Source organism: Iodobacter ciconiae (genome assembly GCF_003952345.1).
In the GTDB taxonomy this organism is placed as follows: Bacteria; Pseudomonadota; Gammaproteobacteria; order Burkholderiales; family Chitinibacteraceae; genus Iodobacter; species Iodobacter ciconiae.
Genome location: NZ_CP034433.1, coordinates 2,133,846 through 2,191,516, shown reverse-complemented (window position 1 = coordinate 2,191,516; position 57,671 = coordinate 2,133,846). Strand labels below are relative to the sequence as shown.

At 47.9% G+C, this 57,671-nt stretch carries 43 protein-coding genes, 1 tRNA gene and 2 pseudogenes (2 of these 46 cut by a window edge); 26 read left to right on the top strand and 20 right to left on the bottom strand.

Annotation, left to right across the window (positions count from 1 at the left end):
- The 7 genes from lpdA to zwf all read right to left on the bottom strand — a co-directional run.
- A protein-coding gene (gene lpdA / locus EJO50_RS09585) for a dihydrolipoyl dehydrogenase (protein WP_125976407.1) crosses the window boundary here: on the bottom strand, nucleotides 1–1,533 show its 5' portion. The gene continues 261 nt to the left of window position 1, outside the view; 1,533 of the gene's 1,794 nt are visible here — the first part of the coding sequence; its start codon is at nucleotides 1,531–1,533; the stop codon falls past the left edge of the window.
- Between the two features lie 207 nt (nucleotides 1,534–1,740).
- Nucleotides 1,741–3,345: a dihydrolipoyllysine-residue acetyltransferase gene (gene aceF, locus EJO50_RS09580; protein ID WP_125973670.1), complete on the bottom strand. Its 1,605-nt coding sequence runs from the start codon at nucleotides 3,343–3,345 to the stop codon at nucleotides 1,741–1,743.
- 99 nt (nucleotides 3,346–3,444) lie between these two features.
- Nucleotides 3,445–6,105, bottom strand: coding sequence for a pyruvate dehydrogenase (acetyl-transferring), homodimeric type (gene aceE, locus EJO50_RS09575; protein WP_125973668.1), 2,661 nt, complete (start codon nucleotides 6,103–6,105; stop codon nucleotides 3,445–3,447).
- Nucleotides 6,106–6,230: 125 nt separating this feature from the next.
- Nucleotides 6,231–7,877 (bottom strand): glucose-6-phosphate isomerase, encoded by a 1,647-nt coding sequence (pgi, locus tag EJO50_RS09570; RefSeq protein WP_125973666.1) that lies wholly within the window; start codon nucleotides 7,875–7,877, stop codon nucleotides 6,231–6,233.
- A gap of 22 nt (nucleotides 7,878–7,899) precedes the next feature.
- A complete protein-coding gene (gene hexR / locus EJO50_RS09565; RefSeq protein WP_125973664.1) occupies nucleotides 7,900–8,751 on the bottom strand; it encodes a transcriptional regulator HexR in 852 nt (283 codons plus the stop codon).
- Nucleotides 8,752–8,915: 164 nt separating this feature from the next.
- A complete protein-coding gene (pgl, locus tag EJO50_RS09560; RefSeq protein WP_125973662.1) occupies nucleotides 8,916–9,611 on the bottom strand; it encodes a 6-phosphogluconolactonase in 696 nt (231 codons plus the stop codon).
- Nucleotides 9,612–9,675: 64 nt separating this feature from the next.
- A complete protein-coding gene (zwf, locus tag EJO50_RS09555; protein ID WP_125973660.1) occupies nucleotides 9,676–11,130 on the bottom strand; it encodes a glucose-6-phosphate dehydrogenase in 1,455 nt (484 codons plus the stop codon).
- A 306-nt stretch (nucleotides 11,131–11,436) separates the two neighbouring features.
- Here zwf and edd point away from each other — a divergent pair, with 306 nt between their 5' ends.
- The 5 genes from edd (at nucleotide 11,437) to EJO50_RS09530 (ending at nucleotide 18,634) form a co-directional block, all read left to right on the top strand.
- Nucleotides 11,437–13,263: a phosphogluconate dehydratase gene (edd, locus tag EJO50_RS09550; RefSeq protein ID WP_125973658.1), complete on the top strand. Its 1,827-nt coding sequence runs from the start codon at nucleotides 11,437–11,439 to the stop codon at nucleotides 13,261–13,263.
- 156 nt (nucleotides 13,264–13,419) lie between these two features.
- Nucleotides 13,420–14,043 (top strand): bifunctional 4-hydroxy-2-oxoglutarate aldolase/2-dehydro-3-deoxy-phosphogluconate aldolase, encoded by a 624-nt coding sequence (eda, locus tag EJO50_RS09545; protein ID WP_125973657.1) that lies wholly within the window; start codon nucleotides 13,420–13,422, stop codon nucleotides 14,041–14,043.
- A 227-nt stretch (nucleotides 14,044–14,270) separates the two neighbouring features.
- Nucleotides 14,271–15,287, top strand: a complete 1,017-nt coding sequence (gap, locus tag EJO50_RS09540; protein WP_125973655.1) for a type I glyceraldehyde-3-phosphate dehydrogenase — start codon at nucleotides 14,271–14,273, stop codon at nucleotides 15,285–15,287.
- An 864-nt stretch (nucleotides 15,288–16,151) separates the two neighbouring features.
- Nucleotides 16,152–17,246 (top strand): porin, encoded by a 1,095-nt coding sequence (locus tag EJO50_RS09535; RefSeq protein ID WP_125973653.1) that lies wholly within the window; start codon nucleotides 16,152–16,154, stop codon nucleotides 17,244–17,246.
- A gap of 284 nt (nucleotides 17,247–17,530) precedes the next feature.
- Nucleotides 17,531–18,634, top strand: a complete 1,104-nt coding sequence (locus tag EJO50_RS09530) for a porin (protein WP_125973651.1) — start codon at nucleotides 17,531–17,533, stop codon at nucleotides 18,632–18,634.
- A gap of 152 nt (nucleotides 18,635–18,786) precedes the next feature.
- On the opposite strand, the gene EJO50_RS09525 is transcribed toward EJO50_RS09530, so the two are convergent.
- A tRNA-Ser gene (locus tag EJO50_RS09525) sits at nucleotides 18,787–18,876 on the bottom strand.
- Nucleotides 18,877–18,987: 111 nt separating this feature from the next.
- Entirely contained in the window at nucleotides 18,988–20,505 is a 1,518-nt protein-coding gene (locus EJO50_RS09520) for a cyclic-di-GMP receptor FimW-related protein (protein WP_125973649.1), read from the bottom strand.
- Nucleotides 20,506–21,368: 863 nt separating this feature from the next.
- Between EJO50_RS09520 and EJO50_RS09515 the strand changes: the two genes are divergently transcribed.
- The 7 genes and pseudogenes from EJO50_RS09515 (at nucleotide 21,369) to EJO50_RS09485 (ending at nucleotide 27,397) form a co-directional block, all read left to right on the top strand.
- Nucleotides 21,369–22,973 (top strand): ABC-F family ATPase, encoded by a 1,605-nt coding sequence (locus tag EJO50_RS09515; protein ID WP_125973647.1) that lies wholly within the window; start codon nucleotides 21,369–21,371, stop codon nucleotides 22,971–22,973.
- A 125-nt stretch (nucleotides 22,974–23,098) separates the two neighbouring features.
- The gene (locus tag EJO50_RS09510) at nucleotides 23,099–24,097 is read left to right on the top strand and encodes a YheT family hydrolase (RefSeq protein WP_125973645.1); all 999 of its coding nucleotides are present in this window, start codon (nucleotides 23,099–23,101) and stop codon (nucleotides 24,095–24,097) included.
- Nucleotides 24,098–24,107: 10 nt separating this feature from the next.
- Nucleotides 24,108–25,457: a phosphomannomutase/phosphoglucomutase gene (locus EJO50_RS09505; protein WP_125973643.1), complete on the top strand. Its 1,350-nt coding sequence runs from the start codon at nucleotides 24,108–24,110 to the stop codon at nucleotides 25,455–25,457.
- 6 nt (nucleotides 25,458–25,463) lie between these two features.
- Nucleotides 25,464–26,368 (top strand): annotated as a pseudogene (nadC, locus tag EJO50_RS17750) (carboxylating nicotinate-nucleotide diphosphorylase).
- 71 nt (nucleotides 26,369–26,439) lie between these two features.
- Nucleotides 26,440–26,739 (top strand): ElaB/YgaM/YqjD family protein, encoded by a 300-nt coding sequence (locus EJO50_RS09495; RefSeq protein ID WP_125973641.1) that lies wholly within the window; start codon nucleotides 26,440–26,442, stop codon nucleotides 26,737–26,739.
- A gap of 32 nt (nucleotides 26,740–26,771) precedes the next feature.
- Nucleotides 26,772–27,134 (top strand): phage holin family protein, encoded by a 363-nt coding sequence (locus tag EJO50_RS09490; RefSeq protein WP_164521478.1) that lies wholly within the window; start codon nucleotides 26,772–26,774, stop codon nucleotides 27,132–27,134.
- Nucleotides 27,131–27,397, top strand: coding sequence for a hypothetical protein (locus EJO50_RS09485; protein WP_125973637.1), 267 nt, complete (start codon nucleotides 27,131–27,133; stop codon nucleotides 27,395–27,397). Before EJO50_RS09490 ends, EJO50_RS09485 begins: the two co-directional genes overlap by 4 nt.
- Nucleotides 27,398–27,875: 478 nt before the next feature.
- Here EJO50_RS09485 and EJO50_RS09480 read toward each other — a convergent pair whose 3' ends face one another.
- Entirely contained in the window at nucleotides 27,876–28,016 is a 141-nt protein-coding gene (locus EJO50_RS09480; RefSeq protein WP_233702033.1) for a hypothetical protein, read from the bottom strand.
- A gap of 268 nt (nucleotides 28,017–28,284) precedes the next feature.
- A complete protein-coding gene (locus tag EJO50_RS09475; RefSeq protein ID WP_164521476.1) occupies nucleotides 28,285–29,133 on the bottom strand; it encodes a beta-1,6-N-acetylglucosaminyltransferase in 849 nt (282 codons plus the stop codon).
- A gap of 376 nt (nucleotides 29,134–29,509) precedes the next feature.
- Here EJO50_RS09475 and EJO50_RS09470 point away from each other — a divergent pair, with 376 nt between their 5' ends.
- The 5 genes from EJO50_RS09470 (at nucleotide 29,510) to EJO50_RS09450 (ending at nucleotide 35,417) form a co-directional block, all read left to right on the top strand.
- Nucleotides 29,510–29,740: an exodeoxyribonuclease VII small subunit gene (locus tag EJO50_RS09470; RefSeq protein ID WP_125973631.1), complete on the top strand. Its 231-nt coding sequence runs from the start codon at nucleotides 29,510–29,512 to the stop codon at nucleotides 29,738–29,740.
- Nucleotides 29,741–30,634, top strand: a complete 894-nt coding sequence (locus EJO50_RS09465) for a polyprenyl synthetase family protein (RefSeq protein ID WP_125973629.1) — start codon at nucleotides 29,741–29,743, stop codon at nucleotides 30,632–30,634.
- A complete protein-coding gene (gene dxs, locus EJO50_RS09460) occupies nucleotides 30,634–32,496 on the top strand; it encodes a 1-deoxy-D-xylulose-5-phosphate synthase (RefSeq protein ID WP_206434356.1) in 1,863 nt (620 codons plus the stop codon). Before EJO50_RS09465 ends, dxs begins: the two co-directional genes overlap by 1 nt.
- Nucleotides 32,497–32,707: 211 nt before the next feature.
- Nucleotides 32,708–34,003 carry an HD-GYP domain-containing protein gene (locus tag EJO50_RS09455; RefSeq protein ID WP_164521475.1) on the top strand — a complete coding sequence of 432 codons (1,296 nt, stop codon included), beginning with the start codon at nucleotides 32,708–32,710 and terminating at the stop codon, nucleotides 34,001–34,003.
- A gap of 112 nt (nucleotides 34,004–34,115) precedes the next feature.
- The gene (locus EJO50_RS09450; protein WP_125973625.1) at nucleotides 34,116–35,417 is read left to right on the top strand and encodes an HD-GYP domain-containing protein; all 1,302 of its coding nucleotides are present in this window, start codon (nucleotides 34,116–34,118) and stop codon (nucleotides 35,415–35,417) included.
- Here EJO50_RS09450 and EJO50_RS09445 read toward each other — a convergent pair.
- A complete protein-coding gene (locus EJO50_RS09445; protein WP_125973623.1) occupies nucleotides 35,405–36,862 on the bottom strand; it encodes an aminotransferase-like domain-containing protein in 1,458 nt (485 codons plus the stop codon). The two genes, EJO50_RS09450 and EJO50_RS09445, sit on opposite strands and share 13 nt — an antisense overlap.
- A 191-nt stretch (nucleotides 36,863–37,053) precedes the next feature.
- On the opposite strand from EJO50_RS09445, the gene EJO50_RS09440 reads away from it, so the two are divergent.
- Both EJO50_RS09440 and trhP read left to right on the top strand, forming a co-directional pair.
- Nucleotides 37,054–37,368 (top strand): hypothetical protein, encoded by a 315-nt coding sequence (locus tag EJO50_RS09440; protein ID WP_125973621.1) that lies wholly within the window; start codon nucleotides 37,054–37,056, stop codon nucleotides 37,366–37,368.
- 375 nt (nucleotides 37,369–37,743) lie between these two features.
- The gene (gene trhP, locus EJO50_RS09435; RefSeq protein WP_125973619.1) at nucleotides 37,744–39,117 is read left to right on the top strand and encodes a prephenate-dependent tRNA uridine(34) hydroxylase TrhP; all 1,374 of its coding nucleotides are present in this window, start codon (nucleotides 37,744–37,746) and stop codon (nucleotides 39,115–39,117) included.
- Between the two features lie 60 nt (nucleotides 39,118–39,177).
- Here trhP and EJO50_RS09430 read toward each other — a convergent pair whose 3' ends face one another.
- From EJO50_RS09430 to EJO50_RS17160, 4 genes are all read right to left on the bottom strand, one after another.
- Nucleotides 39,178–39,741 carry a DNA-3-methyladenine glycosylase I gene (locus tag EJO50_RS09430; RefSeq protein WP_125973617.1) on the bottom strand — a complete coding sequence of 188 codons (564 nt, stop codon included), beginning with the start codon at nucleotides 39,739–39,741 and terminating at the stop codon, nucleotides 39,178–39,180.
- A 165-nt stretch (nucleotides 39,742–39,906) separates the two neighbouring features.
- On the bottom strand, nucleotides 39,907–40,941 hold the full coding sequence (locus EJO50_RS09425; protein WP_125973615.1) for a TRAP transporter substrate-binding protein: 1,035 nt from the start codon (nucleotides 40,939–40,941) through the stop codon (nucleotides 39,907–39,909).
- A 10-nt stretch (nucleotides 40,942–40,951) separates the two neighbouring features.
- Complete coding sequence (locus EJO50_RS09420) at nucleotides 40,952–42,580, bottom strand: flavin monoamine oxidase family protein (protein WP_164521474.1); 1,629 nt, start codon at nucleotides 42,578–42,580, stop codon at nucleotides 40,952–40,954.
- A gap of 334 nt (nucleotides 42,581–42,914) precedes the next feature.
- Nucleotides 42,915–43,130: a hypothetical protein gene (locus EJO50_RS17160; RefSeq protein WP_164521473.1), complete on the bottom strand. Its 216-nt coding sequence runs from the start codon at nucleotides 43,128–43,130 to the stop codon at nucleotides 42,915–42,917.
- Nucleotides 43,131–43,542: 412 nt separating this feature from the next.
- On the opposite strand from EJO50_RS17160, the gene EJO50_RS09415 reads away from it, so the two are divergent.
- Both EJO50_RS09415 and EJO50_RS09410 read left to right on the top strand, forming a co-directional pair.
- On the top strand, nucleotides 43,543–46,572 hold the full coding sequence (locus EJO50_RS09415; RefSeq protein ID WP_164521472.1) for a hybrid sensor histidine kinase/response regulator: 3,030 nt from the start codon (nucleotides 43,543–43,545) through the stop codon (nucleotides 46,570–46,572).
- A gap of 74 nt (nucleotides 46,573–46,646) precedes the next feature.
- Nucleotides 46,647–47,552 (top strand): GGDEF domain-containing protein, encoded by a 906-nt coding sequence (locus tag EJO50_RS09410; protein WP_206434355.1) that lies wholly within the window; start codon nucleotides 46,647–46,649, stop codon nucleotides 47,550–47,552.
- Between the two features lie 40 nt (nucleotides 47,553–47,592).
- Here EJO50_RS09410 and EJO50_RS09405 read toward each other — a convergent pair whose 3' ends face one another.
- A complete protein-coding gene (locus EJO50_RS09405) occupies nucleotides 47,593–48,399 on the bottom strand; it encodes a flagellin N-terminal helical domain-containing protein (RefSeq protein WP_125973610.1) in 807 nt (268 codons plus the stop codon).
- A gap of 148 nt (nucleotides 48,400–48,547) precedes the next feature.
- Between EJO50_RS09405 and EJO50_RS09400 the strand changes: the two genes are divergently transcribed.
- Together EJO50_RS09400 and EJO50_RS09395 are read left to right on the top strand one after the other, a co-directional pair.
- Nucleotides 48,548–49,900, top strand: a complete 1,353-nt coding sequence (locus EJO50_RS09400; protein WP_233702031.1) for an anaerobic C4-dicarboxylate transporter family protein — start codon at nucleotides 48,548–48,550, stop codon at nucleotides 49,898–49,900.
- 75 nt (nucleotides 49,901–49,975) lie between these two features.
- The gene (locus EJO50_RS09395; RefSeq protein WP_125973606.1) at nucleotides 49,976–50,371 is read left to right on the top strand and encodes a hypothetical protein; all 396 of its coding nucleotides are present in this window, start codon (nucleotides 49,976–49,978) and stop codon (nucleotides 50,369–50,371) included.
- Between the two features lie 23 nt (nucleotides 50,372–50,394).
- Here EJO50_RS09395 and EJO50_RS09390 read toward each other — a convergent pair whose 3' ends face one another.
- Together EJO50_RS09390 and EJO50_RS09385 are read right to left on the bottom strand one after the other, a co-directional pair.
- The gene (locus EJO50_RS09390; RefSeq protein ID WP_125973604.1) at nucleotides 50,395–52,713 is read right to left on the bottom strand and encodes a Tex family protein; all 2,319 of its coding nucleotides are present in this window, start codon (nucleotides 52,711–52,713) and stop codon (nucleotides 50,395–50,397) included.
- A 485-nt stretch (nucleotides 52,714–53,198) separates the two neighbouring features.
- Nucleotides 53,199–53,873, bottom strand: coding sequence for a glycerophosphodiester phosphodiesterase (locus EJO50_RS09385; protein WP_164521471.1), 675 nt, complete (start codon nucleotides 53,871–53,873; stop codon nucleotides 53,199–53,201).
- A 185-nt stretch (nucleotides 53,874–54,058) separates the two neighbouring features.
- Here EJO50_RS09385 and EJO50_RS17745 point away from each other — a divergent pair.
- The 3 genes and pseudogenes from EJO50_RS17745 to apbC all read left to right on the top strand — a co-directional run.
- Nucleotides 54,059–54,595, top strand: a pseudogene (locus EJO50_RS17745) (patatin-like phospholipase family protein); the annotation flags it as partial.
- A gap of 18 nt (nucleotides 54,596–54,613) precedes the next feature.
- Nucleotides 54,614–56,131 carry a patatin-like phospholipase family protein gene (locus tag EJO50_RS09380; RefSeq protein ID WP_373280529.1) on the top strand — a complete coding sequence of 506 codons (1,518 nt, stop codon included), beginning with the start codon at nucleotides 54,614–54,616 and terminating at the stop codon, nucleotides 56,129–56,131.
- Between the two features lie 302 nt (nucleotides 56,132–56,433).
- On the top strand, nucleotides 56,434–57,519 hold the full coding sequence (gene apbC, locus EJO50_RS09375) for an iron-sulfur cluster carrier protein ApbC (protein WP_125973598.1): 1,086 nt from the start codon (nucleotides 56,434–56,436) through the stop codon (nucleotides 57,517–57,519).
- A 58-nt stretch (nucleotides 57,520–57,577) separates the two neighbouring features.
- Here the strand turns inward: apbC and pbpG are convergent, their stop codons facing one another.
- Nucleotides 57,578–57,671 carry the end of a D-alanyl-D-alanine endopeptidase gene (gene pbpG / locus EJO50_RS09370; protein WP_125973596.1) on the bottom strand. 989 nt of this gene lie beyond the right edge of the window, so the window shows 94 of its 1,083 coding nt (coding positions 990–1,083); the start codon falls outside the window, past its right edge — the gene reads right to left on this strand; the stop codon is at nucleotides 57,578–57,580.

The window sequence follows — 57,671 nt, the reverse complement described above, 5'->3', positions numbered from 1 at the left end:
ACGGCCCGATGCCGCCCATGGGAATACGCCTTTGCCGTAGTTGATACCATTTTTCCTGGCCTCATCTTCGGTTACCCCCACCCAGGCGACTTCCGGATCGGTATAGGCCACACCCGGAATCACGCGGGCATCAAAAAAGGCTTTGTGGTCCGCTGCGTTTTCGGCCGCAACGTGCGCTTCGTGCACGGCTTTGTGCGCCAGCATCGGCTGGCCAACCAGATCGCCAATCGCAAAAATATGCGGCACATTGGTGCGCATTTGCTTATCAACAGGGATAAAGCCTCGATCAGTCACAACTACGCCGGCGTTTTCTGCGCCCACTTTGCCGCCGTTAGGCACACGGCCTGTTGCATGCAGCACGAGGTCGTAGCATTGAGGCTCTGCAGGGGCGTTGTCGCCTTCAAACGTTGCCCAGATACCGTCTTCTTTCGCTTCTAGCGCTACGGTTTTGGTCTTGAGCATGATGTTGTCAAAGCGGTGGGCATTCCATTTTTCCCATACTTTAACCAGATCGCGATCCGCGCCCTGCATCAGGCCATCGAGCATTTCTACTACATCAAGGCGTGCGCCCAGTGTGGAGTAAACCGTACCCATTTCCAGACCAATAATCCCGCCGCCTAAAATCAGCATGCGTTTGGGTACGGATTTGAGCTCCAGTGCGCCGGTTGAATCCACTACGCGCGGATCGTTCGGTACAAAAGGCAGCTTAAATACTGAAGAGCCAGCAGCAATAATTGCTTTCTGGAACTTGATGATTTTTGTGGCCCCAGTGACTTCTTTGCCTTCACCTGACGTGATTTGCACTTCCAGATGGTGCGGGTCAATAAAGCGGCCAATACCACGTACAAATTCCACTTTACGCGCTTTGGCCATACCGGCCAGACCACCTGTGAGCTTGCCAATGACTTTTTCTTTAAAGTCACGCAGCGCGTCGATATCGACTTCTGGCTCGCCAAATTTAATCCCGTTGGCCGCTAGGTGTTTTACTTCGTCGATCACTGCGGCATTGTGCAGCAGTGCCTTTGACGGAATACAACCCACATTCAAACACACACCGCCAAGCTTGGAAAAACGCTCAACCACGATGGTTTTCATACCAAGGTCTGCCGAGCGGAACGCGGCGGAGTAACCACCGGGGCCACCACCGAGCACCACCATTTCGCATTCATAGTCGGCAGTGCCGCTATAGATCGGGCCGGCAGCGGTGCTATGGCTGGCTGCTACAGGTGTGGTTTGTGGTGCTGCAGGTGCCGGGCTTGGTGCTGCAGCCGGGGCAGATGCTGCTGCAGTTGTGGCAACTTCCATCACTACCAGCAGGCTGCCTTCGGATACTTTGTCGCCCACGGCAACTTTAACTTCTTTAATTACACCGGCGTGGGTGGAAGGCACTTCCATCGTGGCTTTATCGGTTTCCAGAGCAATCAGGGATTCTTCAACGGCTACCGTGTCGCCGGCTTTCACGAAGACTTCGATGATATCCACATTGTCATGGCCGCCGATATCGGGGACTTTAATTTCAATCAGATTACTCATCATTCATTCCATTTGGTCAATGGTAGGGAGTGCACCATGCTCTGGTTCACTCCCTACAAAAGGATTGAAAACCCAGACCTTGAACCACGGAGAACACGGAGTTTCACGGAGACAAAAAAGACTGAGGGTTTTCTCCGTGTTGCTCCGTGTTCTCCTTAACTTCGTGTTTTAAGATTTGGGTTTTAGTATTAAATTTTTAGCTGACGCTTACAACACCAAACGGCGGATGTCGCTTAGCAGCTTGCCCAGTTGCACGGTGAAGCGGCCGGCCATTGCGCCGTCGATCACGCGGTGATCGAAGGATAGCGACAATGGGCACATCAGGCGTGGCTCAAATTCTTTGCCATTCCAGATTGGCTTGATTTGGGATTTGCACACGCCAAGAATCGCCACTTCAGGTGCGTTGACGATCGGTGTGAAGCTGGTACCGCCAATGCCGCCAAGGCTGGAAATAGTAAAGGTTGCGCCTTGCATATCGGTCGGCTTGAGTTTGCCCTCACGCGCTAAGGCGGAAAGGTCGGTCAGCTCTTGGGCGATTTGTTTTAAGCCTTTTTGATCAACATTCTTGATGACAGGTACAACCAAGCCATTTGGCGTGTCAGCTGCAAAGCCGATGTTGTAATACTGTTTTAAGACCAGATTGTCGCCATCGAGGCTGGCGTTAACGGTTGGGAAGGCTTTCAGCGCTTCAGCTGCGGCTTTAATAATAAAGGCCAGCGGCGAGAGCTTCATGCCGCTCTTTTCCCACTCTTTACCGATAGATTTGCGGAATTCTTCCAGCTCGGTGATATCGCATTCGTCGTTAAACGTTACATGCGGAATCACCACCCAGTTGCGGTGCAGATTCGCGCCGGAGAGCTTCTGGATGCGGGTTAATGGCTTGGTTTCGATCGGGCCAAATTTGGCGAAATCAACTTTTGGCCAAGGCAGAAGATCAAGGCCAGAGCCTGTACCAAGGGCGGCACTGGGTGCTGCTGACTGGCTGCTCATGATTGATTTTACATAAGCCTGCACGTCGCCATGCAAAATACGGCCCTTAGGACCTGTGCCGGCAATGCGGCCCAGATCGACGCCTAATTCGCGGGCAAAGCTGCGAATAGATGGCGATGCGTGGGATTTTTTGAAGCTGGCTTCGTCAACAGGGCGAGCTGCGGGCGCTGCAACTGCCGCGGGAGCTGCGATTACAGCGGCGGCTGCAGGCGCGGCAACCGCTGCAGGGGCTGCTGCCACTGCGGCGGCTGGTACCGCTGCTGAGGCGGTGCCTTTCAGTACCAGGATCAAGCCGCCTTCGCTGATTTTGTCCCCGACTTTCAGGGAGATGCTTTCTACTACGCCCGCTTCCGGTGATGGCACTTCCATCGAGGCTTTGTCTGTTTCCAGGGTGATCAGGGATTGTTCTTTTTCAACCACATCACCCGCTTTTACAAAGACTTCAATCACGTCAACAGCATCGTGGCCACCGATGTCCGGTACGCGCACTTCGATGCTGCTGGCAACGGCAGGCGCTGCTGCAGGAGCAGGCGCTGCAGCTGAAACAGGTGCTGCAGCAGGCGCAGCTGCGCCGGCCGTAGCCGCGGCTTCCAGCAGCAATACCACGCTGCCCTCCGAGGCTTTATCGCCGATCTTGATCTTCATTTCTTTAACTACACCGGCGTGGGTCGATGGCACTTCCATCGTCGCTTTGTCGGTTTCTAATGTAATGAGCGATTGCTCTACTTCAATGGTGTCGCCAGCTTTTACAAAAACCTCGATCACTTCAACGCCCTCGTGGCCGCCGATGTCGGGGATTTTTACTTCAATCAATGTGCTCATATATACGAATCCTGTGAGGGTATGGAGTGAGAGGGGAGAAGGGATAAATCCCTCCTCCATTGTCTTTAAGCGTGTTGCTTAAGACTCAGTCTCACTGCTTTACACTGTCCAAGGCGCTGGTCTGCCTGCTGCGATGCCATACTTTTCAAGGGCCTGTGCTACTTTTGCAGCAGGAATTTTGCCCTCGTCAGCCAGTGCTTTCAGTGCAGCAACGGCAACGTGGTGGCGATCCACTTCAAAGAAGCTGCGCAATGCTTTGCGTGAATCGGAGCGGCCATAGCCGTCGCAACCCAGCACAACATACTTGGCAGGAACGTATTCACGTACTTGATCTGCAAATGCGCGCTTGTAGTCAGTTGCGGCAATCACAGGCCCAGTACGGCCAGTCAGGCATTCAGTTACATAAGGTACTTGCTGCGTTGCCAGCGGGTTGAGCATATTGTGGCGCTCAACGGCCATACCATCTCGGCGCAGTTCGTTAAAGCTTGGGCAAGACCAGATATCCGCATCCACGCCGAAATCGGCTTTCAGCAGCTCTGCCGCAGCGATTACTTCGCGAAAGATCGTGCCCGAACCCATCAGCTGCACTTTCAGTGCAGCGTCTTTTGCGCCTTCCTGGAACATATACATGCCGCGCAGGATGCCAGCTGCCGAGCCTTCTGGCATAGCAGGGTGGCTGTAGTTTTCATTCATTACTGACAGGTAGTAATAAATGTTTTCCTGGTTTTGATACATGCGGCGCATACCGTCTTGCACAATCACGGCCAGCTCGTAAGCGAAGGTCGGATCGTAGGACACGCAGTTCGGGATAAATTCGGCAAACAGATGGCCGTGACCATCCTGATGCTGCAAGCCTTCGCCGTTCAGCGTGGTGCGGCCAGCCGTACCACCGACCAAGAAGCCGCGAGCGCGTAAATCGCCCGCTGCCCATGCTAAGTCGCCGATACGCTGGAAACCAAACATCGAGTAGTAGATGTAGAACGGAATCATGGTGACGCCGTGGTTGGCGTAGGAGGTTGCCGCAGCAATCCAGTCGCTCATCGCACCGGCTTCGTTAATCCCTTCCTGCAATACCTGACCGGTTTTGGATTCCTTGTAGAACATCAGCTGATCAGCATCTTGTGGCTCGTACAGCTGGCCCACATGCGACCAGATCCCCAGCTGGCGGAACATGCCTTCCATACCGAAGGTGCGGGATTCATCCGGCACGATAGGCACGATGCGGTTACCGATTTTTTTGTCTTTCACCAGGGTGTTCAGGATACGAACAAAGGCCATGGTGGTGGACATTTCACGCTCACCGGAGTCGCCCAACAAGCTTTGCAGCGCGTCTAGGCCCGGTACTTCCAGCGGCTCGTCGACGGGTTTTCTGGATGGCACAAAGCCGCCCAGCGAGGCACGACGCTCGTGCATATGCTTGAGCTCTTGGCTATCGTCAGCTGGACGATAGAATTTGCAAGCAATGGCTTCTTCATCAGTCAGCGGGATATTAAAGCGATCACGCAAATGAATCAGATCGCTGTCAGACAGTTTTTTGGTGTTGTGCGCAATATTTTGCGATTCGCCCGCAGCACCAACGCCGAAGCCTTTTACTGTTTTAACCAGCAACAGGGTAGGCTGATCTTTGTGCTCCGAGGCCGCTTTATAGGCTGCGTACACTTTATAAAGGTCGTTACCACCGCGTGTCAGACGCCAGATATCGTCATCAGACATGGATGCAACTAAATCGAGCAATTCCGGGTAAGCACCGAAGAAGTGTTCGCGTACATAAGCGCCGTTTTTGGATTTGTAAGTCTGGTATTCACCATCGACCACTTCCATCATACGTTTTTGCAACAGGCCTTTTTTGTCCTGAGCAAGGATGGCATCCCAGCCTGTGCCCCAGACTACCTTAATGACATTCCAGCCTGAGCCACGGAAATCGCCTTCCAGCTCTTGAATGATTTTGCCGTTACCACGTACCGGGCCGTCAAGGCGCTGCAAGTTGCAGTTAATCACAAAGATCAGGTTGTCGAGTTTTTCGCGTCCTGCCAGGGAAATAGCGCCTAAGGATTCTGGCTCGTCCATTTCGCCATCGCCGCAAAAGCACCAGACTTTACGATCGCCTTTTTGTTTAAAGCCGCGATCGTCCAGGTACTTCATAAAGCGGGCCTGGTAAATCGCCATCAGCGGGCCAAGACCCATCGATACCGTCGGGAATTGCCAGAAATCAGGCATCAGCCATGGGTGCGGGTAAGACGATAAACCGCCTCCTTCAACTTCACGACGGAATTTATTCAGTTGATCTTCAGTAATACGGCCTTCAAGGAAGGCGCGCGAGTAAACGCCCGGCGCAGAGTGGCCCTGGAAGTAAACTAAATCGCCGCCATGGTTTTCCGAAGGGGCGTGCCAGAAGTGATTCCAGCCCACATCGTACAAAGTGGCCGCGGAGGCGAATGAAGAAATATGCCCGCCCGGCTCTGCTTCGTCACGGTTGGCTTTAACCACCATTGCTGCAGCATTCCAGCGGGTATAAGCCAGAATGCGTTCTTCCAGATTAGGCTTGCCAGGGTGCTTGGCTTGCAAGTGCGCAGGAATGGTATTGATATAGGCTGTTGTTGCCGTATACGGAATATTGACGCCATCCTGGCGGGCGTGATCGACTAGTTTTTCAACCAGAAAATGGGCGCGCTCTGCGCCTTCTTTTTCGAGGACGCTATCGAGTGACTCCAGCCATTCTTGCGTTTCTTGGGGATCGAGGTCATGAAGCTGCTCTGCCATTGGTCTCTCTACCTTGTGAGTGGGTTAATAACTCCGCAGATTTTGATGCGGAGGCAGGCTGATTGTGTGGATCAGCCTGCTTTAAAAGGCCTGCATTGTAATAGGCATCTAAAAATACATCCCGTTTAACGCGGGGTATTTCGCTTGTAATAATTCACCAGACCATTGGTTGAAGCATCATGGTTAGTGGTTAAACCCGGAGTGATTAAATCGGCTTCAATGGCTTTTGCCAATTGCTTGCCAAGTTCCACACCCCATTGGTCATAGGAATTAATATTCCAGACCGTGCCCTGCACAAATACTTTGTGCTCGTACAGGGCAATCAGTGTACCTAAACGCCGCGGTGACAAACGCTGCATCAAGATGGTGCTCGTCGGGCGATTGCCCTCAAATATTTTATGTGGAACCAAGGCATCCTGTGCATCACCGGTAATGCCTTGCATATCCAATTCTGCGCGTACTTCACTTTCATTTTTTCCACGCAAAAATGCTTCCGTCTGGGCAAAGACATTGGCCATCAAAATAGTATTGTGTGGCTCGGGAATGTCCGGGTGCTCGATCGTGGCAATAAAGTCAACCGGCACCATTTGACTGCCCTGATGCAATAACTGGTAATAGGCGTGCTGGCCGTTAATGCCGGTGTCGCCCCATACCGCAGGACCGGTGCGATAATTCACGCGTTTGCCATTCAAATCAATTGTTTTACCGTTTGACTCCATGTCCAGCTGTTGCAAATATGCCGGGAATCGGTAAAGCGATTGATTATAAGGAGAAATAAGCTGGGTGCTGGCGCCAAAGAAATTGACATACCAAACTCCGAGCATCCCCATAATTACGGGTAAATTCTGCTCTAATGGCTTACTGCAAAAGTGCTGGTCCATGGTGTACGCACCATGCAGCAAATCCTGATAATTGTGTTTGCCAAGGTAAATTGCAATAGGTAAACCAATGGCGCTCCACAGGCTGTAACGGCCACCTACCCAATCCCAGAATTCAAACATATTGTCGATATCAATACCGAATTCGCTGACAGCTTTGGCATTGGTGGAAACAGCCACAAAATGCTTGGCAATATGCTCTTCACTTCCCGATGTTTTTACAAACCATGCGCGCGAGGTACGGGCGTTGGTCAGTGTTTCCTGGGTGGTAAATGTTTTAGATGAAATAATAAAGAGGGTGGTTTCAGGGTTCAGTTTCGCAAGCGTGGATATAACCTGATCGCCGTCTACGGTTGAAACAAAGTGCATTTTCAGGCGTTTGTGACCGTAGTCTTTCAGGGCCTGGCACACCATCAGCGGGCCCAGATCTGAGCCACCAATACCGATATTCACAATATCGGTAATCGCTTTGCCAGTGTAACCCAGCCATTCGCCGGAACGCACTTTGTCCGAGAAAATACCGATTTTGTCTTTTACAGCATTAACCTTGGGCATCACATCTTCGCCATCAACAATCAGCGGATGTTTATCCAGGTTACGTAGCGCTGTGTGCAATACGGCACGGTTTTCGGTGGTGTTGATTTTTTGGCCGGCAAACATGGCCTGAATGCGCTCTGGCAGCCCGGACTGACGGGCCAGATCCATAAGTAATTCCATGGTTTGGGTGGTGATACGGTTTTTTGAGTAATCAAAAAACAGGCCGCCAGATTCAAGCGAAAACTTTTCAAACCGCTCTGGATCGTCCTTAAACAGATCACGCAGATGTAAAACAGATATTTCTTTGAAGTGCTCTTCTAAAGCAAGCCATGCTGGGGTGTGTGTAAGATTTGGCATGATGTAGGTAAGTCCTTAAAAATCAACTGTAGTTGTCATGACCTCGAACACGCTTTTCTTTAAGGCTGCGTTTCATTTTTTCGAGTTGGTCTATGAGTTCTGGTCCGCGCCTGAGTGCTACACCGACGGCAAGTACGTCAATAATGACCAGATGTACGATCCGGGTAATCATTGGGGTGTACAGATCGGGGTCTTCCATTGTGTCGGCAAAAAGGCAAAGTGAGCAACGCTTGGCTAATGGTGATTTGGAGTGGGTAATTCCAATCACATCAGCCCCCGCATCACGGGCAATTTCTACCGAGCGCAGTAAATCCAGCGTGCGGCCGGAGTTTGAAATAGCAACAACGGCATCCCCAGGCCCGAGCATGGATGCACTCATGCCGTGCATATGCGGATCGGTATATGAAACGGTGGGTACGCCCAAGCGGAAAAACTTGTTCTGTGCGTCTATTGCAACTGCACCTGATTGTCCCTGCCCGTACATTTCGATCTTTTTGGCATTGGACAAAATGGTGATGGCGCGTTCCAGCACTTCGGTGTCGAGCTCATTGCGGCAGCGCAGCAGATGCGAAATATTATTATCGAATAATTTGCGCGCCAGATCGTGAGCAGAATCATCGCGGCTCACCATGGAGTGCACATAGGGCACGCCGGACACCAGGCTGCGTGTGAGCCGTAATTTGAAATCTTGCAGGCCTGAGCAGTTGAGTGAGCGACAGAAACGAATCACGGTGGGCTGTGAAACAAGGGCTAAGTCAGCAATTTGCGCAATCGGTGCATTGGCAACCAGATTAGGCTGTTCAATTACCAGCTGGGCAACTTTGCGTTCTGATTTGCTGAGGCTATCGAGTGCAGCTTTGATACGTTCGAGCATGTCTTTTTCTCACTCAAACACGAGTTTTATGAGGGGAAAATTCTTGTGCGAAACTTCTTGGGCTGCAATCGAGCCCGCTTGCCATATTACACAGCTTGCTTACGGTGGCGCGCTTTGCCGGAAGACTTTTGCACAAGTACTGACTAGAGAGTAAAGCATCCGGATCAGGCTGCCCAGAATATGTGTTTGGCAGCTGTTGCCTTATTCAGAACCCGGCGAATCGGGAAGAGTGCGGCTTCTGGCTTTTGCTCAAGCAGGGCGTTTTGTAATAGGGTTTTTTTGCTCTCCCCGGTGATATGCACGATGACTGAACGTGCTTTTGAAAGAGTAGGCAGGGTAAGCGTAATACGCTGATGCGGGGCCACAGGCGGAGTGACCGCAGCGCATAGTGCATCCGAGGTGCAGGCGGCTTCCAGCTCGGCGGCATCGGGAAAGAGCGATGCGGTATGGCCGTCATCTCCCATGCCTAAAATCAGCACATCCAGAGGAGAGGGAAGAGCTGCCAGCCGGGCCTCGATTTCTTGCTGGCCTTCATGAGCGGTGGCGGCACTTGATACCTGGGAAACAAATGTTGCTTTGGCCGCTTTATCTTGCAGCAGGTTCTCGCGGGTAAGACGTTCATTGCTATCGGTATGATCCGGGGCGACCCAGCGCTCATCTGCCAGTGTAATGAAAACTTTGGACCAGTCCAGTTCCTTAACCCGTAAGGCTTTGAACATACCGGCTGGCGTTCTTCCGCCAGAAACTGCGATCCCTGCCTGACCACGTGTTGCAATGGCTGTGCTTAATTGCTCAGCAATAAAATCAGCCAGTTGCTGATCCAGTTCGTCTTTTGATGAACATTCGTGCCATGACAACATGTTTTACCTCATGATAATGAAAGAGCGGGCCAGAAAACCGGCCCGCCTGATTCAAGTACTTGCGTTATGCTTCTTCGTGCCAGCAAAGTCCGTCACGTGATAGCAGTGCAGAAGATGCAGCTGGGCCCCATGTACCGGCAGTGTAAGGCTTAGGGCCATCGGGGCTGCTTTCCCAGTTGTCGATAATTGGCTCAACCCAGCGCCATGCCGCACGTTGTTCGTCCCGGCGTACAAACAGGGATAGATCGCCGCGAATGACATCTAGCAATAGTCGCTCGTAAGCTTCCGGGCTGCGGGTCTGGAATATTTCTTTGAAATCCATATCCAGATGTACAGGACGCAAACGGCCTTGATTGCCCGGCTCCTTTGCCATCATATAAAGGCGTACCGATTCGGCGGGCTGCAGCTGAATCACCAGGCGATTAGGGGTGCTGGCGGTACGGCCGTAAATGGAATGCGGTGTTTCGCGAAAATTAATGACGATCTCGGCAAGGCGTTCGGACAGACGTTTACCGGTACGCAGGTAAAATGGTACGCCAGCCCAGCGCCAGGTTTGGATTTCTGCTTTTAGTGCAACAAAGGTTTCGGTTTTTGAGTTGGCCGGAACATCCGGCTCGTTCAGGTAACCTGTTACGGGTTTGCCATCTACCGCACCGGCTCTGTATTGGCCGCGTACAACCTTTGTGTGCACATCTTCTGTTGAAAGTGGCTTTAAGGCGCGTAGAATCTTGAGTTTCTCATCGCGCACTGCATCTGCATCGATGGATGCAGGCGGCTCCATTGCCACGATGGTCAGCAGTTGCAGCAGATGGTTTTGCACCATATCGCGCAGTGCACCGGTTTTATCGTAAAAATCGGCGCGTGATTCAACACCAACCTGTTCTGTAACGGTGATTTGTACGTCGCGAATCCATTCTCTGCGCCAGAGCGGCTCAAGCAGAGTGTTGGCAAAGCGCAGTGCCATCAAATTCTGAACAGGTTCTTTGCCCAGATAATGGTCGATTCGATAAATTTGGTGTTCCTGGAAATATTCACCAACTTCGTCGTTAATTTTGTTTGATGAAGCTAGATCATGCCCTAGCGGTTTTTCGAGCACTACGCGGGCATTGCCGGCGGTAAGGCCAACTTCGGATAGACTCTTGGAAATGGGAGCGAATAAATCAGGCGCAGTCGAGAGATAAAATACGCGAACACGCTTGGGAAAGGCATTTAGCGCGTCGGCTAACTTGGTAAATTCTTCCGGATGATTGGAATCAAGATGCAGATATTCAATCCGCTCAGCAAATGTCGCCCAGTCGGCGTCATTGTAGTGCTTGCCCAGGTAGCCTACGGCTAAAGCATGGGCTTTATTGAGGTAAGCTGCAGTATCTGGGACACTGCGGCCCAGGCAGACGATGCGTCCTTCCTGGGGCAGATTGCCTTCTTGATGTTGGTGATAGAGCGCTGGTAATAATTTACGCATTACCAAGTCGCCAGTGCCGCCGAACAGCACCATGTCGAAAGCGTCGATCTGAGTCATCCGCGTGAGTCCTTTATTCTTTGAGTCGGTTTTCGGGCCTTGGCGGGCACGTAAGACTTTGTAATCTTACTACACAGCTAAATAGCGGCGCAAACGAAATTCGCCAAGGTCTCTTAATGATGGGGGTTAACACGTAGCGTAGAATGGTAACCCTGTGTAAATGTTGACTATTGATGCAGCGCAATGAAATGAAATTTCCAGGCCGCTGCGGTTGAAGTTATAGGTGCTTTGTAGTAAAACTACGGTCAATTTTACAGAAATGTACGTGGCGTGCCGTGATCGCGCCGTAACTCGGAGTCTTTGTCTATGTCTGTTCATCCTAAGCTTGCCGAAGTCACTGCGCGTATTATCGCAAGAAGCCAGGGTCCTCGCTCTCGTTATTTAGCCCGTCTTGAAAAGGCTGCCAGTAAGGAGCCGCTACGTAAAGGCTTAGCCTGTACGAACCAGGCTCATGCCTGGGCTGCGGCACCGGAAACAGATAAAATTATGATGCGTGAGATGCGCCAGCCCAATTTGGGAATCGTCTCCGCATATAACGATATGCTGTCGGCACATCAGCCGTTTGAAATGTTCCCTGCAATTATTAAAGAAGCAGTGCGCCTGTCGGGCGCAACAGCACAGTTTGCCGGTGGCGTGCCTGCCATGTGTGACGGTGTGACCCAAGGTCAGCCAGGCATGGAGCTTAGTCTGTTTAGCCGCGATGTGATTGCCATGTCCACTGCTGTGGGCCTGTCTCACAATGTGTTTGATAGCGTGGTTTGCCTTGGTGTTTGCGACAAAATTGTGCCGGGTTTATTGATTGGGGCTTTGCAATTTGGTCATTTGCCAACAGTATTTGTGCCTGCGGGCCCGATGACATCGGGCATTGCCAATAGTGAAAAAGCGAAAGCGCGCCAGTTATTTGCCGAAGGCAAATGCGGCCGTGAAGAACTGCTGGCCTCCGAAGAGGGTTCTTATCACGGTGCGGGGACATGTACTTTTTTCGGGACCGCTAATTCAAATCAAATGCTGATGGAAGTGATGGGCTTGCATTTACCTGGTGCAGCTTTCGTTAATCCAGGCACTCCCTTACGTGATGCCCTGACTGTTGCAGCGGCACAGCGTGCGATCGCTATCACTTACAGAGGCGATGAATTTACACCGGTTGGTAAAGTAGTGGATGAGAAATGCATTGTGAATGGCATTGTTGGCTTGCTTGCAACGGGCGGCTCGACCAATCACACTATTCATATGATTGCGATCGCTCGTGCTGCGGGTATTATTATCGACTGGAGTGATTTCGATGATTTGTCTGCCATTATTCCCTTGCTCGCAAAAATTTATCCAAATGGCTCGGCTGATGTAAATCATTTCCATGCTGCCGGTGGCATGGGTTTTCTAATTCGCGAATTGCTGGATGCAGGCTTGCTGCACGAAGATGTGCTGACAGTTGCTGGTAAAAGCTTACGGCCTTATGCCAACGAGCCTTTCCTAGGGGAAGATGGCAAGGCGGTGTGGCGAGCTGCACCGCTCGAGCCTGTGGATGACAACGTTGTTCGCCATGCAAGCAACCCGTTTAGTGCAGATGGCGGTTTACGTTTGCTGGCGGGCAACCTGGGCCGCTCTGTGATTAAAATTTCTGCGGTTAAGCCAGAAAATCGCTGTGTAGAAGCGCCCGCAATTGTGTTTGACGATCAGGATGATGTGCTGGCCGCGTTTAAACGTGGCGAGCTGGAAAAAGACTTTGTGGCGGTTCTGCGTTTCCAGGGGCCGCGTGCTAATGGAATGCCAGAGTTGCATAAGCTCACTCCTGTGTTGGGGTTGTTGCAGGATCGTGGTTTTAAAGTGGCCTTGGTGACCGACGGCCGTATGTCGGGAGCATCGGGCAAAGTGCCTTCGGCTATTCATATGACGCCGGAAGTTTTAAACGGCGGGCCGCTGGGCAAAGTTAGAAATGGCGATATCATCCGCCTTGATGCAGATGCTGGCGTGGTTGAAGCGAAAGTTGATGCGGCTGAATGGGCTGCTCGCACTGTGGATACTGCAGATCTGTCTGCCAACGAGCATGGAATGGGCCGTGAGCTGTTCGCTACATTCCGCTCTGCAGCAACCGGTGCTGAAGAAGGCGCAATCAGCATGGGTTTGGCTCATTAATTAGTTAAATCGTTTTTTTGATGGGGGGGCTTTGCCGGGTGATACAAAATATCTGCACCCGGCAAGATACTCATCGAATCGTTATTACTGATGGGTATCACTCAGCTCCTCCCATCCCACACATCTAATAATTTACAGAACAGGAAGAACAAACCCATGCAAATTCGCGAAATCATGCGCTCTTGTCCGGTGATGCCGGTTTTGGTAATCGAGAAAGTCGAACACGCAGTTCCGCTGGCTCAGGCTCTGGTTGATGGTGGTATTCGTGTCCTGGAAGTCACTTTACGTACCGATGCGGCTCTGGCTGCGGTGCGCGCCATTGTTGATAATGTGCCGGGTGCCATTGTGGGCGTCGGTACTGTGGTGCGCCCTGAGCAGTTTGCGCAAGCTAAGGCAGCTGGTGCGGTGTTTGCAGTAACGCCGGGCCTGACGCCTACACTGGCTGCCGCTGCCCGTGCTGCAAAAATTGAGCTGCTGCCTGGTGTGATGACCCCATCCGAGGCAATTGCTGCGCTGGAAGAAGGCTTTGACGCCCTGAAATTATTCCCGGCAGAGCAAGCGGGGAGCATGGGTATGCTCAAAGCAATGGGTGGCCCTTTGCCGCAAATTTTATTTTGCCCAACGGGTGGAGTAAGTCCAGAGTCGGCTCCTAAATTATTGGCTATGCCAAATGTTGGGTGCGTGGGTGGATCGTGGCTCGCCCCTAAGGAAATGGTTGCCGCTGGTGACTGGGCGGGGATTACCGCACTGGCTCGTGCAGCCGCAGCATTTGCAAAGTAATTAACTTAGAGGATTATACCCACGCATTATTGCCAGGCTCGGTTTTGGGCCTGTGTGGGTATAAAAACCGTTTGTAAGTTACGATTTATATCAATATTTCATGTTTTATAGGGAATAGCCATATCGTCAGCAGGACGACAGCTGGGTATTCTCTATTCTTGATTTTTTTTTATGCGCGGCCCGGTAGGGGACGCGCTTTTTCTGAACTCACTGGGGAGCACGAGGCAATGGCAGCAATTCGTATCGCAATTAACGGCTATGGTCGTATCGGTCGCAATGTACTGCGCGCTTTGTATGAATCTGGCCGTACTGATGAATTCCAAATCGTGGCTATTAACGATTTAGGCGATGCAAAAACTAACGCTCACCTGACACAATACGATACAGTGCATGGCAAATTTGCTGGCAAAGTATCTGTAGATGGCGATTTTATGATCGTAAACGGCGACAAAATTCGCGTTTGTGCTCAGCGTAATCCTGCTGATTTGCCATGGGCAGAAATCGGCGTGGATGTGGTGATGGAGTGTACCGGCTTCTTTGCCAGCAAAGCAAAGGCATCAGCGCACATTACTGCCGGCGCGAAAAAAGTGATTATTTCTGCACCAGGCGGTAATGATGTGGATGCCACCATCGTGTTCGGTGTAAACCACGACACGCTGAAAGCCACTGATACTGTTATTTCTAACGCTTCATGCACCACCAACTGCCTTGCGCCGCTGGTTAAGCCACTGAACGATAAAATCGGTCTTGTTTCCGGTTTGATGACCACAATCCACAGCTACACCAATGATCAGGTTCTGACAGACGTTTATCACGAAGATCTGCGTCGTGCCCGTTCAGCAACGCATTCGATGATTCCAACCAAGACTGGCGCTGCCGCGGCAGTTGCACTGGTATTGCCCGAGCTGAAAGGCAAGCTGGATGGTTTTGCTGTTCGCGTACCAACGATTAATGTTTCTTTGGTTGATCTGACTTTCACGGCTGCTCGTGCAACGACAGTTGAGGAAATTAACCAGATCATGAAAGAAGCATCTGAAGGCCCGATGAAAGGCGTGTTGAACTATAACGATCTGCCACTGGTATCGATCGATTTTAATCACGATTCAGCGTCTTCTACCTACGAAGCATCGCAAACTAAGGTGTCCGGTGGTACTTTGGTGAAAGTGCTGTCCTGGTACGACAACGAGTGGGGCTTCTCTAACCGTATGCTCGATACGACCAAAGCTTTGTGGAATGCTAAATAATAAGTACTTTGAGTAGTGCTTTAATAAGATACCCGCAGCGATGCGGGTATTTTTTTGTCTGTGCTTTTCTTGCCCTATCAAGCAGCTCTATGGTGGTTTTAAGCAATTTAAGCCGTTTGAGGGTGCTTTATCCAGAAAAATGGAAAATGGTGTATGAGAGCTGCCTTGCCGTGTGCACGCTGGTTTTTGTCTGTGTGTGATGCCTGCCGGTTTGTGTTCTGACGTGTTCTGGATCCTAAAAATAGGGCAGAGCAACCTGGCTGCTATTGAGATAAACAGAAACCTGCTCATTTATTGTGTTGGTTTTAAAGTGAAAAAACGTTGTAAATATACAACTTAACATGGTGGAAGGCCTGATTTCTTTCTGTGGCGTAGGTCGATATAGGGCCAGATTTTATTGCTTTATAGATTGCTCCAGGAAAAACAGGAATGAAATTAATCGACCGTATTTAATTTTTTTGAAGGTGTTTATTTGGTTTTACATATATCTTTTTTTATGTTTAATGTTGTGAATATTTGTGCTATTTATTGTAAAAAACAACCGGATTTTATTCTTTTATTTATATATTTTGCGCTCGATTATTTCAATAATAAGGTCTATTACCTAGTATAGGGCAATGTGATGTTTTATTGGTATTTTTACTTATAAGGGTTTGGTATTTTTACAGCAGAACAAAATTAAACGCTGTGGTTATATACGGGCTTCGGAGCACTTAGCTCGCTTGATTTTTTATTAAGTAGATTCAGCCGTTTGCTGAGTTGGCTTTAAAATAAAAATGCGCTGCTGAGTGGTCTTTCAAATCCTATGGATCCGAATTTAAATAATTGAATTCGTGGCTCTAAAATTGATAAAGGAATCTCAGTATGTTTAAGCGCGTTCTTATCGCTACTGCCGTATCCGCAATGTTTGCAGCTCCTGCATTCGCAGATGTAACAATCAGCGGTTCTGCTGAAATGGACTTGATGTACAAGACTAACCAGAATGCAAAGGGCGATGGCAAAGTTGCTGAAGAAGTTGCCGTTGTTGTAAATATTGATGGCACTGATAAGCTGGATTCTGGCGATACACTGAAATGGCGCCTGGCTCAGAAAGTAGAAACTCCAGGTCGTTATGACAGCTTTGGTCAGCGTGAGGCTTGGATTGGTTACGCAACTCAGTTTGGTGAAGTTCGTTTCGGTAACCAGTTCTCTAACCAATACCGTGAGTTAGATGGTTTTGCATCTTCAGGCCAAGGTAACTTGTGGGCTGATTTTGGTTCGCAGCAAGTTCAATACGCAAACGCCATAACCTACTTCTCACCTAAGTTTAGCGGCTTCAGCTTTGCTGGTCAGTATGATTTAGGTAATGGTCGTAACTCAGCCCGTGCTATGGAATTGACTGCTAACTACATGGGCTACGGTTTTGATATTGATGCTGGTATTGCTGAAGCTCAAAATAACGCGAATGCTTCTTCCAAAGCAAAGATATTCGGTGGTAAAACGTGGGGTAGTTCGGGTGACTTTACTGTAGGTACTGGTGCAGAAAATAAACTGCGTACATACAACCTTGATGTTAAATACAAGATGGGTGCATTTGACCTGGCTGCTGGTTACAAGCGTAACGAGTGGAATGGCGATGTAGAGTTGGCTGTTGCTGGTGATAAGACTGCTGTTGATCAATTCTTGCTGGCTGGTGGTTATACCATGGGTAAGAACAACTTCAACCTGGGTTATCAGCGCGTTCAAGATAGCAAAACTGATGGTGCTAAGCGTGATGACGGTATGAATGTAATCAATGCTCAGTACAACTACAAGCTGTCTAAGAACTCTGTTGCCTTCGCTCAAGTTCGTCACCACATGCTGGATACTGCTGGTAATGCTAGTGTAATGACACGTACTGCACAACTTGATGGCTTTGCTCTTAATTCAGACAAGAAAGACTCTACACGTCTGTTAGTAGGTACATGGACAGCGTTCTAATTTAGAACCTGCCACTAAGCAACAGGCTGGTATTCGGTGCGGGCCTGGCGCTTTAAGTTTAAAAAAACGCCACGATGAAAGTCGTGGCGTTTTTTGTGCGTGCTAGCATTTACGTCACTCTAGTAAGGGTTTTGTTGTACGTTGGATACACAATGTTGCAGATATGCGACGCAATATTGCATGGGTTTCTACCTATTGAGTATTCTTGCTTCGTAACACAAGCAAATATGCCTTGATGTAGTGAAGTCAAAAAAACCATATTCCCTTTTAGAGAGAGATGAATAATGTTTAAACGTGCTCTGATCGTTGCTGCTGTTGCTGCAGCATGTTCTACGCCAGCTTTTGCTGATGTATCTATTAACGGCTCGGCTGAAATGGACCTGATGTTCGGTACAAACCGCTCAACAGGTGCATCGTCATCTGGTGGTGAGTTGTACGAAGAAACAGCAATTGTTATCAATATTGATGGTTCTGATCAGCTTGATAACGGCAGCAAGCTGAAATGGCGTGTTGCCCAGAAAGTAGCAACTGACTACCGTTATGATACTTTTGGTGGCCGTGAGGCTTGGATTGGTTATGCTGGCGGCTGGGGTGAACTGCGTGCGGGTACACAGTTTGTTAATTCTTACCTGAATGTGCTTGACTGGCCGTATGGCGTGAACGGGTCTGGTAACTTGCTTGCTGACTTTGGTACTTCACCAGACAAGTGGAAAGATTCCCTGAACTATATGTCACCTAAGTTTGGCCCTGTTTCTTTTGCGGCTCAGTATAAAATTGGTGATAAAGCAGGCGTTGCTGGCAAGGGTGATACTAATACTTATGCTTATGATCTGACCGGTAATGTAGCATTTGCTAACTTTAATATTGATGGTGGTTACCAGCTTCAAAATGACCGCGCATTCGTACAAATGGCACTGGCAAGTGGCAACGGACCGGCTGACTGGGCTGATGTCACAGAGGCTGGTAACGAAACTCGCTTAGCATTTTTGGGCGGTCGTGCAACATTTGGTGATTTCAATGTTCGCGCACTTTACAAGCGTAATTACGTTAAGTACGGCGCTGGCACATCTTCTCTGGATGTGGGACAGTGGCTGATTGGTGGTGGCTATAACTTCGGCAAAAACAGCATCAATGTTAGCTATCAGCAAATTATGGATGCTAAGTTAGCCGGTGGTGTTCGTATTGCCAATGGTGGTCGTGACAAGCTTGATTCTGGTGTTCAGCAGTTTGCTGGTCAGTGGGGTTACATGTTGTCGAAGAATACTCAATTCTTCGTGCAAGGCCGCTATCATAAGTATGATTCTAAAGCATCGACCCACTTTGATGGCTCGACTCCTGATTCTGGTAACAGCGCACGTATTACTGTTGGCACATGGACTGGTTTCTAATCGTTTAGGTCTGCATCTAAAATCTACTCAAAACCCCACTTTGGTGGGGTTTTTTTTATGGGTAGATTGGTGTCTTTGATAGTCTACGCCGTGTTTTGAGTTAATAGACAAAAAAAATCCCCTGATTTTCATCAGGGGATTTTCTTGAATCCTGGCGGAAGCGGTCGGATTCGAACCCACGGAGGACTTGCATCCTCGGCAGTTTTCAAGACTGCTGCCTTAAACCACTCGGCCACACTTCCTTCGTGCTGAGTCTTAGCAACTCAGACAGGTACGCATTATAGTGGAATGTTTGAGAATGTGTAAAGAATTTTGTGTAAATTAATAAAATATTTCATGGGCAGAATATGCATTTAGAGTTTTTCCAGAACTGTAAATTTGGCTAAAACAAAGCTGGAGGTGTGCTCTAGTGCAGGTGAGAGACGGATGAGGTAGTTTTTCCCTTGGGCTGCAAATTTGTATTCTCTGTGTTCTGCAAATATCACCTGAGGAATAATCAGGAACCGGGCTGGATTGCTGCTAGGTCCTTCAGGGGCATAAATACAGGTGGTACTCTCTTCGGACAGTAAGGGGGTGAGTTCCACGATAATTGGGCTTTGTGTCAGTGTTTCTACGCCAACGCTGACAAAGCCTTCTTGGCTACGGTGAAAGCGGCGCACAATTCCAATTGTAAATGGATGATTTGTTACATGGTTTAAGCCTAAAAGCTCACCCACTTCAATTTGAGTTTCACTATGGTAGTTTAAACCGAAGCCACTGCTGCTTTCATCACCCAACTCCCATTTCTCAGCATTGATCTGATCCGCACTACTTGCGGCCACTTTCCCTTGCTGGGTAATAAAGGGCACGATGTTTGCCAAGCCAGTAATGACCTGGATTGATTTGTTATTACTTTTTCTTTCGTGTTTTCTTACCGGTGTAATGGCATCACGGGACCATAAATTACGTAACGTCTGCAATAATTCCAAGTTCGAGGGGGAGTTTGATTCAGCAGGAAGCCCTAAGGAGGCAGGAGATTGACCCTGGCTATATTGTTCAAGAAGTTGTGTAATCTGGGCCGTGATTGTATTGGTAGACCAGTAGCGCCAGTTCTCTCCAACCATATCCCGGCGGATTCGTTTGGGTGGAGTGCTGCCTGAAATATTAATTGCAAATAAGTGCTGGTGTGGTTTTAGCTCTTTTTCTAAGATAAATTCGCTTGTCCACTTTTTTAGCCAGATGCTGATGAGTTCAATTTGCCTAGATTGTATTTTTTCCGGTGCAGACAGGGAGAGCATTAATGTCCGTACGTAGATTTGGTAAACACTGATATTTGCCGGGCTAATCTGTGTTTTATCTGCAAAACCACCCTGTTCGGCAAAAAGATAGAGGCGGTTAAGATTGCGCCAGATATGGTGGTCAATTTCCAAGTGGCGCATATAAGAATACTGGGCCTGGATGGCGTAGAGATCCATTGCCCTGAGGGTAAAAAATTCTATTTTTTGTGACGATGTAAATTTCTTTTGGCTGCCTTGCTTAATACAGCTCAAGTATCCCGTAGCCATTTCATACCAAAAATTTAAGATCGTAGGCAGGACTTGATGGGAGGTTGTGCCTTCTTCAATTAAGCGGCCGTGATAAATATCAAGCAGGTGGCTTTGCAGTGGCTGGGCTTTTTCTTCGAGGTAAGGAATAGTCTTGAAGCGCTCATTTATGCTGATTTTTGGATTGCTATTGAGTTGCTTTAATGCTTTTACAATTTCTATCTGTGCCTGCAAAATATCACTTTCAGGTAGCTCTTCCATAAAAATAGTAGCGGACTTTAAATCAAAAACACCCTCTTGCGGGGTGTGCTGAAAGAGTGAATTTACAAGGCCTTTGATGTCAAACATTACTTGCCCTACCTTGCTGCACAAAAGCGGTTGAAAAATATTAACTTAGTTTGTTTTTATCGAGTATTTTGTAAAAAATACAGCGTTACACACAGATACTACCTTGCTTGGCTGTGGTAAATAAAATAGACACGCCCTAATGAGTTTGTTCTTCATATTATCGAAGGCTAATTATGTTAAGTAATATGGCAAATGCCAGTGCTGTTTTACGTCGGTGGAAAATAAATATTACATTGTCATTGTGACTGATTTAAAAAATAGCTTCTGTTAATGGTAGGTGCCACATAAGTATAGGTAAACAGTAAGAATGCCGCTTTAGTATAGCGTTGCTGCTCTGATTGATTAAAGCCTTGCTTACGGAATTAATGCCGTTGTGGCGTTGTTTTAACTATTTCCACTTAGCATCTGATCGGCCGGTTATGCACAGCATGGCGATCTGGTGGCTGTGCTGTGATAAAATCCCCCGCTTTACGCTGCCGCAATGGGTTATTCAGCTTGGCAATAGCATATGCCTGCTGCTCTTGGGGATACTTGTGCGCGGAAAAAAGGAAAATCACTACATTGTGTAGGGTTGCTGTGTTTTGTTTGGCAATGTGGCAAAAGATATTTTTTAAGCAAATCACAATGCCGGTATAAGAAACAGGGTAAATGTGTATTTGATATGCTTCGCGGATTGAATCACCGCTAAGGCAGTGGCTGGTGATATTTTTAGAAGATGCAATGCTGTATCTCGATCATAGTGAACAGATCAAAACGGGTACTTTGAATATTGCAGATCACATTTCTGTACTAAGAAGCGGGTAAGCAATCATTTTTTTATTAAATACAACGGCGTTTGTGTACAGAAATAGGGTAAACGGATCATGATCAGTACTTTTAATATTACGATGCAATTTGGTGCAAAGCCTTTATTTGAAAAGGTTTCAGTAAAATTTGGTGATGGCAACCGCTATGGTTTGATTGGCGCAAATGGTTGCGGTAAATCCACCTTTATGAAAATTCTGGGGGGGGATTTAGAGCCTACAGGCGGCAATGTCAGCTTAGAGCCAGGCGTGCGCCTGGGTAAGTTAAAGCAGGACCAATTTGCTTTTGAAGATAGCCGCGTGATTGATGTGGTGATGCAAGGCCATACAGAGCTTTGGGCTGTTTTGGCTGAGCGCGATGCGATTTATGCCAATTTAGAAGCCACCGAAGACGATTATATGCGCGCGGCGGAGCTGGAAGGCAAAGTGGCTGAATACGATGGCTACACTGCCGAAGCGCGTGCTGGTGCGTTGTTATTGGGGGCAGGCATTCCAATTGAGCAGCATAACGGCCCGATGAGTGATGTTGCGCCGGGCTGGAAGCTGCGTGTGTTGCTGGCCCAAGCGCTGTTTTCTAATCCGGAAGTGTTGCTGCTTGATGAGCCAACCAATAATCTGGATATTAATACGATCCGCTGGCTGGAAAACTCGCTTAATGAGCGTGATTCCACCATGATTATTATTTCGCACGATCGTCACTTTTTAAATCAGGTATGTACTCACGTGGCGGATGTGGATTTCCGTGAAATCCGTATTTATCCGGGTACTTACGACGATTATATGATTGCTTCTACGCAAGCTCGCGAGCGTTTACTGACAGATAATCAGAAAGCCAAAGAAAAAGTAGCGGAGCTCAATTCCTTTGCTGCGCGTTTTTCTGCTAATAAATCCAAAGCACGTCAGGCAACCAGCCGTCTGAAGCTGGCCGATAAGATTAAAGAAGGCATGGTCGATGTCAAACCATCTAGCCGCCAGAATCCTTATATCCGCTTTGACGTGGATGAAAAAGCCAAGCTGCACCGTCAGGCTGTTGAGCTTTCTTTCGTTTCTAAGTCTTTTGATAAGCCTTTGATTCAAAATCTGGATCTGATTTTAGAAGCGGGCCAGAAAATTGCCGTGATTGGTGGTAACGGTGTGGGTAAATCCACTCTGATGAAACTGCTGATGGATGTGATCAAGCCGGATAGCGGAAAAGTTAAATGGGCAGAAAAAGCGCAACTGGGTTATTTTGCTCAGGATCACGAAGCTGATTTTGAAGAAGACATTACTTTGTTTGACTGGATGAAGCAGTGGAGCCAGCCAGGCACGGATGACCAGGTGATTCGCGGTATTTTGGGGCGCTTACTGTTTGGCGGTGATGATGTTAAAAAATCAGTCAAAGTGCTGTCTGGTGGTGAAAAAGGCCGTATGTTGTACGGTAAGCTGATTTTGGAAACACCGAATGTACTGATTATGGATGAACCGACCAACCATATGGATATGGAGTCGATTGAATCCTTGAATCTGGCTCTGGATTTATTTAAGGGTACCTTACTGTTTGTATCACATGACCGGGTCTTTGTAAGCTCGCTTGCTACGCAAATTTTAGAGCTTAATGGCGATGGCACATATAATTATTACGTGGGTGGCTATGAGGATTATCTTGCCAGCCGTGGTATTGATTAAGTTTTCGAGTTGATTAATTTCATAAATGTTATTTATTTGAAATCTGAAGCAAATTATATGTAAGTGATTGTAGTAAGATAAAGGGGCGTTAATTCGCCCCTTTATTATTTGTCCGGATTTTTTCTATGTCTTGCGTTTTTCCCTTTGTCGTTCCGGCTTATTCTGCTCCTGCTTGGCTGCCGGGCGGGCATGCGCAAACTATTTATCCTGCTGTACTGATGTGGAAAAAAATACCTGCTTATCGCCGTGAGTCCTGGATGACGCCTGATTTGGATTCGATTGTGGTGGATTGGCTGGATGCTCGTGCGGGTATGCCTCTGGTAGTCCTTTTTCACGGCTTAGAAGGCAGCTCGCGCAGCCATTACGCCACCTCATTATTTGATTTTCTTTATGCCAAGGGCTGGCGTGGCGTGGTGCCGCATTTTCGCTCCTGTGGCAACATTATCAACCGCCTGCCACGGGCCTATCATGCCGGGGATTCTGCTGAAATTGACTGGGTGTTGCGTCGTATTCGTGCCCAGTATCCTGATGTGTCTATCTTTGCAGTCGGTGTTTCGCTGGGTGGTAATGCCTTATTAAAATGGCTGGGGGAGCAGGGGGATGCGGCGGTGGCGGTGATTGATGCGGCGGCGGCAGTTTGCGCGCCAGTAGATTTAGCAGCTACAGGTAATGCGCTGGATCAGGGATTTAACCGCCAGGTTTATACGCGTGAATTTTTGCGAAGCTTGCGTAAGAAGACCTTTGCTAAACTGAAAAAGCTTAGCGATCCTTTTTTGGATCAGCAGGGTTTGCGTCTTGCTACAACGCTGCGCGAGTTTGATCATTTGGTGACAGCTCCGATGCATGGCTTTAAGAGCGTTGATCATTATTGGCAAAGTGCAAGTTGTAAACCTTATCTGGCAAAAATTGGTGTGCCCAGTTTAGTGATTAACACAAAGAATGATCCTTTTGTCCCCGCCGCATCGTTGCCCCTGTCTGCCGGGGTGTCGGAGCACGTTACGCTGTTACAGCCCCCGGAAGGCGGGCATGTTGGCTTTGTTTCAGGGGCGATGCCGGGTAACTTACACTGGTTACCACAGACCTTGCATCGTTTTTTTCAGAGCCATTTACCACGGCCTCGCTAAGGAATAAAACGTGCCAGTACTTTCTCCCCGGCTTTTTAAAGCCTATGACATCCGAGCACAAACCTCACTGCTTACCCCGGAAGCTGCTTATTTTATCGGCCTTGGTCTGGGGGCCGAGGCACGGCAGCGTGGTGTGGCGGAAATTGCACTGGCGAGGGATGGTCGTTTTTCCAGTCCTGCTCTGGCACGGGCATTGATTGATGCGTTGCTGGCAAGCGGAATTAATGTGCTGGATTTAGGTCTGGCAGCCACTCCCTTGCTTTATTTTGCAGCGCGCCAATATGCTGCAGGATCGGGGGTGATGATTACAGGCAGCCATAATCCGGCTGATTACAATGGTATTAAAATCTCCCTGGCTGGTGAAACTATTGATGGCGCAGCCTTACAGGCGTTGCGACAGCGTATTGAAGCCGAAGATTTTGTCCGTGGATGCGGAGAGCTTAAACCTCTTAGCATTACAAATGAGTATTATGCTGCCGTGCTTGCTGCTTGCCCCTTACCAAAGTCTTTGAAAGTGGTGGTGGACTGTGGCAATGGCGTACCGGGGGCATTTGCGCCAGCTTTATACCGTGCTCTGGGCTGTGACGTGATTGAGCTTTTCTGTGGGGTTGATGGCGCTTTTCCGAATCATCATCCAGACCCTCAGGTAGAAGCCAATCTGACGGATCTGAAACGCGCAGTGCTTGAGCATCATGCTGATCTTGGTCTGGCTTTTGATGGGGATGGTGACCGGCTGGGTGTCGTTACTCGTCGCGGTGTAAATATCCCCGGTGATCGTTTATTGATGCTGTTTGCGGCGGCCGTTCTGGAAAAACAGCCGGGGCACATTTTATATGATGTGAAATCAAGTGGCTTGATTAGCGAGTGGGTCCGCAGCAAAGGGGGGACAAGTGAGGCCATCCCCACCGGGCATGGCCACATGAAGCGTCATTTGTTCTCTTCACAAGCTTTGCTGGCAGGAGAGCTATCAGGGCACTTTGCTTTTATCGACTGGCCGGATGATGACGCACTATTTGCCGGGGCGAGGTTTTTAAGCATGTTCGCCGAGCATGATGTAGATCTGATGCTTGCGGCCTTACCTCAATCCATTTCTACACCGGAGCTACAGGTTGCTTTAGAGCAAGATGGTCATGGTTTGATCGCAGAAATTGCCAAAAGGGCCGTCTTTCCGTGCGCTTTACGTATTTTTACGATTGATGGTTTACGTGTGGAATATGCGGATGGTTTCGGCCTGATCCGGGCATCGAATACTACGCCGGTGCTCACCTTAAGAATTGAGGCGCAAACGCAGCTGGGCCTGTCCAGAATTCATCAAGAGCTGGCTGCTGCGATTGCACCGCTTCAGTTTCCTCTGTTGTGATTAATTATGCGGATCCTTTGTCCTGATTCTGGGTACAAAGGCCGTTTATCCCGTAAAGAATTGAATGATGGAAAAACAATGATTCCTGCCCCTCATCTAATTGCCGCCCAGGTTTCTGCCGCTTTGCAGGAGGATCTGGGCATTTGTGACTGGACTGCTATGCTGATTGCTGATGGTACCCAAGGCGCTGCTGTGGTTATTGCCCGGCAAAGTGCGGTAATTTGCGGCCAGGCATGGTTTGATGAAGTATTTCGCCAAGTTGATACCGGCATTACAGTGAAATGGCTGGTTAATGAGGGCGAGCAAGTGGTTGCAGATCAGCCTCTTTGCCGTGTTGAAGGGGCTGCCTGCAGTCTGTTAACAGCCGAACGTAGTGCTTTGAATTTTTTACAAACACTCTCTGCAGTTGCAACTGAAACACGTCGTTATGTAGGTTTGGTTGCGCATACACCGGCTAAAATTTATGACACGCGTAAAACACTCCCTGGTTTGAGGCTTGCACAAAAGTATGCGGTCACCGTAGGGGAGGGGAAAATCAGCGTATAGGTCTTTATGATGGCGTATTGATTAAAGAAAATCATATTATGGCTGCTGGTAGTATTGCCGCAGCCTTACATGCAGCAGAAAAACTGGCACCTGTTGGTGTTAGTATCCAGATTGAGGTAGAAACTCTGCATGAGTTAGAGCAGGCTTTGCATGCCGGGGCTAAATTAGTATTGCTTGATAATATGAATTTGACCGATTTACGCGCAGCGGTTGCCCTGACTGGTCATAGTGCAGTGCTGGAAGCTTCGGGCGGCGTGGATGAGGGGACTGTCAGAGAGATTGCCGAAACAGGGGTGCAGCGCATTTCTATCGGCAAGCTGACTAAGGATGTTCAGGCGGTTGATTTATCAATGCGATTTGTTTAAGCCAGGCTTTTTACCAAATATTTTCGATCTGTTTTGTTTTTTTTCATGTCATTTTAAGGAGTACTTTTTTTATGAATACTAATAGTGAAACTTTACTCGATCAATCACAAGATATCTTACAAGAAGCAGAGCAATTGTTGATCGAAGCTTCCCAAGCTGGTGGCAAAGATGCTGAGGCTTTGTATGCCCGTGCTGTTGAGCGTTTGCGTGTAGCAAAAACCCGCTTGTGTGAAGTTGAGCAGGCTGCCATAGCTAAGGCGAAACGAGCTGCAAAAGTAACTGACGAATATGTGCACGATCATCCTTGGCAGGCTATTGGTGTAGCAGCTGCGGTTGGGGTGCTGGTGGGCATGTTGATTTCGCGTCGTTAATTGTGAGGCCTTCCATCCCTTTTATAGCAGGCGTGCGGCGTATTTTGGTGCATGCCGCAGGCTTGCTGGGCACGCATCTTGAGCTGTTTGGCCTGGAGCTTCAGGACGCTTTACAGCGCCTGGTGGCTGATTTTATTCTGGGTGTCATTGCTGTTGTGCTGGGGTGCCTGAGTCTTGCGCTAGCTACTGTTTTGCTGCTGATTATTTTCTGGGAAAGTCATCGTATTGCCGTGGCTGTAGTGCTGATGCTGGTCTATGGGGGCGGGGCGGTTGCTTTTGCCTGTTATGTAAGACATCGTCTGAGGCACGCTCCGGATTTATTTTCTGCAACATGTGCAGAGTTGGCGCGTGATCGCAAGGCTTTGCTTCAGCCTGCCGCTGAGGAAGAAGCATGAAATTAGCACGCTTCTATCGTAAACAGTTTTTGCAGCTCAAGGCCGAGCAGCAGCGCCAAAGTTTGAGGCAGGAGTTGAAATTATTTGTTCAGCCTGTGAATTTGTTGCAAGAGGGCCTGGCAATGAGCCAGTTCAGAGGAGGGGCGCTTGGCTGGCTAAAACTGGCCAGAGTTGCACTACACTCTAAAGGGATTAAAAAGCATCTTGCGCTTGCATTGGGTGTGCTGCAAATTGTTCGCTATGTAAAAAGAAAACGTAGTTAGCCAGCGGGTTTTAAAATGGGACGTTGGCGAAAGCAGCCGGGCACTGGCCCGGCTTTTCTTATGGAAAAAGCCTAAATAGCAACTGCTGCAAAGTCCTGGTACTCGTGTGTTTGGCATGCCGGGCATAGTTTGAAATTGGGCCCGGTAGCTTTACTGGTTAAGTTGATGGGGTACTGCTTTAGATTATCTCTGGGGCTTGCCAGCGTCTGATACACCATTGCGCCGGGGGGGGGAGTCAAACACCGATAGCTTCTAGGCGTTGGTTATAGATTCACTTAAAAACCTTGGTGTATCAACATCATTTTTTTGTAAAATTGCTGTGTTATACGCAAGTATTTGTAAGGCTATGCCATATAAAATGGGGTTTAAATCGTGCAGGTTATTCTCCATGCAAATCACATGAAAGTGTTCGGCAGAGGTAAGGCCTGTATCCGATAAAATAAACAATTCTCCTTTTCTTGCTCTGATTTCCTGCAAATTAGCGAGTAGTTTTTTTAATTAAACGATTCCAGGGCAGGCAGACAATAACAGGCAAGTCTTTGTTGACTAAAGTGAGCGGGCCATGAATCAGCTCCCTAGCTGGGAAGCCGTAAGCGTGGATATAGGCGACTTCCTGCATTTTTAATGCCGCTTTCTGAGCCAATGGGTAATAAAGGCGTCGGTCAATAAAAAAGATTTACTTACTATCAAATAATTTTTGTGCCCATTTCTGCCATTGTTTTGTTAGTGGACCAAGTTGCGGGCTGATATTTTGCAGTATGCTCTCTTGTGAAATCATTCCAAGCAAAGTGCCCATCTTTTTGTTTCGATATTGTGTTACTCCTTATTAATTATCAGATAAAAATTTTTTTTCATAAACGATTGAGTAAGAAATAAGTATTTTTTTATTAAGAACTCAAATAAGGCGTAAGTAATTGGCTAACTTCTCCATCGGCCGCAAATTTCCGGGCAAAAAGACAGTTACTGGCCAGCAGGCGGGGCAGATCATTTGCAGTGAAAGTGCGCGGGGACCATGCCCCCGTTTCCCATTCCAAATCGTGTTGTGAATGATTGACAAGCTCTGCGGCTACAGGTGTGTGCATCAAAATGGTTTGTACAAACATTTCGTCAGGCACCAGTGTCTGGCGAAAATACGAGATCACATCCGGGTGTTCCTCACAAAACCTGATCAAGGCAAGGCAGGCCCGCCCAGATAGACACCACCACTGAGAACCGGAATAAACGGTATGAAGTGGGGCGGGTAATTTGCGCTGAAATAGCCCAGATCGCAAAAGCGGGCGTTGTATTTTTTGTAATAATTTACCAGCCAAGCTGCCTTTCAGTGATTCAGGGTGATAGCTTTGGTAGCGATAGCGAATATCAAAGTCTGGGTCTGGCTGAGGGCGAAACTCGATAAACCCGGTATGGTCTTCCAGTTGCCGCCTGATTTCTGACTGGGTTTTGAGCGGGTAATCCTGGCCCGATAGCAAAACCATATAGTCACAATCATCTTGGATTGCCGCTTTTATCAGAGTCAGCGTGGCGGAGACCAGAGAAAAACCACCCCAGCGGCAAGCTTGCCTTGCTACAAAATGAGCCTTGCCGGGAGCCGCAGCTTGCATCGCGGTAAAATCATTGATTGCGGTATTGGCATCCACATGAATATAAAGCCGGGTATTTTCTGTCAGAAGTTGCTGGCAAAGCCGGCCTAATTGAGCTGGATGAGCGTGGCAAAGGATTAAATAGCCAATACGCATTCGAATTTCCATTTTATGAAATAGGTTTTAATTTTAACCCGAATCATTTTTAAATAAATGATTTTATGCATAAAGCAGGATGTTTTGCCGCATGGTGCAAGCTGGGCATCAGCGCTGAGATTGGCTTTGATCAGGCCTGCAAGGAAGGTTTTGGATAGGGTTTATATTTGGGCTAGGAAACTGTATTGGGCAGATTAAAATGCTGGAGTAATTGAATGACAGAGAGCAAAATTAAGTAGCCTATTAATCGTTCGGAATTAATACGCGGGAAATCAGTCTGGTTGCTTTGTTATTACCCGGGATAAATCTTCGATCAATATTGACTGGATAGCTTCAGAGGACTAAAGTTTGCGGTTTTATTCGGGATATTTAGCGCATGCCGAAAGCAACTAAAAGCCCCGTTAGCTTTGAAGCAGGACTTCAAGAGTTGGAAGGCCTGATTGCTGAAATGGAGGCGGGTAATTTGCCGTTGGAAACAGCCCTCACTACTTATCAACGTGGCACCGAACTGTTGCAGTTTTGCGAAAGCCGCTTAGCCGATGCAGAGCAGCGGATTCGTGTGCTTGAAGGCGCGGAGCTCAAGCCTTTCTCTGCGGATAAAGAATAAATGACATTAGAATTTAAAAGCTGGATGCAAGACGTCCAGTCCCGCATGGAGCAGACGCTCGCGGCTGTTTTGCCTCTTCAGGATCATTTACCGCTTCAATTACATGCTGCTATGCGTTATTCAGTATTGGATGGCGGTAAACGTGTCCGCCCTTTACTGGCTTTTGCTGCCGGTGCGGTGGTGAACGCGTCGCCCGAGCGTTTGCAATATGTGGGTGCTGCTGTTGAGTTAATTCATGCTTACTCCCTTGTGCATGATGATATGCCCGCCATGGATAACGATGTGATGCGCCGGGGCAAACCAACCTGTCATATCGCCTATGGCGAGGCTTCGGCCCTCCTGGCTGGGGATGCCCTGCAAACGGCAGCATTTGATGTGCTGAGTTCATACACACTGACTGATGCACCTGCTGATCAGCTTAAAATGATCCATATTCTGGCCCGTGCATCAGGCAGCTTAGGCATGTGTGGTGGTCAGGGAATTGATCTGTATAGTGTGGGTCAGGCTTTAAGCTTGCCCGAGCTGGAACAGATGCATGGCTTAAAGACGGGGGCTTTGATTCGTGCGGCAGTCTTACTGGGCTCTTATTGTGGTGCGGCGATGAGTGACGAAGAGCGTGCCCGGTTGGATTGTTACGCCCGATGTATTGGACTTGCATTTCAAGTTGTTGATGATGTGCTGGATGAAGAAGCTGATTCGGCTACTCTTGGCAAAACAGCGGGTAAGGATGCAGCCAATAATAAACCCACCTATGTGTCCTTATTGGGCCTGATGGCAGCAAAACACAAGGCGGCAGAGCTTAAAGCTGAAGCACTGGCGGCGATTGCACCTTTTGGTGAAAAAGCCCGTGGTTTAGTGCACTTGGCCGATTTTATTGTGGAACGCACTAACTGATGAAGAAGCTCGATATGAGTTATCCCCTGCTTGATGAGGTGTCTTGTCCGCTGGAGCTTAAAAAACTGGCCCGTGCCGATTTGCCCCAGCTGGCTAATGAATTGCGTAACTATCTGCTTGATTCGGTGAGCCAGACTGGTGGGCATTTTGCTTCTAATCTAGGGGCTCTTGAGCTGACTGTTGCCTTGCATTATGTGTTTGATACGCCGCATGATCGCCTGGTTTGGGATGTGGGGCACCAGAGTTATCCGCATAAAATTCTGACAGGCCGCCGTGGGCAAATGCATACCATGCGTAAGCAGCATGGCCTGGCAGGCTTTCCAAAGCGAGAAGAAAGCGAGTATGACACTTTTGGTGTGGGGCATTCCAGCACATCGATTGGTGCGGCATTGGGTTTTGCCGAGGCGGCAAAGCTAAAAGGTGAAGACCGCCACGCGATTGCCGTGATTGGTGATGGGGCGATGACTGCCGGTCAGGCGTTTGAAGCACTCAATAATGCAGGGCATCGGGATGTCAATTTACTGGTGGTGCTGAACGACAATGAAATGTCGATTTCTCCCAATGTGGGCGCGCTGACTAATTATCTGTCTAAATTACTATCAAGTAAGTTTTATAACGGCATCCGCAGTAAATCTGCCCGGGTACTGGAAGCCGTGCCGCCGCTTAAAGAGCTGGCAAAAAAAGGCGAAGAGCATGTAAAAAGCATGCTGACCCCCGGCACAATGTTCGAGCAGTTCGGTTTTAATTATATTGGCCCGATTGATGGCCATGATTTAGATACACTGGTCACTACACTGGCAAACATTAAAGAGCTGAAAGGTCCGCAGTTTTTGCATGTGGTGACACGTAAAGGTGAGGGGTACAAAAAAGCCATTGCCGATCCGGTCAAATACCATGCGGTGACTCCGTTCGAAAAAGAAGATGGCATGCAGGGGGTGAAGGCCGCGAAAGTGAGCTACACCAAGGTATTTGGCGATTGGCTCTGCGATATGGCTAAAGTGGATAAGCGTTTATTAGGCATTACGCCTGCTATGCGTGAGGGGTCAGGGCTGGTACGTTTCGAGCAGGAAAACCCGGATCGCTATTTTGATGTGGGCATTGCCGAACAGCATGCCGTGACTTTTGCCGCTGGCCTGGCCTGCGAAGGTTTAAAGCCTGTCGTGGCGATTTATTCCACCTTTTTGCAACGCGCTTATGATCAGCTGGTTCATGATGTGGCTTTGCAAAATTTACCCGTAGTGTTTGCCATTGATCGTGCAGGGCAGGTTGGTGCAGATGGCCCGACGCACGCCGGGTCATTCGATCTTTCTTATTTGCGCTGCATTCCCAATATGGTGGTGCTGACGCCGTCGGATGAAAATGAATGCCGTCAGATGCTCTATACCGCATTTTTGCACGAAGGCCCGAGTGCAGTGCGTTACCCTCGTGGCACAGGCCCTGGTGTTGAAGTGCAAAGCGTGATGACGGCGATTCCTATGGCTTGTGCTGAAGTACGCCGGCGCGGTAGTACAATTGCGATTTTGGCATTTGGTCCGGTGCTTGCCTCAGCTTTAGAGGCGGGAGATGCTTTAAATGCAACGGTCGTCAATATGCGTTTTGTTAAGCCGCTTGATGGCGGTTTGATCGCTGAACTGGCTGCCAGCCATGATTATCTGGTGACGGTTGAAGAAGGTGCCGTGATGGGCGGGGCGGGTTCTGCTGTGCTGGAAAATCTGATGGCTCAGGATTTATGCAAGCCTGTCTTGCTATTGGGCTTTCCGGATCGTTATATCGAGCATGCTGATCAGGCTGTGCAATTGGCCGAATGCGGGCTTGATGCAGCTGGAATTGAGGCCAGTATCCGGCAGCGCTGGGCAATTTAGTTTCGCCAAAACAAAAAAACGAGGCGATGCCTCGTTTTTTTATGCTTGTTTGTACTGCGTTGTGTTTTTTATTTGCTTACATTTTCATTGCTAATTTCTTGTGTTTTTTTGACGGATAAATGTCGGTTTAATTGTTTTATGGGTCTTTTTGCTTAATTTATGCTTTAAATATCCTAAGCTTATGAGATCTCATTCGCGAATTTTGAAGATAATGCAAAATCCTTTAGCTCATGCTCCTGAGCTGCCAGAAGAAAACCCTCACTATTTACGGGCGGTCACCCAGATGGGCGAGCGCAGGGAAGTGACTGCCAATCAGGATATTTTTACCCTTTCAGGCATTAAGTTACTCGTGAAAGATTCAAAAATTGCCGGAGAGCACTTTGATCTGCTCAACCGGCATAAATTGTCTGTTTCTCTGGATCAGTGTCTTTCTGTGCCGCACGCCGTCGATGGTGAGCAGCTGGCTCTCGAAGTGGGCAAAATTCTGTCGCAGGACTTGTTTATGGCGCGGATGGCGGCCAGGGCAGGGGGCGTACTGATGTGCAGGCAGGCATTAGCCCAGCTGGTTCTGCCTGCAGCAATTCAATTCAGGCTGACTGTTATGAAAGAGCAGCGGCCCAATTTATTTGAGCACGTGATACGGGTCAGTATCTGGGCTCATGTCCTGGCTCAGCAAACCAAGTTGCCAGAGATTTACCGAGATCAACTCATGCTGGCGGCTGTTTGCCATGATATGGGCGAGATGCACACCGATCCAGAGCTACTCACTTCGGGCCACTGCGTTACATTGATTGAGCGCTGCTATTTGCACGTGCATCCAATCACCAGTTACCTTGTTGTGAGTAAGGTTGATGATTTCTCCGGGATGGCGGCGCAAGCGATTTTGCATCACCACGAAAGACTGGATGGCAGTGGCTATCCTTATGGGCTGAGCAAAGAAAGAATTCACCCGCTTTCGCAGTATATTGCTGTTGCCGATACGGCGGACGCCATTTTGCGCCGTTTTGATTTACTGCGTTTACAGATTTCGTTTGCGCTGAATAAAACACGTTTTGATGCCCGGCTGATTAAGGCGCTCGGAGAGCTGGTGCATGAGCTGCCTTTTGATTCGCAATTAGCGTGTAAGGGGGATGGAGCCAGTTTGCAGCTACATCATATTGCCGATTTGCTGGAGGGCTGGCTGGCGCTGCACGCCATGTTAAGCGTGCAGGTGAGAGCGGGAGCTGAGCAAAACTCATCTATCGGATTTTTATTTGAACGCATGGATGGGGTGCATTCTTTAGTCTTACAAATGGGATTTAATCCTGATGATATTCACGGCATGCAAACTGTCGCTCAAAAAGATCCTAGTTTGCAGCTCGAGTTACAAACGATTCTGCATGAAATGGAGTGGATATTAAATGAAATGGCTAATGAAATAGAGCGGCGCTCGCCCTTATTGGACGGGATACCGCAAAATATATTTGATGATTTGGTTCAGCAACTGCGTGAAACGCTTACACCTTGAGGCAATTTAATTGCGATAGGCCCCCTATTGATCGGGCATTGTTGGCAGGGGGATTGTGTTCATTGAGGCTAAACAGATATGGGCTTATTTTTTGGCAGGTTAAAGGATTTGATTGTTAAAAGGCCCCATTATGGTGTCTGATCCACTCTCTCAACTTTCTGAATTACCGGAAGAGAATCCCCATTATATTCGTGCGGCTACACAAATGGGGGACCGCCGTGATGTGATCGCAGATCAGGATATCTTTGCGGAAAACGGTATGAAATTGTTTGCGAAAGGAGCCAAGATCAGCAGCCATCAATTTGATCTGTTAACCAAGCATAAATTATCGAGAGCGCTGGATCAGGTGCTTGCAACGGAGCGCTCGGTCGATGGTGGTATGTTGGCTTTTGAAGCCGGAAAAATAATAGAGCATGATTCGCTTATTGCCAGAATTGTGGCCCGGACTGGTGATCCGTTAGCGATTAAGCATCAGCTGGCCTGCCTGGTTTTACCATTGCCGATCCGGTTCAGACTGACTGTTATGCAAGATCAGCGGGCCGAGTTATTTGAGCATGCCCTTAGAAATTGCATCATTTCATTTGCTCTGGCCCAACAGTTGAAATTATCTGCCTCTGACAAGACAGCGCTAACGCTGGCAGCGTTATGCCATGATCTGGGTGAAATGCATACGGATCCCGAGCTGCTGACTTCCGGGCATAAAATTACCTCGCAAGAGCGCCGCTACATTCATGTGCATCCGATTACCAGTTATGTAGTGGTGCACACTTTTCCAGAATTCTCACTGGCAGCAGAGAATGCTATTTTGCAGCACCACGAGCGGCTAGATGGCAGTGGCTATCCTTACGGCTTGCGAAAACCTGCAATTAGCCGCCTGGCTCAGATTATTGCAATTGCAGATGTGGCAGATGCGGTGCTGCGTCGCTTTGATTTACAAAGGCTGGATGTGCTCTTTACCCTGTTACGATCCCGTTTTGATTCGCCTGCAGTAAAAGCCTTACGTGATTTATTGCACTCAACGGGCAGTGGAGAACATCACGCTGTGGTTGGTAAAGATACATCCCTGCAATTGGCGCATATTGCTGATTTTCTTCAGTCATGGCTGGCTTTACATGCCATGCTTGAAGGGCAAATGAAGGAAGGCGCAAGTGCTGATTCGCCTCTGGGTTTTTTATTTGAGCGCATGCAAAGTATCCGTGCACTGATTGTTCAGGCGGGCCTAAACCCGGATGATGTGCAGGCGATGCATACTTTTGGACAGAATGATCCGGAAATGCTGGCTGAATTGCAAGCCATGCTCAGTGAAATGGAGTGGATGCTTTATGATCTTGCCAATGAAATAGAGCGTCGTTCACCCGCGCTTGATGGGGTTTCACAAGAAGCGTTAAAAGATCTGATTTTTCATTTGCGGTAAACGTGAGCCTGGGTATTATTTAAGCTGCCGCCCGCTTCATAAACGATTTTTCCCAGGTTTTGTAAAGCCAGATCAATCTCAGGGCTAAATGGCCAGCCGCAATTGATACGGATGAAATGTTCAAATCGCTGCGAGCTAGAAAACATCAGGCCTGGCGCAATTAAAATTCCTTTTTGCAGCGCGGCATCAAATACCCGCTTGGATGACAGCTGCTCAGGTAATTCCACCCATAAAGCCAGCCCGCCATTGGGTACATTCAGCCGTGTTCCGGCAGGGAAATAACGGGCAATGGCCTCGGCGGTACGTTCTCTCTGGGTTTTGAGTGTGCTGCGAAGTTTGCGTAAATGCCGGTCATAAGCACTGGAGGCCATATATTCGGCTGCTGCGATTTGCGACCAAGCCTCGTTATCGCGGGTTTGCGCGTATTTCAGCATTTCGATGCGCGCCTGCCAGCGGCCACCACTCATCCAGCCCAAACGCATGCCAGGTGCCAGAATCTTATGCAGGGAGGCGCAATAGATCACGTTGCCGGTTTTATCCCGCGCTTTTAAGGCGAAGAGCGGAATCTCGTCGTTGATCAGCTCGCTATAGGTATCGTCTTCAATCAGCGGGATATGCTGAGCCTCGCAGAGTGCCACCAGCCGGTCTTTATGTGCCTCGGGCATGATGCTGCCCAGTGGATTTTGCAAATGCGGTACTACAACCACAGCCTTGATATTTTCGTAAGTCTGGCAGGCCAGCTCCAGGGCTTCGATAGAAATACCCGTTTGCGGGCTGGTAGGAATTTCAATCGCGCGCAGACCCAGGCTTTCCAGAACTTGCAGCAGACCGTAAAAAGTCGGCGATTCAACGGCAATGGTGTCGCCTGGCCGGGCCACCGCCCGCAGCGCCAGATTAAGCGCCTCAATACAGCCGTGGGTAATCAATATTTCATCCGCTGACATCAGCACGCCCATACGCATTGCCCGTTTGGCCAGTACGGCTCTGAGCGCCGGATGGCCCTTGTTGGGAGCGGCGCTGACAAATAGGTCGGGAGCGTGTTTTAAGGCCCGAATCGCCGCATTTTTAAGTGCTACACCGGGGTAAAGATCAGGCGAGCAGCGGGCTACCGAAAAATTATGCTTAATTGTCTGTTGCCTGCCTCGGGCAATAAAATCAGAAACACGGGCATTAATCCCTACATACTGTGCCGGATCGATCTCTAGCCGTGGTTCTGCCACTGGCCTAATACGCATTCTGGGGCGCACAAAATAGCCGGAGCGTGGCCTTGCCTCCAGATAGCCATCGGTTTCCAGCTGGCGGCATAGTTGCAAGGCGGTAGAGAGACTGATGCCGTGCAGGCACATCAGCACCCGCAGGGAGGGCATGCGTTCGCCGACTTTAAGTGTGCCAGCGACGATAGCGGCCAGATAGTGAGCTGCCCAGCGCTGGTAAAGGTAATCCATAAAGCCTCCGCCCATTGAAGGGGAATCATGCTGCAACAGCAGGTATTTACAAAGGTATAGATTGTCATAAACCATACCATAACAGATTAAAAAAACTGCTTCTGCTGCGTAGCAGACAGGTGTTTCTTGTCGCTGTTTTTACCCCTTGCCGGCATTTAAGATGATTTGCATTAAAACGGTGGGGTAGGGCGATGGAAAAGCAGCAGGTCTTGCATAAAGGCCAGGTGGCACGTGGCTATTTAAGGGCTGGCACACAGATTCTGGTACAGCGGGGCAGGTTGTTTATTCAGTACACGCCGCATTATATGGGAGCGTGTCTGCCTGCACAGACGCAAGTATTGCTTGAGGGGGAGCTTGAATTAACTGTGGAAGCGGGCTGGCTGAGTCTGACGGGCGATGGAGTAGAAATACTGATCATTGATCCAGTGCCTGCACGTTGTTGGATTTTGAAAATTCAAGAATTATTACCCGGTTTTAAAGGACTTAAAGCTTATAAAAAATCTTAAACCAGTTTTGTTTTTCTCCGTGAAACGCCGTATGCCCTGCGAGCTCCGTGTCTTAAGGTTTGGGTTTGGCCACCTTATCCCCGCGCGGCGGGAACAAGCCTGTGCACGCGCTGTGGACAAGTCAGGCAAGTCTTTGCTCTGGCAGGTTTTTTTTGTGTTGCCTAATTTTTAATCAGTATTTGCTGCTTATCCAAGAATTGATCCAGCAAGTCCGTGGATGGCTTGTGGATAAGCTAATTAAGTTGCTGTTTTCAGGGTGTTTTTTATGTCTGATTAAAAAGTAGGCAAAAAGAGCGTGCTATAATCGCGTTTTTTTACAATCTGTGCGCTGGCCACTTGCTTGGTTTGTGGCAGATGCTTAAAGAACGGATCAACATGAAAGCCCCAGAACTTCTCCTTCCCGCTGGTACTTTGGACAAAATGCGCGCCGCTTATGATTTCGGTGCAGATGCGGTCTATGCCGGCCAGCCACGCTATTCACTGCGTGCGCGTAATAATGAATTTAAGCTTGAGCAAATTGGCCAGGGAATTATCGAAGCCCATCAGCGGGGCAAGAAGTTTTTTGTGGCCAGCAATATTTTGCCGCATAACGCCAAGGTTAAGACTTACCTTGCCGATATGGAGCCGGTGATCGCCATGAAGCCCGATGCGCTGATTATGGCCGACCCGGGCCTGATTATGATGGTGCGGGAAAAATGGCCGGAGCAGGTGATTCATCTTTCGGTACAAGCTAATACGGTTAACTACGCTGCGGTGAAATTCTGGAAATCGATGGGTTTGGAGCGCGTTATTTTATCGCGCGAAATGAGCCTCGATGAAGTCGAAGAAATCCGCCAGCTTTGCCCAGATATGGAGCTGGAAGTCTTTGTGCACGGCGCCTTGTGCATCGCCTATTCTGGCCGTTGCCTCTTATCGGGTTACTTTAATCACCGTGATCCTAACCAGGGCACTTGCACCAACGCCTGTCGCTGGGATTACAAGATGAATGACACGGTGGAAGACGATGCCGGCGATGTTAAACCGCAGGTGATTCAGTTTGATTTTAATAAGGCCATGGTAGAGGCGAACCAAAGCTTTGCCGCCTGTGGTGGTGCAGAGCGCCATCCTTCTGCCGATAAAACTTATCTGATCGCAGAACAAAGCCGCCCGGATGAGCTGATGCCGATTATGGAAGACGAGCACGGCACTTATATTATGAATTCAAAAGATTTGCGTGCGGTGCAGCACATCGAGCGCCTGACCAAGATCGGTGTGGATTCGCTCAAAATCGAAGGCCGTACTAAATCGCTGTACTACGTAGCGCGTACGGCTCAGGTTTACCGCCAGGCCATCGATGATGCGGTGGCCGGGCGGCCGTTTAATCCGGCGCTGCTGGCTGATCTGGATGGCCTGGCTAACCGTGGTTACACCGATGGTTTTTATCAGCGCCATTACACCCATGAAGCACAGAACTATCTGGATGGGCATTCCAAATCCAAGCAAAGCCAGTTTGTGGGCGAGGTGCTGAGCGTGAATGGGGGCTGGGCGAATATTGAGGTTAAAAACCGTTTTGCTGTGGGCGATCAGTTAGAAATTATTCACCCAAGCGGCAACCGGATTATCATGCTGGCAGAAATGCGCGATAAGAGCGGCAACCCTTGCCAAGTGGCTGCGGGCAATGGTGTGAAAATCTCGATTCCTATGGAGGCAGGTTTTGAAAAGGCGCTGATTTCACGCCTGTTTACAGCGGAAGAAATGGTTGCAGAATAGGAGCCAGGGTGGGCCGCTTTGCACCGTTTTGCACAGGTGCAATGCGTGCTCATCCTATTATCAGCAGCGCCTCCAGCAGCTTGGGCTGTGATCATCGACCATGCCGCTGGCCTGCATAAAAGCGTAGCAGATGGTGGGGCCAACAAACTTAAAACCGCGTTTTTTTAAAGCTTTACTCATGGCTATGGATTCTGCTGTGGCAACGGGTGTGTCGCTGATATTAACCCAATGATTGACGATGGTTTTTCCATTGACAAAAGACCATAGAAAATCACTAAAGCGGCCTTCCTGTTTTAATTGCAGGTAGGCCGCAGCATTACCGATAAAGGCGGCCACTTTGGCGCGGTTGCGGATGATGCCGGCATCACTGAGCAGGCTGGCTACTTTTGCCGCATCGTATGCGGCTATTTTTTGTGCATCAAAGCCATCGAATACTTTGCGGTAATGCTCGCGTTTTTTTAAAACGGTGATCCAGGATAAGCCTGCCTGCGCGCCTTCCAGGCATAAGAGCTCGAAGAGCGCCTGATCATCAAAGAGCGGCTGCCCCCATTCCTGGTCATGATAATTCTGGTAAAGCGGATCGTCGCTGCACCAGGCGCAGCGGGTTAAATGACTTGTGGACATTGTGGCGGTTATCCCCTAAAAGGTGGTGCCGGTCTGTGGGTAAACTGTTAGTTTTTTAGCTAACTTATTGTATTTAATTGATAAAATAGATCTGACTGTTTTTTGTGCATTACAGCCTGCTGGTTCCTGTTTTGTAAAACTATGGGGGTAAGCCGGGGCGTTTCTTTAAGGCTGGAGCGCAATATTTAGCGTTTTTCCTATGCTGTTATTCCATTCTGCCACACAGTCTTTACCACAGCGCTCTACCCAGCGCTTGAGCACAACCTGTTTGACCATTTTGGCTAATCGGGCTTTGTCACTGCCGCTGGGGTTGATCAGCGTCATGGAGCCCTGCTTGCCGAGAGGGCAGTTTTTGCCCGTATTACAGGCCAGCCCAAGTGCCGTTTGTTTGTCGGCGGCCTGCCACAGATCATTGGCAAGCCGGTTAATGCCGGTTTCGATTATTTTCTGATCCAGAGGATCAATCTGGGCCCAGGAGGCTTGGTTAACGCCCAGCATGACCACACTCCAGCCCAGAGGCAAATTATAAATGTGCGTTGCAACCTGATAAAAACCGGCTGTATGCGCGGCTAAAGCCGAGGTAATCAGACAGTCGAGTTGTTTATCTTTCATTTTTTGATAAACCTGATCAAAAGGAATACTGAGCGTAATGGCGCCGTAGGCTTCAATCAGATCGCTGGTGGTACGCATGCTGACTCGCACTTTTTTTCCCTTTAGTCCCTCCAGATTTTTAATTGGTGCATTACACATCAGCAACTGTGCAGAATAAGGCCATATGGCGAGCATTTTGATGCCGTGTTTTTGCTCAAAATACTGCTTAAGTACCGGGCTATAGCTTTTTACCACGCGATGCTCCATTTCGCTGCTGATGGTTAGCCCGGCAAGATCCACGGCTTCAGCCCGTGGATCTTGTTCCGATATATACGACAAAATGGTGGTGCCAAAGTCGGTCATGCCCAGTTTCATTAAGCGCAGTATCTCAGTGCCTTTTAAGCCCACATCATTAAAAGCATTGAGGTTTACCTTGATTCTGCCTTCAGTGAGCTCAGGCAGCTGCTCGGTCCAAAATGGCTTTTCATAGTCTTTAAACTGACTGAGCATGCTCCATGAACCAATCACTTTTAATGGCGCGGGCGCAAATGCTTCTTCGGCCCAGAGGCGGCTGCTAAGTAAAAAAGCCAAGCAAAAACAGCGCAGCATGGCTCTGCCCTTAGCGTTGAAAAATGGGTGCAGCGGCACACTGGCTGTAATCACGAAGATGCGGATTTAGCGGTGCTTGGGAGGATGAGTGTAGCGGCTCCAGTGCATCGTCACCAAGGAGCTGCTGACAGGCATAGAGTGCCGAATCCAGTGCGCCCACAATCCATGTGTGATGAACACTTAAATGTTCACCGGCAAAGTAGATGTTTTGTTCGGGCTGGCGTGCGCTATTGAATAGTTGCCTAAATTGCCCAGGATAAAACATCGCATCACCTGTTGCCCATTCCGAAGGCCAGGCGACATCAAAGGACTCGATAAACTGTTCATGAATATCAACGGTATTCTGGTAAAGAGTTTGTAAGTCTCTGAGGGCTAAGCGCACACGCTCTTCCGGGCTTTGTGGCAGCCAGTTATAGGCGTCTGACATCCATGAATACAGCAATAGAACACCCGCACCGGCATCTCCCAGGCCATAAGAGGGATAAACACACCAGCGCATAGGCAGATCACTGCTTGATTGGCCGCCCATGGCCGCTTGTGGTAATTGCTCCCAGAAGCGGGTTTTGAAGCGCAGGCCAATTTTATATAAAGGCTCGAAATGCATTGTACGAATTGCCTGTGATTTAGTTGGTGACCATTGTGGGGTTGCCATCATGCGTAGTGCGGCCGGGGGCAGGGCAAGGATCACGTTATCAAAGGTATCAAATTCGCCCAAATCACCGTAATGAATCACAACACGGCCGTCTTGCAGGTTTTCAATTTGCCGTACCGGTGCATTCATTGTGATGGATTCGGCTCCGATGAGCGTTGCACAGGCATTGGGCAGCCTGTCCATACCGTTGGCGATGGTACTCCATTTCGCACCGGAAAAATCCATGCTTTCAATGACCATTTCAGTAAAACTACTCTGAAATTGATTGCTGGCTGAATTCATTACTTCCACATAGTTTACTTTTTCCATACTCCAGCCAGCGATTTCGGTCAGATAGGTATAGAGCGAGTAATTGTCATATTGCACAATTTTGGCAAAACCAAGGTCGAAATTAATAGCGAGCAAATCAAAAAAGGGTTGCAGTACTTCATCCAATAATTGAGATGCCGTTTTATTGCGGTCTTCAGGAGCGAGGTTAAAACCTAATACTTCCGGATGTTGATTAGCATAATCAAGTGTCATGGTGGTACCGCCAAAAGCACGTTTGCCATTGACGTACACTAAATTACCGCCCGGGTCGTATAAATTGTAGGGAATTAAATCAATTTTTGATTCGGGGGGTAATTGTTCGTTTAAATAATCAATCAGGTTAAATACTGGTTGTTGCTCTGGTGTTTGCGGCAGGCGCATGGCCCCGGCTTCAAAGTATTGATTAGGTTCCTGATTAAAGCGGTGGGTGTAAACACGCCCGCCCAGGCGCTCGGGATGTGCCTCAAATAGCCTGCAATCTATACCCCGGCTTTTGAGTAATAAAGCAGAGTAAAGCCCTGCCATGCCTGCACCGACAATGCCAACCCGGGTATTGGCAGGAAGGTTTTTTTTGGCTGATTGTTGTGGTGAATTGGCCTTTAACCATGATTCGTAAGCAGCTCGCAAGGATGCTGAGTTAGGTGGTATGCTCGAAAACATATAAGATGGGTTGGGCATGTAAGACTCCAGAAATGAATTGCGCATAAATCACCTTCATAGCGTATCTTTTGATGATTTTAAAATAAAAATTTAAATTTATTGTAAGATTTTGGAAATTTAAGTGAATGTTTATGGTTGGTATATTAATATCAATTGCAAGGTAGCAGACATTTATAATCTGTGGTTTAGCATATGATCACTGGCAGGCGGAGCAAGGGGGAATGCAAGAGCAAGAAGGTCGATTTCTAAAGTCAATTGCATTACGTTTGCGTTTGGCTTTTGGTGCTGTCGCAGCAACCACGTTGCTGGCTTCCGGAGCTGCGCTGTGGGTATTTCACTCGGTGGACAGCACCTATTCAATTGTTGCAAAGCAGAGTTTTCCAGCCTCGATTGCATCTGCCCGGCTGGAGGCCAGTAGTTTGGAGTTTTCATCTGCATTGGCGGGTCTTGCCAATGCCAACAGCATCACTACACGTAATAGTGCCTTCTCCAGAGTAAAGCTGGCTTTGGCGGATCTGCCCAGGCAAATTGATGCATTGATGGCAAGCCGCCCCAGCGAGGCTGGCAAATTATCCGAACTGGTTGTGGAATTATCAAAAAATGTGCCGTTAACTGGTGATCTGGTGAGCCAGCAGCTGCGCCTGGATGAGCGAAAAAATAATATTTTGCAGCAGGCTGGTGATATACAGCAGCACTTTTTACAGGCTGTTGACCCTATTTTGATGGCCAAGAATGCAGAATTATTGTCTGCAACGCGTAAGGCATCGGTTGCCGCCGGTGCGTCTGTACATTCACTTATTGATAATGAGTTTTCGGAGTTAAATGCATTACAACTAGCGCGTGCAGATGCATTTCGTCTGGCTGCAATTGCGGGAGAACAGGGAGAGATTTCCTTACGTAAGCGAAGCACGGGTTTTCTAGCGGGCATCCAAATTTATTTACAAAAGGCTAATCCGCTGGCACAGGCAGCAGGAAAAAATTTGGCAGCTAGCTTACAAGGGTCTTTAGCTAATCCCAGTAAAGAGGTGACGCATGCTGTTGCTGTTTTTGATGAAGTATTGGTGCCACTTATTAACCAAATCACTTTAAAAATGATTTCGCGCAGTGATCAGATTACTCTGGATTCAACCAATGCGGTGGTGGTTTTAGTTGCAGAGCAGGTCTCTTCACTAAGTGCAGTACAGCATTTTCGAGGTGATGTATTGTTGCTGGCCAGTTTGATTACTCAGGCCGCCAATGCCCAAAGTGTGATTCGTCTGGAGGAAATAGAAGATTCATTTATTAAGACGACAGAAAATGCAAATAATCTTTTAATTAAAATAAATCGTGGTGAAGATGTTAATAAATTAAAAAATGATCTTGATAGTTTGCTTGATCTGGCTGAAAAAGAAAATGGCGTTTTTTCGGTTAGTTTGAAAAGGATGAAATTAAATAATGAATTGCAACAACTTGTTGTAAAGAACAGAAATGCAACCCAATTGTTGCTTAATCAGGCGGAGCTGACAGGACAAAGGCTGAAGTATGAATTAAATGATGAAATGTTTATGCTCTCTCAGCGTTTGGAAAAAAGTGCATGGGTGCTGGCCGGTTTGGCTTTGTTTAGTTTGCTTATTTCATTTGGTATTGGCTCCATTTATATCAGAAGGAGAATTACTTCCAGGCTGGTTGTCTTATCTGAAAATATGCAGAATATTGCAAAGGGTCATTTTGATATTGATATTAATGTAGCAGGGCGGGATGAAATATCCATTATGGCACAGAGCCTACTTGTTTTCCGGGATGCCAGTATTTTACTTAGAACTCAATCTGAAGAGCTCATTATTTCACGAGATCAGGCAGAAGCTGCTTTGCAGGTAAAAGGTGATTTTTTGGCTAATATGAGTCATGAAATCAGAACACCTTTAACTGCTATTTTAGGTTATACCCATTTAATGCTTGATACTCCGCTGGCCAATAGACAGAAAGATTATCTTTCAAAAGTTCAGTCATCTGCTAATTTATTACTGGGTGTCATTAATGATATTTTGGATATATCAAAAATTGAGGCTGGGAAGCTGGAGCTAGAGGAATCCGAATTTAATTTGTATTCTTTATTAGAAAACCTGGCCGGTGTTGCAGCCATTCAGGCAGAAAATAAAAAATTATCACTTATTTATAGCGTTGATATGAATGTGCCTCAATGTTTTATGGGGGATTCTTTAAGACTTGGGCAAGTATTACTTAATTTAATTAATAATGCGATAAAATTTACTGATCAGGGGGAAGTTGAGCTTGCTGTTTTGTGTCAGCATGTAGAAGATGAAATTTGTGAACTTACCTTTAGTGTTTATGATACAGGGATAGGGATTGGTGAGGATGTATTGGCCCGCTTGTTCAGCCCGTTTACACAGGCTGATTCATCAACGACCCGGCGATTTGGTGGTTCTGGTTTGGGCTTGGCAATTAGTAAACAGCTGGCACATATTATGGGGGGAGATATAAGCGTTAAAAGTGAACAGGGCAAAGGATCAGTGTTTAATTTTACAGTTTGCTTAAATAAAATAAGCCAGCATGACTTAGTTATTCCTCAATATTCAGCTCGCCGTGTACTTATTGCAGATTCACATCCTGCAATACGGATTCAATTGCATTTATATCTGAAAAAAATGGGAATAATAGCGAATGATGCATGTTCGGTATTTGATGTTATATCGCAGGTGCAAAATAGCACTGAGCCTTTTGATCTGTTGATCATTGACGCTTCTTTGCTTGATAAAGCAAAACCTGAAACAATGGCAAAAATATGGGGTGGGCAGAAAGATATGGCAATTATTCTGCTTACTGCTATTTTAAGCCATGATGAGATAATGGAGCATTGGGGAGGAAGGGCTTTTGTTTATTCACTAAGTAAACCTATTATTGCTATTCAATTATATGAAGTTATTAATCGCAGTCTGGAGTTAAATCGCATTATTTTAAATAAAGATACCGGTTGTGCCGAAAAAAAGGAAGAGCCATTGCTTGGGGTCCGTATTTTGCTGGCTGAAGATACACTGTTATTAAGTGAGATGAGCGTTTCTTTGCTCTGCTCATTGGGGGCATCTGTGGAGGCAGTAGGAAATGGCAAGGATGTGCTTGAGCTTATTTTAAATCAGAAAAAGATATATGATGTAGTTTTAATGGATGTGCAAATGCCAGAAATGGATGGTATGGAAGCTACCCGTATTATTCGCACTCAATTATCGGTGACGCAATTACCAATTATTGCTTTAACCGCGCATGCGATGGAAGCTGAGCGCCGTCGCTGTCTGGAAGTTGGCATGAATGATCATTTAGCCAAACCTATTAATCCGCAGCACTTATTAAAAGTATTATTGCAGTGGACTAATAAGGTCAATCACTCGCCCCATCTGCTAGTTAAACCGGATGAAATCACGGCCCATTTGCCACAATTGCCCGGTTTAGGTTTGGAGAAAGCACTTGATCGTTTTGGTAGCCTTGCTTTACTTAAAAGAATGTTACCCCGCCTAGGCGAGCAATATATCAATTCGGCTGATCGTTTGCGCCAGCTGATAGCAGAAGGCCAGCTCCCCGAGGCAGAGCGTTTGGCGCATTCATTAAAAGGGGTCGCGGGAACTCTGGAGGCGGGAGAGGTTTATCAGATTGCGCAAAAAATTGAAGATCAGCTTCATATCGAGAATGTCTTTATCGAAGAGTTGATTTGTGAGCTGGATAGAGATTTAAAAAAAGTGGTTAATAGTATTAATGGCTGGTTAGCTGGGGAGGTTCAGTCTGTTTTGCAGGATGCTTCGGCTGATATTCAGCTATCTGTGGATAATCTGCAGGAATTAGATGAGTTACTTAGGTTAAGAAGTTTAAATGCACGTAAGTATTTTATGAAATTTCAGCAGGGCCTGGCATATTTGGATAAGGACAAGGCGATACAAATGGGTATGGCTTTAGATCAGTTGGATTATCAAAGAGCCAGAGAAACATTACAATCTATTGAAATAAAAAGAGATCTGGTCTGATTTAAATAGTGTTTGTGTTTTATATACATAAAATAAATCATTTTTTAATTCTGTTTAATATATCGGAGCTCGTCTTGATTCACCAGCCTATTCTTCTTATTGTTGATGATGAACCGAGTAATATCGAATTACTGGCTGTGATGCTGGATGATCAGTACGAATTACGATTTGCGGTAAGTGGCCAGGATGCATTGGTGGCAATGGAAGAGTTACCCAAGCCAGATCTGATTTTATTAGATGTGATGTTGCCTGATATGAATGGCTATGCCATTTGCCAGCGGATAAAAGAAGACGCTGCCATGGCGGATATTCCTGTTATTTTTGTAACCTCGCTGGGGGACCCCGAGCAAGAAGAAAGAGGGTTTGCCGTAGGCGGGGCCGATTATATTGTAAAGCCTTGCCGGGCGCTGAGTATTAAAGCCCGCATTCGTAATCAGCTGGAAATGAAGCGTACCCGTGAGCTGCTGCATCGCCTGGCTATTACTGATGGGCTTACCGGCCTTGCTAATCGCCGTCATTTTGATGAGGCATTAAAACAAGAAACCCAGCGTTTACAACGGCAGGGCGGGCAGCTTTCTCTGGTATTGATTGATGTCGATTTTTTTAAACGTTTTAATGACCATTACGGACATCCTGCCGGTGATGAGTGTCTGAAGCGTATTGCCGCTGTGATTGCGGCAGAATTGCGTCGCCCGGCCGATTTAACAGCCAGAATCGGCGGTGAAGAGTTTGCTTGTCTATTACCTGAAACCAGCCTGGCTGGCGCATATATTGTGGCAGAACGAATCAGACAAACCGTGCTTTCGCTTAAAATGCCACATTATGCTTCGTCTATTTCGGAGTTTGTAACGGTGAGTATGGGGATTGCAGTATCACAATGCCCGGATTCAAGCCCTCTTTATCAGCGGGCTGATGTTCAGCTTTATCTTGCTAAAACATCCGGCCGAAATTGCGTGGTGCAAGATGTGGTTTTAGTTTGAATAAAACCCGCAACAGCGTGATACGTTGCGGGTTTTGTTTTTATGAGCGAAGCAGTGATAGCACTTGTTGCGGGGCGGCATTGGCCTGCACCTGTAGCGCCGTATTGGCCTGTGCCCGTACCTGTTGCTGCACCAGGTTGGCCGTAGCAGTGAGATAATCGGTATCTGCTATCCGGCTTTTTGCTGCGGACAGATTTTCAGAGCGATTCTGTAAATTGGCCGCACTGGCTGTCAGCCGGTTACTTATCGCGCCGTATTCTGAGCGCGCACCGGAAACCTCAGCTAAATCACGATCAAGTCTGAATAAAGACTGCCCTGCAGCTGCTGAGCTGGATAAATCAATCTGGCCGGTGCTGCTGCTTAGTTTGGTGAGATCTGGCCTTGATAAAGAAAGTTGATCCCCCGCATTTGCTCCTGCCTGAAAATTTAAATTTCCTTGCCCTTGCAATAAGGAAGAATTATTAAAGCGGGTGTTTTGCACAATATCGGCATTGGCTAAAGACAGCTGGTTCGATTCTTCCTGTATGGCGGCCCTATCCTGGCTGCTTAGGGTGTCGTTGCCTGCGGCTATGCTGAGCTCACGAATTCGCTGGGTATTATCTTGTATTGTGCCCAATGCCCCGTCAGCAACCTGGGTGAGCGAAATACCGTCATTCAGGTTGGATCTGGCTTGATTGCTGCCTGCAATCTGTGCTGCAAATTGCTCAATAATGACTGTGCTGGCCGGATCTGCCTGGGTGTTGCGCTTTGCAGAAGATAGCTCGTTTAGTGATTTGTTAGCCGCCGCACTGCTTAAATTATTCTGTGTATTTAGCGATGGTAAATTAGTGGAAATTCCCAGTACCATGATCGTTCACTCCTGCATAAGTCCTTTACTAAACCATACTCTGCATAAGTGTCTGCTTCAACGAGGATATGTCCTGATACAGACCTACGGTTATATATGGTTTAAATAGGCGGGGTTTGCGCTGCCTCAGCATGTGGCTTTATGTGCCATGGCAATATGGCAAATAGCGTTTTTAAGGACATTTATTGTGATTGCTTTAGAGTTTTTTGTAGTGATTGCCGCAATCTTGATCGGAGCCAGGCTCTCCGGGATTGGTTTAGGGGTAATGGGTGGCTTAGGGCTGGCTATCTTGGTGTTTATTTTTGGCTTGCAGCCGACCACTGCACCGATTGATGTCATGTTGATGATTATTGCCGTGATTACTACGGCAGGTTGTTTGCAGGCGGCGGGCGGAATGGATTTTCTGGTCCGTATTGCAGAAAACTTATTACGTCGTGACCCAAAGCGTATTACTTTTTATGCACCTTTGGTGACTTACTGTTTTACGCTTTTTGCCGGCACAGGTCATGTGGCTTATGCCGTATTGCCAGTGATTGCAGAGGTTGCGCATGAATCCGGCGTTCGCCCCGAGCGCCCTTTATCCATTGCAGTGATTGCATCGCAAGCGGCGATTACTGCCAGCCCGATTTCTGCGGCAACGGTCGCTTTGCTTGCTTTACTCTCGCCGGCCGGGATTCATTTAGGTGATATTTTGCAGGTGGCGATCCCGGCTACTTTGCTAGGGACAATGGCAGGAGCGATAGCGGCCAGTCGCCAGGGTTGCGAGCTAAAACTTGATCCGGTTTATCGCGGCAGGCTGGAGCGCGGGGAAATTCAATCACTGAAAGCAGAAGAGCGCCAGGCTTTGCCTAAGGAAGCGAGCCGTTCGGTGTGGCTGTTTTTACTGGCGGTGGTTTCAGTGGTTATGCTGGGCACCTTCCCATCTTTGCGGCCAGAATGGCTGGTGGATGGAAAAAGTGTGCAGTTGAATATGGCACAAGCCATTGAAATTGTGATGTTGTCTGCAGCCGCTTTAATTCTTTTATTTTGTAAAGTGAAGCCGGATGAAGTGATTAAAGGTTCGGTATTCAGGGCGGGTTCTGCTGCCGTGATCGGGATTTTTGGTGTGGCCTGGATGGGGGACACATTTATTCAGGCGAATATGGCGCTGTTTTCTGGCTCGGTGAAAGATATTGTTACCGCGCAGCCCTGGCTGTTTTCTATTGCTTTATTTGGTATGTCAATTTTATTGTACTCGCAGGCTGCAACCATTCGTGCTTTGCTTCCTTTGGGGATTGCTCTGGGGATTCCCGCCCCGGCTTTAATTGCGATGTTTCCCAGTGTTAACGGGTACTTTTTTATTCCTAATTACCCAACGGTGATTGCTGCAATTAATTTTGATCGCACGGGTACAACGGGGATTGGCAAATATTTACTGAACCACAGCTTTATGATACCGGGGCTGGTCTGCTCAGTTGTTTCTGTGGGCTCTGGCTTCGCTTTGTCACATATCCTATTGTAATATAAAGGAAAATTACCTATTGGTTTGGGTAATCCTGCCTGGTCATAGATTGGAAGAATCGTCGATGATGCGTCTATGGATACTCAAACCACATCTGCACAATGGAGTGCGCGCAATCAGCTTGATGTTGCTCATAACAGGGAGCAGCAATCATTGCGGCGGCTGGTTGTGTATGCTGGCAAATCGTTTACAGACGATGTTGTGGGTGTTGCTGTACACAAAGCGGGTCTCTCACAGGATGAAGTTTTGTACCTTAGCCTGAGTGATGGCAAGGTGCCGGGCATACAGCTCTTACTGTCGCAGATGCTGATGGCTTCGGCTCTGCACTGGCCACAGTTGTCGGCTGCAAAACCGGATACAGCAGCTCATGCTCGTCCTGCGCCACGGGTTGAGAATGCGCTGGCCAGCTACTTGGCTATTGCTGCCGTTGGTGAGGCAGAATCGGAAGCAGGCTTGGCAGCCACCGCCTAGTGGCTGCTTTTTTTACCTTTTTGTTAGCGTTTGGTTTTTAAAGCCGCCAGTGCCGCAGCCATTGCACTTTGTGCTTGCGGCTGGCGTTCAATGATTTTTCTATCTTTGGCGGTCATGCTTTGTTTAACCGTTTCGCTGCTTGGCGTTGCGCTGTCTGTTAAACGCATGGTTAGCGCAATGCGTTTTCTGGCCACATCAATTTCTACCACTTTTACTTTGACCACATCGCCGGTTTTGACTACTTCGCGCGGATCCTTAATAAAGCGGTTGGAGAGCGCCGAGATATGCACCAAACCATCCTGATGCACGCCAATATCAATAAAAGCGCCAAAGTTGGTGACATTGGTGACCACGCCTTCCAGCACCATATCCAGTTTTAAATCCTGTATTTTTTCTACGCCCTCAAGAAAGCTGGCGGTTTTAAATTCCGGGCGAGGATCACGGCCGGGTTTTTCCAGCTCGCTCAGAATATCTTTAATCGTCGGTACACCAAATTGAGCGTCGGCAAGTTCGGCCGGATTCAGGCTTTTGAGCAGGGCGCTGTCGCCAATAATCTGGCCGATGTTTTTATCGACTTTAGCCATGATTTTTTCCACCAGCGGGTAAGCTTCCGGATGAACTGCGGATGCATCCAATGGGTTTTTACCCGCCATGACGCGTAAGAATCCAGCCGCCAGCTCGAAGCTTTTATCGCCGACGCGCGGCACTTTCAGCAGTGCTTTACGCTCAGAAAAAGCACCGTGCTGATCGCGGTAGGCCACAATATTGGCGGCCATGGTGGAAGTCAGCCCGGATACCCGGGTCAAAAGTGGCACCGATGCAGAATTCACATCCACACCCACCGCATTCACACAGTCTTCGATCACGGTGTCCAGCATGCGAGCCAGCTCGCTTTGATTAACATCATGCTGATACTGGCCCACGCCAATGGCTTTGGGGTCGATTTTAACTAATTCTGCCAGCGGGTCTTGCAAGCGGCGGGCGATAGACACCGCACCGCGCAAACTGACGTCCAGCTCGGGAAACTCTTTGGCGGCAAATTCAGAGGCAGAATAAACCGATGCGCCTGCTTCGGAGACCACCAGTTTTTGCATCGCCAGCTCAGGCATCAGCCTGATCAGCTCAATGGCCAGCTTATCGGTTTCACGGCTGGCCGTGCCATTGCCGATGGAGATCAGCTCTACGCCGTGCTTTTTGGCTAGGGCGGCCAGTGTGGCCAAAGATTCATTCCATGCCTTGCGCGGCTCGTGCGGGTAAATGGTTGCGGTGTCCAGCAGCTTGCCGGTGCGATCAACCACTGCCACTTTACAGCCGGTACGCAGGCCCGGATCAAGGCCGAGGGTGACTTTAGGACCAGCGGGTGCAGCTAAAAGTAGATCTTTCATATTGCTGGCGAATACTTTAATCGCCTCAATATCGGCCTGCTCTCTAAGCTGACTTAAAAGCTCTGATTCCAAGCTTAAAAAGATCTTGGTGCGCCAGCATTGCCTTACCGTGTCACTCAGCCATTTGTCTGCGGGTCTATCCTGGTTTTTGATGCCAAAGCGTTCTGCAATCCGCATTTCGCACGCATTGGGCGCGCTATTGCGGGTTTTTTCATTGGCGAGACTCACGGCTAATTCTTCGGGCAACAGGATAGATAAACTCAGGATGCCTTCATTTCTGCCACGCAAAATGGCCAGAATGCGGTGCGATGGCATGGCAGATATTTTTTCGTGGTAATCAAAATAATCGGCGAATTTTGCACCCTCGACTTCTTTGCCTGCAATCACCGCTGTTTTACTGCTGGCCGTGCTTTGCAAAACACTGCGTAGTTTGGCAATCAGCTCGGCGTCTTCGCTAAAGGTTTCAATCAAAATAGCGCGAGCGCCATCAAGGGCAACTTTGGTATCCGTGATATCCGTATTAAAAAATGCACTGGCTGCTAGTTCAGGATTAAGCAGCGGATTGGCAAGCAGCTGTTCGGCCAGCGGAGCCAAGCCCGCCTCTCTGGCAATTTGTGCCTTGGTGCGGCGTTTTTGTTTATAGGGCAGGTAAAGGTCTTCTAAGCGCTGTTTATTATCTGCGCTAAGTAACTGAATATTTAATTCGGGGCTTAGCTTGCCTTGTTCACTGATGCTATTGATCACGCTGGCCCGCCGCTCTTCTAATTCACGTAAATAGCCAAGGCGTACTTCCAGGTTGCGCAACTGGGTGTCATCCAGAGCTCCGGTTACTTCTTTACGATAGCGGGAAATAAATGGTACGGTGGCACCATCATCCAGCAAATTAACGGCAGCAATTACTTGGGCTTCGCGGCAGGCAATTTCGGTGGCAATGCGTTGATAAATTGAAGGCAGCATGGGGCAGATTCTACAAAAGCAAGAAGAGCTGTATTTTACGGCTTTTATTGCGGATGTGGCAGTTTATGCTGCTTTTTTGCACACAGGTCTTTGTGCTCTTTATATTAATTAATCTTATTACGTTTTTTATTCATTATTATTTGGGTCCCCCTCCGGTTTAAATCTTTTTTAAATTATGATTTAATCGAGTGCTTAATTTTTATTAGGTGGATGCTTATTTATGCTGATAATACGCAAAGAATTTCATTCGTATTTCCTATTTTTCCAGAAGACTTGAGGGCTTTTTGTATAGGCAAAGGTCTTCAGGGGCCGCTTGGATAAAATGCTAAATTATCTCAGGCCCTTACCTGTATAAAACATTTATTACCGATTGGATAAATAAAGTTTAACTGGATCATTATTATGATAGGCCTGAGTAAATTGCAGAATAAGCATCGCAGCTAAAAACTTATTTTTTATTCACATGGTATTTTTAATAGCTATGATTACTGGTGAACAAGGCCAGTGGTGAGGCCAATAAACTCCGGGAAGTCGGTAATGATTCCCTGGAGGGGAAAGGCTTTGCAGATAATGTGTTCTTGTTCTGTCTGGGGGCCATATACAAAATTATTAAAGCCTTGAGTATAACTTTGATTGAGTAGGTCCAAATCAAGTACTTCATAATCCCAGATGAATGTACGTAAATGCGGGTGAGGCATTGCTGACAGCAGAAGTTCATTTAATTGAGCCGGGCGGTGGGCAATTAAGAAAGCACAATCGAGCCGTAGTTCTTTTTCAACATGGAGCACCACTTCATGGTGAAATGAGCTGATAAGTAGTTGCCGACGATGGAGGTAGTTTTGCAAAATAGCCAGGCAATTAGGTAGTACAGAAGGCGTTTTTATTTCTATATTCCAATAGGCATCAGGAAATGCATCGAGTGCCTCGGATAAAGTCGGGACGATATAGCCGGATAAATGGGATAATTCGCTACGGCTTAATGTGGCAACAGCGGTACCATTGGGTGCATTGCGATCATGATACAAAACAGCCTCACCGTCGGCAGATAAACGAACATCTGTTTCTATTCCTGCAAAGCCAACTGTTAAGCTCTGAGCGAAGGCAGCAAGGGTATTTTCTGGGGCGGTGCGGTGCAAACCGCGATGTGCTAATTGCAACATAGAATTAGTTACACTCTTGAAAATAATGAATATTTCAATTTTAGGATGCGAAGCATGCTTCATGCCAGAAGTTTTCTGAGGAACTCAGTACTTATTATCTTGTTTGGCATGAGCGCTGTTTCTACTCAGGTTTTTTCAGCAGAGCGGCCTCGAATTGGCCTGGTGCTGGGAGGGGAGGGGCGCGTGGCCTGGCGCATATTGGTGTGCTTAAGGTTTTGGAAGAAGCACGTGTGCCTGTGGATTGTGTGGTGGGAACGAGCATTGGCTCTTTAGTGGGCGGAGCTTATGCTGCGGGGCGTACCCCGGCGGAGCTAGCCAGCAGAGCCACAGATGCAAACTGGGATGATTTACTTAGCTCCAGTTTACCGCGCCAGTTAAGTGCAGTTAGAAAAAAACAGGATGATCAGCTTAATCTTGTGGGGATTGAGCTGGGAATGCGTGATATCGGAGAGGTGGCTTTACCTTCTGCGGCCATTAGTACTCAAAAAATTGCTTTATTTTTACGTGAAATGACTTTTGGCGGAACGATTACTTCGTTTGATTCGCTAAGTATTCCCTATCGCGCGGTGGCTACCGATATTGAAACCGGCGAAATGGTGGTGCTTAAAGATGGAGATATTGTGACAGCGATGCGGGCGAGTATGGCGGTGCCCGGCTTGTTTCCGGCGGTGGCACGGGATTCCCGTTTGTTAGTCGATGGTGGGCTGGCTAGAAATGTGCCGGTGGACGTTGCTCGTTCAATGTGTGCCGATGTCGTCATTGCCGTGGATGTAGGAGCGCAGCCTTTAAACAGGGAGCAGATTAATAATATTTTAAATACGGCAGACCAATATACCCGCCTGATGATGGCACAAAATGTAAAGCCACAATTAGATAGTTTAAAAACGACTGATGTTTTAATTACACCTGACTTGGGCGCCCTGAGCTCGGCCGATTTTAAACGAGGCAAAGAGTTTATTGAGAAGGGGGAGGAAGCTGCAACGCTAAGTTTGCATCAATTGAGTAAATATTCTTTGTCTGAAGCAGATTATGCAGTTTGGCAAAAAAATAAATTGGAGAAGAGACTCTCTCCTCAGCCGGTACAAATGGTTGATGTGGTTCCGATGCGTTATGTGAATCCTGATGTGCTGAAAGAAGCACTGGATGTCCAGATTGACCGGCCGTTAAATAGTGATGATTTCCATAAGCGTTTGGCTGAGGTGTATGCACGCGGTGATTTTTCGCAGCTTGATTATGAGCTGACTGAGCACGATGGTTCGCAAAAATTAAAGTTGTTTCCAAAGGAAAAAGATTGGGGGCCAAATTACCTTTCTTTCGGCCTGGGGATGGGAACAGATTTTGAGGGCAATAACCCATATGCATTAACGGCAATGTATAGGCGAACATGGATTAATTCGCTGGGGGCGGAATGGAAGTCATCCTTAAGAGTGGGTGACAATATGTCATTTCTATCCGAGTTTTATCAGCCGCTGCAATTAGATGGCTATGCATTTATCGCGCCTTCATTCAGATATCGATCTAATCCGATTTCTATCTGGCAAGGCGGAGAGAATCTGGCTCAGTATCGCTATACACAAACGCATTTGGGCCTGGATCTTGGCTCAAGTCTTACCCAGTTTGGTGAGGTGAGATTAGGTGTGTCTTATCAGCACTATGATGCAAGCAGGCAAATTGGCGATTCAATTTATCCTAACAATGCTGATGGAGATTATGGTGTTGCTTTTAAGGTTTATTATGACCAGCTTGATCATCTTTACTTTCCTAGTAAGGGGGATCAGTTTAAGTTAAATGCCTATTACGCATTAAAAGGACAGGGTGATTTCAGTAAATATGGCCGTATTGGCTTGGAAACCCAGCATGCTTTTAGCTATCGGGGCGTGAGAGGGGGGCTTACTTTGCAGGGACATTACAGCTATAAAGATGCGCCTGCCTTACCCGATTTTGAATCGTTCGGTGGCTTTTTGAATCTGTCCAGTTATCGAAGAAATGAGCTGCTGGGTGAAAATTCGGTTTATGTAAAGGCGCAGATTTATTCTCCTGTGTCTTTGTTAGGCTTAAGTGTTGGGGGGAGTTATTTAGGTGCTGCGATCGAGGCCGGAAGGATATTCGATGTGCTGGATAAAGGGCAGGAGGGCTGGCACTCTTCTCTTACTGGTTTTTGGGCTACTGATACTTATCTGGGCCCCTTTTATTTAGGCGCAGCTTACGGGGATAATAAAAAACTACGTTATTATCTGATGCTGGGCACTCAGTTTTAATTGCGTAAAATCAACTTGTTCAGCAAGGGCATAAAGAGGCAGGGCTTTGTCGGTATCCGTAAGGCGTTCATTATAAGTCGCTGCTTAAAAGTAACAGTCATGGCACAATTTTCAAGCTGCCTGAACTATTGTTTTAGGTGGCTTGAAAAGCCTCCGATTACCCCCATGTTTCTCAGGTCCGCTTGAGAAAGTTTGGGTACGGCCTGTACCCTTTGCTAACATCCTCTCTACCATTTTATTTTCTAAGTTTAACGATGACTTTTCTTGAGCGCTTTTTTTGCAAGACCACTGGAACATCTGTCATGCCCGATCTTTTACTTTCAGTCCTCAGCACGGTTATTGATCCTAATACCGGCCGTGATTTTGTTTCTGCCAAATGTATTAAAAATTTAAAATTTGAGCAGGGAGTAGTAAGCCTTGATGTTGAGCTTGGTTATCCGGCCAAGAGCCAGTCTGCTGCAATTGCTGCACAAATTGAGCAGGCATTAGGAACGGTGGAAGGAGTGAAATCGGCCCAGGCGCAGGTTTTTAGTCATATTGTTGCGCACTCTGCACAGCGGGGTTTGCCGCTGCAAAAAGGGATTAAAAATATTATTGCGGTGGCCAGCGGCAAAGGTGGGGTTGGAAAGTCAACTACGGCAGTTAATCTGGCTTTGGCTCTGGCGGCAGAAGGGGCGAGCGTAGGCTTGCTCGACGCCGATATTTACGGGCCATCGCAACCGACCATGATGGGGGTTGCTCATCAGCAACCTGAAGCAGTAGAAAACAAATACATTTTACCCATTGAAAATCACGGCATTAAGACGATGTCGATTGGATTTTTAATTGATACCGAGCAGCCCATGGTCTGGCGTGGCCCGATGGTAACTCAGGCTTTAACACAATTATTGAATGAAACGCTTTGGGGGGATCTGGATTATCTGGTTATTGATTTACCGCCAGGCACGGGAGACATTCAGCTGACATTAAGTCAGAAAGTCCCGGTTACAGGTGCCGTGATTGTGACTACACCACAAGATATTGCCCTGCTGGATGCGCGCAAAGGCATCAAAATGTTTGAGAAAGTGGGAGTGCCTATCTTAGGTCTGGTCGAGAATATGAGTGTGCATATTTGCAGCAACTGTGGTCATGCGGAGCCCATTTTTGGTGAAGGTGGCGGAGCGAAAATGGGGGCAGATTACGGGATTGATTTACTGGGCCAATTGCCGCTTGATCTTTCGATTCGTTTGAATGTCGACGCCGGAAAGCCTTCGGTAGTGGCCGATCCTGATGGAAAAATTGCTGAGCTTTATAAAGCAATTGCCCGAAAAGTAGCAGTTAAAATTGCAGCTAAATCACAGGATTTCTCCAGTAAATTTCCCAAGATTGTGATTCAGAAAAATACCTGATTTTGTATTAGCCAATAAAAAGCCCGAATTTAATTCGGGTTTTTTATTGGTATGTATATCAGCCAGCGCGTGATTTATTGAGTGACGTTGTTTCAATCCATTTGCGAACACGCTGAGCATCGCCGATACGGGTGTATTTACCATTTGAATCG

Coding starts and splice junctions, on each gene's coding strand:
- edd (WP_125973658.1), top strand. CDS start 11,437: ATGTCTGTTCATCCTAAGCTTGCCGAAGTCACTGCGCGTATTATCGCA.
- trhP (WP_125973619.1), top strand. CDS start 37,744: ATGAAAGCCCCAGAACTTCTCCTTCCCGCTGGTACTTTGGACAAAATG.
- EJO50_RS09530 (WP_125973651.1), top strand. CDS start 17,531: ATGTTTAAACGTGCTCTGATCGTTGCTGCTGTTGCTGCAGCATGTTCT.
- EJO50_RS09520 (WP_125973649.1), bottom strand. CDS start 20,505: ATGTTTGACATCAAAGGCCTTGTAAATTCACTCTTTCAGCACACCCCG.
- eda (WP_125973657.1), top strand. CDS start 13,420: ATGCAAATTCGCGAAATCATGCGCTCTTGTCCGGTGATGCCGGTTTTG.
- EJO50_RS09515 (WP_125973647.1), top strand. CDS start 21,369: ATGATCAGTACTTTTAATATTACGATGCAATTTGGTGCAAAGCCTTTA.
- EJO50_RS09485 (WP_125973637.1), top strand. CDS start 27,131: ATGAAATTAGCACGCTTCTATCGTAAACAGTTTTTGCAGCTCAAGGCC.
- gap (WP_125973655.1), top strand. CDS start 14,271: ATGGCAGCAATTCGTATCGCAATTAACGGCTATGGTCGTATCGGTCGC.
- EJO50_RS09535 (WP_125973653.1), top strand. CDS start 16,152: ATGTTTAAGCGCGTTCTTATCGCTACTGCCGTATCCGCAATGTTTGCA.
- aceF (WP_125973670.1), bottom strand. CDS start 3,345: ATGAGCACATTGATTGAAGTAAAAATCCCCGACATCGGCGGCCACGAG.
- EJO50_RS09455 (WP_164521475.1), top strand. CDS start 32,708: ATGCAAAATCCTTTAGCTCATGCTCCTGAGCTGCCAGAAGAAAACCCT.
- hexR (WP_125973664.1), bottom strand. CDS start 8,751: ATGCTCGAACGTATCAAAGCTGCACTCGATAGCCTCAGCAAATCAGAA.
- EJO50_RS09385 (WP_164521471.1), bottom strand. CDS start 53,873: ATGTTGCAATTAGCACATCGCGGTTTGCACCGCACCGCCCCAGAAAAT.
- EJO50_RS09405 (WP_125973610.1), bottom strand. CDS start 48,399: ATGGTACTGGGAATTTCCACTAATTTACCATCGCTAAATACACAGAAT.
- zwf (WP_125973660.1), bottom strand. CDS start 11,130: ATGACTCAGATCGACGCTTTCGACATGGTGCTGTTCGGCGGCACTGGC.
- EJO50_RS09510 (WP_125973645.1), top strand. CDS start 23,099: ATGTCTTGCGTTTTTCCCTTTGTCGTTCCGGCTTATTCTGCTCCTGCT.
- EJO50_RS09445 (WP_125973623.1), bottom strand. CDS start 36,862: ATGGATTACCTTTACCAGCGCTGGGCAGCTCACTATCTGGCCGCTATC.
- EJO50_RS09430 (WP_125973617.1), bottom strand. CDS start 39,741: ATGTCCACAAGTCATTTAACCCGCTGCGCCTGGTGCAGCGACGATCCG.
- aceE (WP_125973668.1), bottom strand. CDS start 6,105: ATGGCAGAGCAGCTTCATGACCTCGATCCCCAAGAAACGCAAGAATGG.
- EJO50_RS09390 (WP_125973604.1), bottom strand. CDS start 52,713: ATGCTGCCTTCAATTTATCAACGCATTGCCACCGAAATTGCCTGCCGC.
- EJO50_RS09425 (WP_125973615.1), bottom strand. CDS start 40,941: ATGCTGCGCTGTTTTTGCTTGGCTTTTTTACTTAGCAGCCGCCTCTGG.
- pgl (WP_125973662.1), bottom strand. CDS start 9,611: ATGTTGTCATGGCACGAATGTTCATCAAAAGACGAACTGGATCAGCAA.
- EJO50_RS09395 (WP_125973606.1), top strand. CDS start 49,976: ATGGATACTCAAACCACATCTGCACAATGGAGTGCGCGCAATCAGCTT.
- apbC (WP_125973598.1), top strand. CDS start 56,434: ATGCCCGATCTTTTACTTTCAGTCCTCAGCACGGTTATTGATCCTAAT.
- dxs (WP_206434356.1), top strand. CDS start 30,634: ATGAAGAAGCTCGATATGAGTTATCCCCTGCTTGATGAGGTGTCTTGT.
- EJO50_RS09495 (WP_125973641.1), top strand. CDS start 26,440: ATGAATACTAATAGTGAAACTTTACTCGATCAATCACAAGATATCTTA.
- EJO50_RS09380 (WP_373280529.1), top strand. CDS start 54,614: ATGTGTGCCGATGTCGTCATTGCCGTGGATGTAGGAGCGCAGCCTTTA.
- EJO50_RS09470 (WP_125973631.1), top strand. CDS start 29,510: ATGCCGAAAGCAACTAAAAGCCCCGTTAGCTTTGAAGCAGGACTTCAA.
- EJO50_RS09480 (WP_233702033.1), bottom strand. CDS start 28,016: ATGCAGGAAGTCGCCTATATCCACGCTTACGGCTTCCCAGCTAGGGAG.
- EJO50_RS09400 (WP_233702031.1), top strand. CDS start 48,548: ATGGCAATATGGCAAATAGCGTTTTTAAGGACATTTATTGTGATTGCT.
- EJO50_RS09475 (WP_164521476.1), bottom strand. CDS start 29,133: ATGCGTATTGGCTATTTAATCCTTTGCCACGCTCATCCAGCTCAATTA.
- EJO50_RS09440 (WP_125973621.1), top strand. CDS start 37,054: ATGGAAAAGCAGCAGGTCTTGCATAAAGGCCAGGTGGCACGTGGCTAT.
- EJO50_RS09465 (WP_125973629.1), top strand. CDS start 29,741: ATGACATTAGAATTTAAAAGCTGGATGCAAGACGTCCAGTCCCGCATG.
- EJO50_RS09420 (WP_164521474.1), bottom strand. CDS start 42,580: ATGCCCAACCCATCTTATATGTTTTCGAGCATACCACCTAACTCAGCA.
- pgi (WP_125973666.1), bottom strand. CDS start 7,877: ATGCCAAATCTTACACACACCCCAGCATGGCTTGCTTTAGAAGAGCAC.